Raw genomic sequence first — 57,671 nt, 5'->3', positions numbered from 1 at the left:
TACAAAAAGGCCGTTTATTTCATGATCCTGAAAATGATCCGTGACGCGGATGATGCGGAAGATCTGACCATGGAGGCTTTTGCCAAAGCATTCAAGAACCTGGAACGATTCAAAAAGGACTATACATTCAGTACTTGGCTTTTTCGAATTGCCACCAACAACACCATTGATTTTATCCGAAAGAAAAAGCTCAAAACCATGAGCTTGAACAATACGCTTTCTGATGACAGTGGCAACTCAGTCACTATAGACATCGAGGACGACGACAACAATCCTCAGGATCAATACATCCGCTCTCAGCGCATCGATATGGTGCGGATTTTTGTAGATAAGCTTCCTGCCAAATACCGCAAACTGGTGCAGTTGCGCTACTTTGACGAACTTTCGTATGAAGAGATCGCACAGGAATTGGAAAAACCTCTGGGTACTGTCAAAGCACAACTTCACAGATCTCGGGAGTTGCTTTTTGAGATCGCCTCCGGCAAAGAAAAACACATTTGATGAACTCAGGCACTCAGCTGATCCTTACTTATTTCCCAAATCTCAGCGAAACACAAGTCGCTCAATTTGACCGTCTCCTAGAACTTTACGAAGACTGGAACTCCAAGATCAACGTAATCAGCCGCAAGGATATGGATCAGTTTTACGTCCATCATGTACTCCATTCCTTGGGTATAGCTAAGGTGATGGCCTTCCAACCCGGTACCAAAGTGCTGGATATTGGCACAGGAGGAGGGTTTCCCGGTATTCCACTGGCCATTCTTTTTCCGGACACCCATTTCCACCTGGTGGATTCTATAGGAAAAAAAATCGGCGTGGTAAAGGATGTAGCCAAGCAATTGAAACTTTCAAACGTCGAACCCCAACAAGCGCGGGCTGAGGAACTGGTTCGCAAATATGACTTTGTAATCAGCCGGGCCGTGACCCAAATGGTCAATTTTTATCCCTGGGTGAAAAACAAGATAAAAAAAGAGGACATCAATGAATTCCAAAACGGCATCCTCTATCTTAAAGGCGGAGATGTCGACGAGGAAATGGAAGCCTTGGACAAGTCCTATGTCGTCTATCACCTGGAGGACTACTTAAAAGAAGATTTTTTCCAGACCAAAAAGGTCGTGTACATGCCTTGGGAAGATAAAAGGTAATAAAGTGTATTTTGAGAGATACAGTTTTTAGGCCATACTGCATCTTCTAGGATACAACAATGGAATTTCTTATGTACCTCCAACCACCCGGAAATCGGCTAGGGAACAAAGCTACCGCTGTTTATACTTGGTTTTTTATATTAAAAAATAAGATTAAGAACTGTACAATTCCAGAATAAACATTGTACATTTTCAAAGTAAGTCTTGTACAATTCCAAAATATACCTTGTACAATTTCAAAGTAAAAGCTGTACAATTTCAAAATAAAGCCTGTACAGTTTCAAAATAGACCGTTCCTTTGTAGTAAATGAATGTAATCAATAGGCACATTTACAAGGCTATACGGGAATATCAAGGCAAATACCCGATTTTAGTGCTGACTGGACCAAGACAGTCAGGGAAGACAACCTTGTTGAAAAAACTTTTCCCGGATTACCGCTATGTCAGTCTGGAAAATCCGGATGTCCGTGATTTTGCCCTGAAAGACCCAAATGGATTTTTGGCGGAATACAACGATCAAATGATCTTTGATGAAGTGCAGCAAGCCCCGGCTTTATTTTCCTACCTCCAAACTTTGGTGGACAGCCGCCCTGACCGGATGGGTGGATTTATTCTTTCCGGCTCCCAAAATTTCCACCCAATGGAGCGAATTACCCAAAGTCTTGCAGGAAGAGTAGCATTATTTAAACTCTTTCCTCTGGACATTCAGGAATTGAAGGAAGCCAATTTGCTTGCCGTGGATCCTTTTGATCAATTGATTCATGGATTCTACCCCGCACTCTATGACCGAAAGATCTCTCCGGGAGTTTTCTATTCCAATTATGTGCAGACCTATGTCAATCGAGATGTGACTGAACTCATGAACGTGAAAGATTTGAGACAATTTCAAAATTTCTTGAGTCTTTGTGCCTCTCGTGCAGGCCAACTTCTGAATCTTAGCGCATTGGCGAATGAAGCAGGTATCAGTCAGCCCACTGCAAAATCATGGCTCTCCGCACTGGAATCCAGCTACATTACGTTCCGACTTTATCCCTTTCACAAGAATTTCAGCAAGCGGGTAGTCAAAACTCCAAAGCTTTATTTCTACGACACAGGTTTATTGGCTTTTCTACTAAAAATCAAAAACAGAGAAACCCTGCTCACCCATCCCGTCAAAGGAGCTTTGTTTGAAAATATGGTCATTGCAGAATTTCACAAGCAAATGCATCATGGGTACCGAGATGAAAGTCCTTGGTTTTGGAGAGACAATCACGGAGACGAAGTGGACTTGTTGTTGGATCAGGGGTTAAGCCTGGACATCTTTGAAATCAAAGCCAGCGAAACCATTCTGACCAAAAATTTTGACGGCTTGGCAAAGTTTGAAGGCATTTCAGATAATCCCATTTCTAAAAAGGGATTGATCCATGCCGGAGATCTCAATCAAAAAAGATCCCATGGACAGGTGATTTCCTGGAAGGATTTTCCTGAATTCTGAAGTAAAGGACTATATTATCAGGCATTTAGGCCCTAATTAGCTTCTGCTTCCTCCTTAATTCTACTAAAAATAACAGGGCTTTTTGCTATTTGACCCCTTGGGAAAATATCTCTCTGAATGAACCCATCTTTGCCATCCTGTGTGATTAAATACTTACTCATGGAGATCTTTTCATAGTCCATGATAATGAGTGTATCACCATTCAAGTGCCATTTTCCAATCTTTTTAACAACTCCAACATCACCAGGTTCAACATCTGTCCAAAAGACCGTATCTTTTCTAATTCCAAATAATGATTTTCCAAATCCAAGTTTGCAGCGTTTTGAATCGCAATTTGATCATCTAAATCACTTGCCGCCAAAACCTCTGATTGTAAAAGACTATTTATTGGGCCATGCTTTTCCAATTTCCATCTTCCCAAAAAGAATGAAGGATCAATCGTAAGGAAATAGACTAGGAATGAAGAAAATAAATTTATGCTCATAACTAAAAGAAAATATCACCTAAAACTAATATCGGAAACTTGTAGAGAGATACCAAATTTTCTAAAGATTTAACAGTTAAAGGTTTCATTTTTTATCTCCGACATTTCCGGACAATCGGTTTTATACTAGCCCGAATAGCATTAATTTGAAGGCTCAATTCTCTGAAATATGTATATTATTTTTGACACCGAGACCACCGGCTTACCCCGGGATTACAATGCCCCCATGTCCGATGTGGACAATTGGCCGCGTCTCGTACAGATCGCCTGGCAGCTGCATGATGCAAAGGGTAAGCTACTTTCCAACCACAATTACATTATTCGGCCGGAGGGCTTTACCATCCCCTACAATGCCGAAAAAGTCCACGGATTATCCACCAAGAGGGCATTGGCGGAAGGCCACGACCTGAAGGAAATCCTGCAGGTATTCCGTGAGGACGTCGTCCAGGCCAAATACTTGGTGGGCCACAATATCGGATTTGACATCAATATCGTGGGATCGGAATTTCTCCGATCTGAGTTAGTCATGCCTTTAGGTGATAAGAAAGAACTCGATACCAAGGATATTTCCACAGAATTTTGCGCACTGCCCGGAGGAAAAGGGGGGAAATTCAAATGGCCCACTTTGACCGAACTTCATCGGAAACTTTTCGGAAATGGCTTTGGCGATGCGCACGATGCGGCTTATGATGTGGATGCTACGGCCCGCTGTTTTTTCGGTCTGATTACCCAAGGCATTCAAAAGCCTGAAGAAGGAATCAGTATAGCGGAAGTAATTTATGAAGCTCCCAGCTTAGCCGATGCCAACTTTGTCCAAGCAAAAGAGGAGCAAAAAGCAAGTGCAAAAGATGTTCTAAAGCAGGCTGGAAAAGCAGATATCTCTGACTTGGCCGATGTCCCCTTCACTCATTTGCACGTGCACAGTCAGTACTCAGTACTTCAGGCCACTTCGGAAATCCCTACTTTAGTTGCCCGGGCAAAAGCCTTCGGTATGCCTGCTATCGCGATGACCGATCATGGAAACATGATGGGAGCGTTCAACTTCGTCAAGGAGGCTATGAGCAAGGAAATCAAGCCAATCTTAGGCTGTGAATTTAACCTCTGCCGTGACCGAAAAAACAAAAGCAATAAGGATGACGGCCACCAAACAGTCCTCTTGGCCAAGAATAAAGCGGGCTATCACAACCTCGCAAAACTAGCCTCTTACGCCAATATTGAGGGCTTTTATTATGTGTCCAGGATTGACAAAGAACTCTTGGTCCAGTACAAAGGCGATCTGATCGCCACTACCGGGGGACTTTGGGGAGAGATTCCTTATTTGATCCTGAACGTGGGAGAGACTCAGGCAGAGGAGGCATTTGTCTGGTGGAAAAAACAGTTTGGCGAGGACTTCTATGTCGAACTCAATCGTCACGGAATTCCTGAAGAAGAGAAAGTAAATGAGGTTTTGCTCGAATTTGCCAGAAAATATGGCGTGAAATATTTTGCAGCCAACAACACCTATTACAACGATAAGCCGGATGCTAAGGCACATGATATTTTGCTTTGTGTCAAAGACGGAGAAAAAATAGAAGGCCCGGAGAAGAAAGAAAAAAAATACATCGGCAAGCGCGGCCGGGAATTTCGGTATGGATTTCCTAATGATGAATTCTATATTAAAAGTCCGGATGAAATGAAAAAACTGTTTTCAGATTTACCGGAAGCTATCATTTGTACCCAGGAAATAGTTGATAAAATCGAAGCCTACAAGCTCGCCCGTGAGGTTTTACTTCCAAAATTTGACATTCCGAATGAGTTCAAGCATCCAGAGGACGAAGTAGACGGAGGAAAAAGAGGCGAAAATGCCTATTTGAGATACCTAACTTATGAAGGCGCTAAAAAACGCTATCCGGAGATTACCCCTGAAATTCAGGAACGATTGGATTTCGAATTAGCAACGATCGAAAAAACAGGTTATCCCGGTTACTTTCTCATCGTTCAGGACTTTACCCGAGCAGCTCGGGAAATGGGCGTTTCAGTTGGGCCGGGTCGAGGTTCTGCGGCAGGTTCTGCTGTAGCGTATTGCACCGCGATCACCAACGTTGATCCCATAGCCTACGATCTACTCTTCGAGAGATTCCTCAATCCCGACCGGGTTTCACTTCCCGATATTGATATTGACTTTGACGATGAAGGCCGCCAAAGTGTCATCGACTATGTGATCAACAAATACGGATCAAATCAGGTCGCACAGATCATCACCTATGGCACCATGGCAGCAAAATCGGCGATTCGTGATACTGCCCGAGTGCTGAATTTACCTTTGGCAGATGCCGGAAGACTGGCAAATCTTGTGCCCGACATCAAGCTTAAAGCACTTTTTGCCTTGGCGAAAAACAGACCTGCCCTGCTGGAAAAGCTAAAAGGCCAAGGGGAATTGCTTGCAAATGCAGAGGAGCTCATCCGGATTGCCTCAGGAAACGATGAAATGGCTCGAACTTTAAATCAAGCAACCATTCTGGAAGGATCTGTACGGAACCTGGGAATCCATGCCTGTGGAGTGATCATCACGCCAAGTGACATCACCAACTTTGTTCCAGTTGCATTAGCGAAAGATTCCGACATGGTTTGCACGCAGTTTGACAACTCTGTGGTAGAATCAGCCGGTTTGTTGAAAATGGACTTTTTGGGTCTGAAGACACTCACTTTGATTAAGGATGCGATCAAAATCGTGAAGGAGAGACACGGTATACAACTCGATGCCGATGAATTTGACATCGAGGATTCAAAAACCTACGAGCTCTTTCAGCGTGGTGAGACCGTCGGTATTTTCCAATACGAATCTGCAGGGATGCAGAAATACATGCGTGAATTGAAGCCGACAGTTTTTGCGGATTTGATCGCCATGAACGCACTCTATCGCCCGGGACCCTTGGCTTACATTCCTTCTTTTATCAAACGGAAGCATGGTACTGAGTCGATCACCTACGATCTGGACGACATGAAGGAATACCTGGAGGAAACTTACGGGATTACCGTCTACCAGGAACAGGTGATGCTTTTGTCCCAAAAACTCGCAGGATTCACCAAAGGTGAAGCAGACGTCTTGCGAAAGGCAATGGGTAAAAAGCAGAAGGACGTGCTGGACAAAATGAAACCAAAATTTGTCGAGCAAGCTTCAGCCAAAGGTCACGAGCCCAAGAAACTGGAAAAAATCTGGACGGACTGGGAGGCTTTTGCCTCCTATGCCTTCAACAAATCCCACTCGACCTGCTATGCTTGGATTGCCTATCAGACAGCCTATTTAAAAGCCCATTATCCCGCTGAATACATGGCCTCGGTGCTGAGCAACAACATGAATGACATCACACAGGTGACTTTTTTCATGGAGGAGTGTAAGCGAATGGGCATCAAAGTGGCCGGTCCGGATGTCAATGAATCCAAGGGAGGATTTACAGTAAATAAAGTGGGGGAAATTCGCTTTGGAATGGCTGCAATCAAAGGGGCAGGTTCGGCAGCGGTGGAAGAAATCATCAAGGAACGCGAGAAAAACGGACCTTATAAAAACATCTTTGATTTTGCAAAGCGGGTGAACTCTCGTGCGCTGAATAAGAAAACGATGGAAGCCCTTGCCATGGCAGGAGCTTTTGATGGTTTCAAAGAACATCATCGAAGACAATACCTTGAGGCAGCTCCCGGTGATATTTCACTGATCGAAAAAGCAACGAAATACGCCCAAAAGATTCAACAGGAAGAAGACAGTGCACAAGTGAGTCTTTTTGGAGGCGGCGGGGGAAGCATGGAAGTGCCTGTGCCGACCATTGCCCCGATGGAGCCATTTTCGCAGATTCAGCAACTTAATATCGAAAAAGAAGTCGTCGGACTGTTTATCTCCGGCCACCCTCTGGATCAATATAGATTGGAAATCGAATCGTTCACCAACACACCACTGACTGCATTAGCTGATTTGGAAAGCTTACGGGGGAAAAACGAACTGAAGCTTGCCGGATCGGTCAGCAGCTTTGCGCATCGAACTACCAAAACGGGGAAGCCATTTGGAACGCTTACCATGGAAGATTACCACGGTTCCTTCACGTTCTTTCTCTTCGGAGACGACTACGTCAAATTCAAAGAGTACTTCATGACCGGGTGGTTTTTGTTTCTAACCGGAAAAGTGGAACAGCGCAAGTGGGGGAATGAAAATGAAGTGGAATTCAAAATCACCTCCATGATGCTACTTAGTGAAGTGCGTGGAAAAATGGTGAAAGGAATTCGTGTGAATATCGATCTGGACGATCTGACACTTGATCTGATGGAAAAACTGGAAGCCATCACTGCCAAATACAAGGGAGATGCCAAGCTCTACATTGATGTGATCGACCGAAGAGAAAACATTTCGCTGGAGCTTTTCTCCAAGAAATTCACCATTGATCCGAGTTCGGAGATGATCCAAGAACTGAAAGAACTTCCCGAGGTAGTGTATAAGGTGATCTAGCCAATTTGGGATTAGTTTGAGGCTGACTAATCATAGCATCCATCTATGGATAATAGACAATAAATTTTATCTCATAGGAACTTAATATCCTTCAATCCGCTTTTGCTGATATATTTGAAAAATCGAAACTTACAAATCCAATAATAAAATGGGAAAAGCAATAGAAATTACTGATGCCAATTTTGAAGAAATAATCTCAGGTGACCAACCAATTTTGGTTGACTTTTGGGCAGAGTGGTGCGGACCATGTAAAATGATCGGCCCCGTAGTTGAACAGTTGGCAGCAGAATATGAAGGAAAAGCAGTCATTGGTAAAGTAGACGTAGATTCCAATCCTTCTGTGGCACAAGCCTTCGGAATCCGTTCTATCCCTACCCTACTATTCTTCAAAGGCGGACAGGTTGTGGACAAGCAAGTAGGCGCAGTGCCTAAAGCTGTTTTGGCACAAAAACTAGACGCACAACTATAATTATTACATTTAGATACGAAAGCCGTAGAGAATTCTTTACGGCTTTTTTGTTTTCAAAACAATCACTTTTCCCCCTGAAACCGGGTAAAGTATCAAACTTGGATCCATCATATTTTTATGATCCTCATTTCCGCTTACTTTCTAAGGGTTTTTTTCATCCTATGTAAATCATCTTGCTATTGAGATTAAAAGCCTGAACTTGGAGTTAAGAAGTATCATTTCTTCGAAACCCAAAAACCTATGAAACAATTATTGGCTATTCTGACATTAATATCATTCAATACTTTTGCCCAAATGCCTAAGGAAATTTCCAGCGAACTGGTTCTTCTCAAGGTGAAAACCGGCAAAGAAAAAGTCCTCCTCAAAGAAACACGGCACTTCGAAGCACCCAATTGGAGCAGAGACGGCAAGTTTCTGATTATTAACGCTGCCGGGCTTTTGGAAAAAATCGACCTAAAAGGGGAAAATTTAGGGAAAATAAATCCTGATGGTGTCAATACCGTCAATAATGATCACGGATTAAGCTTCGACGGAAAGATCCTGGTATTCAGCAAAAACGATATGGCAGCAGCACCGAGTAATAATTCCCGAATCTATGTTTCCAATGCAGAAGGAAGCAATCCGAAACTGGTGACACCGGACTTCCCGAGCTACTGGCATGGAATCAGTCCGGATAACAAATACCTCGCTTATACCGCACAGAGAAATGGCGAATGGGACATCTATCGGATTCCAACCGAAGGTGGTGCCGAGGAGAAAATCACTGATTCCAAGGGATTGGACGATGGACCAGAATATAGCTATGATGGAAACTGGATTTACTTCAACTCGCACCGTACTGGAAGGATGCAGCTTTATCGTATGCAGCCAGATGGATCCGGTGTGGAGCAACTCACTGATGATGCCCTTGACAACTGGTTTCCCCATCCCAGTCCAGACAACAAATCCATCGTATATATAGCCTATCTCGAAGATCAAAAAGGAGCGCATCCCTTTGGCAAAGATGTAAAGCTGAGATTAATGGACTTGGAAACGAAAGAAATCAGAGACATTTCTCCGGTATTTTATGGAGGACAGGGGACTATCAATGTGCATAGCTGGTCTCCTGACGGAAAATCCATCGCTTTCGTCCGTTATAAAGATTTGACCAAAAAAGATTGATTATACCTATAATACGCTGTTCTGCTAAATTCTCAACTTCCCGGCAAGGATTACCGAGGAATTGTAAAGTTTAAAATTTCTTTGAGTCTCAACACTTTTCCTAAAAAGATTAACAAACCAAAAGTATGAGAAAGAGTTAGAAAAGTGGTCTTACTAAAAATCAATAAACCTTTGAACGCATTAAACAAAGAGTACAAAACTAAATTTTTGGACATCCCTTTTCTTGCCAAGAACCAAATAAAATGAGGTTTAAAGTTTATTTTCGGCGACCGTGGACTGTTGACAGTCGTCTGTGGACGATTGTCCGATTGATAGGCAATGATTTCAAGGTATTTGCAAAGTGGTGGATAATCACACTAAACTTTACCTTTACGCCTCTATGGCAGAACAACTGATTAATCTTGATGAATTTTGGAGGTTGCGCAAGCAATTGCCAATACTAGATGCAAGAAGTGAAGGTGAATTTGCACAAAGTCATATTCCCGGCTCTAACAATCTGCCAATCCTTAATAATAAAGAACGCATCGTAGTAGGTACGCTTTACAAAGAAAAGGGGGCCGAGTCTGCTACGCTGAGAGGTTTTGAACTGGTTGGACCAAGATTTCATGAAATCCAAAAAGAAGCGATCCGTTTATTCCCGGAGCGAAAAATCATCGTCTATTGCTGGCGTGGCGGGATGAGAAGCCAAATCCTATCCTGGCTATTGAGCATGGTGGGTTTTGAGATTTATCGATTGAAAGGTGGCTATAAAACCTACCGGACATTTACTTTTGAGGAAGTCAGAAAGGAGCGGAACTTGATTGTACTGGGAGGAAAAACCGGAACCGCTAAAACTATCTTGCTTCAAAAACTCCGGGAAAGAGGAGAACAAATTCTTGATCTCGAAGGCATCGCCAATCACAAAGGATCTTCTTTTGGAGGTATCGGACTTCCCCCTCAACCGACTGTGGAGCAATTTGAAAATCTTCTGGCAGAAAATCTGAGCTCACTAGATCCAAGCATTCCTACATGGGTTGAAAATGAAAGCCGAAAAATCGGACGGCTGATTGTCCCGGATCGTCTTTTTGAACAAATGGGAAACTGTCTGCTCATAGACATACAAAAACCTTTGGAAGAGCGGATTAAGCATATTGCAGCCGAATATTCGCAGTTACCGGAAGAAGAACTGATTGCTGGGGTCAAACGAATTCAAAAACGGCTCGGAGGCTTGAGAACCCAGCAGGCAATCGAAGCGATTCAGGAGAAAAATCACGAGTTGTGGATTTCCAATCTGCTGATCTATTACGATAAGACTTACGAGTTTGACTTGACGCGGCATGAAGCTGGGAAAACAAAAATCATTGACCTGTCAGGAAACTCGATAGCCGAACAAGTCGAACTATTACTGAAAATCAAAAACCAACATTATGGAAACTAAATCAATGCGCCTGACCGAATGGAGTGAAGGATCCGGCTGTGGCTGCAAAATTGCCCCGGCCATTCTAGATCAGATTTTGAGTGCAAGTGGTTCTTTTTCACAAAGCGATCCAAATCTATTGGTGGGGAACCTTCATAAAGATGACGCGGCCGTCTATCAGGTTTCCGATGATTTGGCGGTGATCAATACGGTTGATTTTTTTACCCCCATTGTAGACGATCCTTTTGATTTTGGGAGAATCGCTGCGGCAAATGCAATTTCAGATGTCTATGCGATGGGAGGGAAACCCATTTTCGCGAATGCGATTTTAAGTTGGCCGGTAGAAAAAATTGCTCCGGAATTGGCCTCCAAAGTCCTGGAAGGTGCAAAAAGCATTTGCAAACAAGCTGGAATTGAATTAGCTGGAGGGCATTCAATTGCAGCCAAAGACCCGATATTCGGACTTTCTGTGAATGGAATCATTCACCCTCGAAAAATCAAAACCAATGCAGGATCAAAATCAGGAGATCTCCTTTTTCTGACTAAGCCACTTGGAATCGGGGTATTGGCTACTGCTTTGAAAAGAGAGAAAATCCAGGAAAAAGATTACATCAATCTGATCGATACCGCTTGCAAGTTGAATTCCATCGGTGCTGTGCTGGGAAATCATGAAGAAGTACATGCCATGACTGATGTGACCGGATTTGGGCTATTGGGTCATCTGATCGAAATGGCTGAGGGAGCTGGCCTTTCTGCGGAAATAGAAATCGGTAAACTTCCCTTGATCGAAGGAATTCAAGAATATATAAACCAGTTTATTTTTCCTGATAACACCTACCGGAACTGGAATGCTTACAACACCAAAACCAAGGGAGTGGTGGGAATGGATTTGGTGAAGCTCTGCGATCCACAGACAAGCGGAGGGCTACTGATTTCAGTTGCCCCAGAGAATAAAGCTTTGTTTGACGAAACGATGCTGCTTCACAAGCAAGCCTGTTGGGAGATTGGAAGGTTTGTGGAAAAAGGCGCTCAAGTAGTGGAAGTTTTCCAGTAACTTCTGGCACACCATAAAAACTTTCAAAATGAAGTTCCTGGCCTTCCTTTCTAGCTTTTTTTTCCTGTTGACCCTTAAAAGCTTCGCACAGACTCAGGAAAATATCACCTCTGAACTCGTCATTTTAAATGTAATTACAGTGGAAGAGAAAACTATTTTGAGTGAAAGTCGGCATTTTGAAGCACCTAACTGGTCCAGAGAAGGAGGCTTTCTTCTTATAAATTCAAGGGGGTTTTTAGAAAAGGTGGATTTGAATGGAAATAAACTGGGGAGACTTTTCCCAGATCTAGTCACCAGAGCCAATAATGATCATGGGATTAGTTTTGATGGAAAAACATTGCTTATAATTAAAAGCGAGTCCTGAAAAAGTTCTCAAATCTTTACAATGCCAATCGACGGATCTACTCCGCCACTATTGGTCACAGAGAACTACACCAGTTACTGGCATGGAATCAGACTCGACGGTAAAATGCTTGCCTATTGCGCCATGCGTAATGATGAATGGGATATCTATGTGATTCCCAAAGCTGGTGGCAAAAAAATTAGACTCACTGATTGGTTTGGACGATGGACCTGAATACTCCTATGATGTCCAATGGATCTATTTCAACTCACACCGGAAAGGTAGGATGCAAGCTTATCGAATGAAAACTGAATGTAGTCAACAGGAACAGCTTACTTTTGATGAATTGGACAATTGGTTTCATCACCCTTCACCTGATAAAAAAACCGCAGCAATCATTTCATATTAGGAGGATCAAAAAGGTGCGCATCCATTTGGCAAGGATGTGAAACTTCGATTTTTGAATGTAGAGACAAAAGCTATAAAAGATCAAACACCTGTCTTCTATGGTGGTCAGGGCACAATCAATGTCCATAGCTGGTCACCGGATGGAGAGAGGATTGCTTTTGTGAGGTATCACAAATAATGGTAACAAAATTAAAAAAGTGGAACACAAATTAAAAAAGAGTCGAATTCATGTATTAATCATATGAATAAAAACTTTGCTAAAGTTCATTTTTAAAAAATGAAATGGCAATGTTAAATGACTCTTCAACATTAATTGTGTTAAGATCTAATCTCTTTAATAAATTCTCCCCAGAATATAAATACAAAAAAAATCCATACCCATTATTTAAATCAACAAAATCTTCTTCTTTAATAAAAAAAACATTATTTGATTTTAAATTTAATTCATTTTCAACTAATTTTCTTCCACTTTGATTCTCTATGAAAACAAGATTTAATTTAGAAAAAATCTGTTCTCTTTTTAACTGAGTAATAATATGATTCAAACAGGTTCCACATGAATTTAAATCAATAAAAAGATAAACTGAATTTTCCTTATTCTTTACAATATCTAAGTTATAATTTTTAAGGAGAAAACTGGCAGGATCTTGTTTCTCACTTGAACATGAAAAAAAAAATACTAATAATACAGCCTTAAAAATTAAACTTCTCGAATTCAATAAAATCTTCATCTTGGGTTAATATTCTTATATATAAAAACGAATCTTTAAAAAATGAATTATCGAAATCATAGTAATTGTTTGGCAGTTCCAATACTTCCATAAGTTCAAGTGAATTCAAATTATATTTTACAAGACTAATTGATCTTTTCGCATTTCTTATTGATGAATTTACAGGTTTTAAATATGCTCGCAGTAATATCTCATTCTCATAGTCTATAAGAATAGATTTAAAAATTGGAGTATTATTCATTTCCATATTCCATTCGTCTGAATCATACACGTATTGATTACTTTCAAAAGGAGGTAATATCGGGTCAAAGATTCTTGAATTTTCAATCTCTTTTAATCCGATATCACCTGATTCTCTCACAAATAAGGTATTAGATGCAGGAAAAGAGTATATAATTCTATGGTTTTTAGAATCCAAAGCCTGATAGGCATAATCATACCAAAGCTTTCCCCAATCACCATCTTGGAAATAAACTTCAGGTAGAGGGTCTGAAAGCTCTACGTGTCTTTTCTCCATCGAATACCTTAGTATAGGGAAATAATCCTTTTCATACATTCCCCAAATCAATGAATTATAATAAATCATGTTATCCAAAAACAGGGCGGGATTTTTAGAACTTGAGTAGGTGCTTTGTCTAATACTTAAATCAAGAAGATTGTATTTATCAATAATATTACCTTCCAAATCAACCATATAAGAGGTGAGTTTTTTGCCAAACAAAAAAATAGAATCTTCACCAATGTGGTAATAGCTCATAACACCCCTACTTATTCCACCATCACCAGTATCGAAACTTAACAATCTATCCAAATTCCTTGTTTCAAAATCATAATAATAAATGGTACTTGTAAGATCGTTTAACAGAGTAAAATAATCTTTACCTCCCAAGGTCACTAATTCAAGCCCATGAAAATAATCTGGGGTCAATGAGTCAAGAGGAAACTGTATGGATTGAATCGACTCCACACTTCTAATTTTTATTTTATTTACTTCTCTTTGATTGCATGAATACAAACAGAAGATGGAAATAAATAAGACTGAATATTTCATAAATCTATAAAAAGTCCAAATAACTTAGTAATAAGTCATTTGGACAAAATGTTAAATTAAGAATTAGAAAAATTACAAGTATAAGTCTGAGCTCCCCTCTCAAACCCGCATTTAGGAATGATACTACCCGACCTACAAGTTGCATCAAGAGATCCAACTTCAGAACAACCTCTGGTATCTTCAACCTCTGGCTCACCTTCTTGAGCAGAAACATTAACCGAAAAAAACCCCACGATTAATACGACAGGAATAAAATACTTTAACTTTTTGATCATAATGATTTTTGTTTTGGAGAAAAGATAAATAAAAAGTCATTTAGACTATATCCAAAGAAAGAAAGAAAGAAGCAAATATTTAGTTGAATTATTTTCCAATTTTTTTAAAAAAATTGTTAACCATGTTCTAAAAGCGGTGATACCCCTCCCGAAACCATAAATTTCATCACGTCAGAGCTCTTCACGCCGGTTAAAGACTTGACTTTTTCCCGCTTTACCAGAAATACATTTCCGGAGACATTGTAACTGTGGGGGAAATAAACAGCTACCAAATCAGGCCTTTCAATAATATTCAAATCCTCCTGGGTGATAAAGCCAAACCGGGCCATAGAATCACTGATCTCCACAATGACTGGGGCGCTGAATTTCTTTTTGTCCCCGACAAATGCTCCCATCAAATCTTTGATACTGGTGTACAGCAAATTGACCAATGGAATTTTGAAAACTCCGCGCTCAAACCAATCGAAGAATGGTTTTGCGAAAAAGAGACTTGCGAAGTACCCAACAAAGGTAATCAAGGCCAAAACCATCAAAATCCCAATTCCAGGAATCGGAACAGGAATTAAATTGTCCAGAAAAATAAATATCGCATATACCACATAAACGGTAACTGCCAAAGGAGTGAGAAATAGAAGCCCTCTCAGAAAGTAGGAAAATATTCTTCGGTAGGTGAAAGCCATGGGGTTTCGGATTTGGGTGTCAAGTTAAAAAAAATGCCTAATCAATTGATTAAGCATTTTTAATTTGTAAGTATTAACTAGAATTAATCCAAGAGTTTAATTTTTACGCTTCTGTAGTAAATGACACTTTCAGGATCGTGTGCCTGCAAGGCAATCGTACCTGAACTCAATTTTTTGGTTCCAAGATCTCCTGTTCGATCTTTAGACTCATCGTATTCATTGATGACCTTACCATTGACTTTTACAGTGACCTGATTTCCTTTTACAATAACATGTTCAGTGTACCATTCACCATCCTCTACAAAAGTCTCCTTTACATCTTTAAAAGAGTAAACTGAGCCGGTTTTTCTCCAATCTCCATGCGTTTGATTGACTTGTATTTCATGCCCTTTATTTGGCCAACCAGTTTCCTGATATTCGGTATGGATGAAAATTCCTGAATTGGCCTTAGGCATAGTCTTCACTTCCACCATCAATTCAAAGTTTTTGAAATTGTGGTTCCCAACCGGGCCATCATAAAAAGCATGACCTCTTGGTCCATCGACTTTAATCGTCTTATCTACAATAGTGAACGAACTGGGATTTTCGGAAATTTTCCATCCGTCGAAATTTTCCCCGTTGAAAAGCTCCACCCATTCCCCACTTTGTGAAAAAGCAGAAAAAGAAAGTAAACAGAGGACAAGGAATGCAAATAATTTCTTCATGTGTTTTGGGTTCTAGGTTATTGAGACTTTAAGATAGATACTCTTACTGAAAAGGCTGATACCATTGAAAAGAAAAAAGGCTCCGGGGATAACCTCGGAGCCTTAGGAATTTCGAGAAACCCCTGATTAAAGGTCAATCCCCATAAATGACATGAATGCCAATCCCATGAGACCAGTCAAAAGCATAGTAATACCCAATCCTTTCAGACCATTTGGAACATGAGAATATTTCAATTTTTCACGGATTGCAGCCAAAGCTACTATAGCTAATAAAAAGCCAGTACCGGAACCGAATCCATATACAGCAGATTCAGCCAGGGTATAATCTCGTTGTGCCATGAATAGTGAACCACCCAAAATAGCACAGTTTACAGCGATCAAAGGAAGGAATATACCCAACTGCCCGTAAAGTGCAGGTGCAAACTTTTCCACGACCATCTCTACCAGCTGAACCATCGCTGCAATGATGGCTATAAACATGATGAATCTAAGGAAAGACAGGTCAATAGCTACCAAATCAGCACTTACCCAAGTCAGTGCTCCTTCTTTCAGGATAAATTCGTTGAGAAGCCAGTTAACAGGAGTAGTAACAGAAAGAACAAATATAACAGCGGCACCAAGGCCCAAGGCTGTACTTACTTTTTTCGAAACCGCCAAGAAAGAACACATTCCAAGGAAGTAAGCGAAAATCATATTGTCGATAAAGATCGACCGAATAGCTAAACTAAATAATTCCATTTCTAATGTCTTTTAATGTTCTACGTAACCGGTTTTGGTACGCTGTACCCATACTATCAGACCAAGAATAATAAACGCACCAATTGGCGAGACCATCAATCCATTGGTTGCCAAACTAAAGTCTGGACCAAATATGGATGACACGTAATTGTAAACAGGAATCCCAAATACAGAACCTGAACCGAATAATTCTCTGAAGAAAGCAACAGTCAATATAATCCAGGAATATCCCAATGCGGAGCCCAAACCATCCAATAAGGAATCGTAAGGCTTATTTCCCATCGCAAATGCTTCCAATCGACCCATTACAATACAGTTGGTAATAATCAAACCGATGAATACCGACAGTTCTTTGTACATATCGTAAGCGAAAGCTTTCAACACTTCACTTACCAAGGTCACCAAAGTAGCCACGACAGCAAGCTGTACGATAATTCTTACCCGCGCAGGAATTGTATTTCTCATCACTGAGATCACAAAATTGGACATCGCGACTACGAAGATTACCGAAATGGCCATAACCAAGGTAGGCTTCATTTGAGTAGTCACTGCCAATGCAGAACAGATACCAAGTACCTGAATGGTGATTGGATTATCGTCAATCAAGGGATCGGCTACTAATTTTCTTCTACGCTTGGAAAAAAGGGCTTCAGCCGGCTTTTTCTCAATCGCTTTTTCTAAAGTTTCAGCACTCATTATTTAGTGATTATGTGAGTTGAAAATGAATTAAAGACCTGCAACAGCCTGATTGGATAACTTACCCTTAATGAAAGCCTCGTAATGACTCAGGTAAGCCTTCAGCATGTTATTCACTCCGTTGGCAGTAATCGTAGCTCCCGACAAGCCATCTACCTTATGGACGTCCCCTGAATAATCCTTTCCTTCACCTTTCATCATTCGAACGGCAACCAATTGTCCGGATTCGTCAAAAACTTTTTTGCCTACGTATCTTTGCTGAACTCCACCTTCGGTAATTCTGGCACCTAATCCCGGAGTTTCTCCTGCGTGAGCCAATGTAATTCCTCCGATGGTATTCATGTCAGTTTCGAGCGCAAGATAACCCCAGATAGCATCCCAAAGTCCCGCACCATACAGTGGGAAAATGTAGGATTCTACTGCCTCAGGATTTCCTTCTGCATGAAAAACATAGACTGGATACTGTCTGTCGGCTGCGGGTTTCTTAAAGAATTTAGCAACCTCCACTTTCTCGGCCGTGACAACACCAGAACTGATCTCTTTTCCATTGATATCCACCACTGTGGAAGCTATTCTTTTGGAATAAAACTCGTTCACTTGCAGCGGAGTCATGGCATCAATTTCTTCAGCACTTATCACAGCACCCAGAATCTGCTTCTTCTTATCCAGGGCAATTGCTTCCTGCTGCATGGGTCCAAGAACTTGAGAAGTTCCTGAAAGAAGTAGTCCAAGTACAATGGTAAGGACTCCAGAAAATACAATAATGTAAGTGTTAGACTGTTGCACGTTGTAACCTCCTTGTTTTGTTAGCTTTAACTACATAATAATCGATGAGCGGAGCAAACACGTTCATAAATAGAACTGCAAGCATAATTCCTTCAGGATACGCCGGATTTGTTACCCGGATGATCACAGTGAGCACTCCTATCAGCAAGCCGTAAATCCACTTTCCGGTTTCGGTTTGTGCTGCTGACACGGGATCAGTAGCCATAAATACGATACCAAAAGCCAAACCACCCATTACCCAATGATATTGAGGAGGCATAGCCATGTACTCATTCACTGCAAGAACATTCAACAAAAGTCCCATAAGGTAAGCACCTGCGAATCCGGAAACTATAATTTTCCAGCTCGCAACTCCAGTACCAATGAGAATAGCTGCTCCAAGTAATGCCATCAAAGTTGATGTCTCTCCAATAGAACCGGGAATCCATCCCATAAACATATTTGCGAAGCTAAACAGATCTGCTCCCAAGGCAGTGTTATGCTCTGCTAATGCATCGACTACCGGCACCCCGTCGACACCGGCATTATAGGCCACTGCAAGTGCAGTGGCACCGGAAAACCCATCAACGGCTGTTTTTTCGCCAAGATAGGTCCATACCAAATCCCCGGAAATCTGAGCAGGATAAGCAAAATACAAAAACGCTCTTGCTGTCATGGCCACATTAAGGATATTCATCCCTGTCCCACCAAATACTTCTTTAGCAATCACTACTGCGAAGATTGTCGCTAATGCAACTTGCCACAGTGGTGTGGTAGCAGGGACCACCAATGGGATCAACATACCTGTCACCAAAAAGCCTTCGTTGATTGGGTGCTTGCGGATGACCGCAAATACTGCCTCTACCAAACCTCCTGCTGCGTATGCAACGATCACAATCGGAAGTACAAGTTGAAGTCCGATGATTGCCTTATCACCAAAATTATCCCACAACCCTGCAGTAGCACCTGTTGCAAGCAAGCTTTGATGTCCGGTATTATAGATCCCAAAAAGCAAACAAGGAATCATAGCGATCACCACTGTGATCATCATACGCTTCAGGTCAATGGCATCCTTTACTTGGGCACCTTTGATTGCCGTGGTATGATTTGGAGAGAAGAGGAAAGTCTCTCCCGCCTCAAATGCATAATATAAACTTTCAAGCTTTCCTCCTTTTTCAAAAAGGGGACGCTGCTTGTCCATCAAATCTCTTAGAAACTTCATATGGATTAACTGTATTGGATTAATTCTATACCTTTTCTTACCAACTCCTGCACGGGGTGTTTGGACACATCGACAAATTCACAAAGTGCCAAATCCTCTTCAACGATTTCATAGATTCCCAATTCTTCCATTTCATCGAAATCTTCTGCCATGATGGCTTTCAATAAATAAACAGGAAGAATATCCATTGGAGTCACCGACTCAAATACACCGGTCTGAACAAATGCCCGCTCCTCACCTCTGCAATTTGAATCAAGAACAAACTCTTTTTTGGGCGTGAGAAATGACAAAAGCCCGAGTGCGCGATGGTAGCTAAGTTTGGAGGCTGTAGGCTTGGCCCATCCCAAAAACTCATAATAGTCACCCTCAGGGATTACTGTGATTTGGTTGTGGTAAAACCCAAGGAAGCCTTCCAAATTGATCTTCTCGCCTGTAAGAACATTTCCTGAGATTACTCTAACGTGGCCTGAGTTCAGGTTGCCTTTCACAAAGGCCGAGACATTAGCTCCTACAAAAGTTTTGACGTAAGCCGCTTTGGTCAATTCAGACCCAGTGACAGCAATAATTTTGGAAGTATCATATACCCCCTCAAGTACTGCCTTACCAATCTGGACAACGCCTGCAGGACTAACCGTCCAAACGAGGTCACCTTTATTGATCGGATCCAAGTGATGAATCTGTATTCCTACATTTCCTGCTGGATGGGGACCTGAAAACTGATTGATTTGGGCATTTTTCACTCCCGAGAAAATCGCATCTATCGGTTTGGATCCATCCACGTTCAAATGAACCTTACCCGGAGTAAGTTTTGCCAAAGCATCAATTCCCGCTTGTAAGTATTTTTCTTCCCCCTGAAGCGTAAATCCATAATCAGGGGCTAAAGGATGCGTGTCAAAAGCAGAAATGAAAATTGCCTTTGGTGTATCGGCAGGGTTAGCCACAATCCCAAAAGGTCTTTGAATGATGTTTGGCCATACTCCGGTTGATGCCAATTTGGCCGCAAGGGAATCTCGATTTTGACTTAGGTCAATTTTACCAAAATTTTCATGAATGACGGTTTTGTCAGCAAGAATTTTGATTTCGAGTAGCTTTCGTCTATCTCCTCTTTTGATCTCGACGATCTCACCGGATACGGGAGATGCGTAGATGACTTGATCCGATGCTTTGTCTACCAAAATGGGAGTCCCAGCTTTTACCGTATCACCTTCATTAACAAGGACTTTAGGACGCTGAAGCCCTATAAAGTCTGTTGGTTTAATGGCAAAGGTTTGAGCTGAGGCGAAATTTGCAATCTCTTTCGAGGCCTTTCCTACCAGTCTGATGTCAAAGCCTTTGTTAAGCTTCACTATTTTAGACATATCTGTTTTTGAACTATGAGCTATTGAAAAACGCCCCAAATCTAAAGAAAAACCAATTGAATTAGCACTTATATCGGATTAAATGTTCGAACTTTTGATACGAGGTACTTCGGCTAATATCAGGCATGAAGCATATTTTCTTCTAAAGACTCCACATAGGATTTCACTTGTTCCATGAGCCACATCGGGGTAGATGTAGCTCCGCAAATCCCAATTTTATACTCAACGCTAAACCACTCAGGGTCCAACTCTGTTTCATTTTCTATAAAATAACTTTTCGGGTTTTCACCTAAACAAATCTGGTAAAGTGCCTTCCCGTTGGAGCTTTTTTTACCCGATACGAAAAGGATCACGTCACTTTCCTGAGCAAATTTCTTCAGCTGTGGCTCACGGTTGGAAACTTGACGGCAGATTGAATCATTGGCATTAAAGTCCAGTTCTGTCAACTCACCTTTTGCTGATTTGATTTTATCCTCTATTTTTTTGGATAGATCGTAAAAGCCTTTTGTGCTTTTGGTAGTTTGGCTGAATAGTGTGACCGGACGACCGTAATCAATCTTTTCAAGGTCTGAATCCTCCATGACGACCACCGCTTTTTCCAGCGTTTGACCGGTCAGTCCGATTACTTCTGCATGACCCTTTTTTCCATAAATTACGATCTGACCATTCTCCCGCTCCATCTTGTCAAATGCATTTTTGACCCGATTCTGAAGCTTGAGCACTACCGGGCAGGACGCATCAATGAGTTCGATATTATTTTCAATAGCGGTTCTATACGTCTCAGGAGGCTCACCATGCGCCCGAATGAGTACTTTACAATTTGTCAACTCCTGTAACTGATCTCGGTCAATGACTACAAGCCCTTTTTCACGGAGTCGTTTGACTTCCATGTCATTGTGAACAATATCTCCCAGACAATACAGCTGATCGCTGTTTTGCATTTCATCTTCGGCCATTTTAATGGCAAACTCGACTCCAAAGCAATAGCCCGAATTTCTATCTATGGTTACTTGCATGCTCTTTTTCCTTATCGATTACATCTTTTGCCAACTGCACGATCTGTGCAACCTGTCTCTCAAAAGTAAGATTACTCGTGTCTATTTCAACAGCATCGGGAACCTTAATCAACGGGCTTTCTGCCCTGGATGAATCTATGCGATCCCGCTCCGCCAGATTATTCTTTATATCCTCCAACTCCACCAATTCTCCTTTTTCAAACAATTCCTGCTGCCTTCTCATTGATCTGGTTTCCAAATCAGCAGTCATAAAAACTTTCAGTTCAGCATCAGGAAATACCACAGATCCAATGTCTCTCCCATCCATTACTACGCCTTTTTTCTTCCCTAAACGCTTTTGTTGAGCAACCAGTTCTTTTCTGATTTCTTTAACTGTAGCTACCTCGCTGACTTTTTGTGAGACAGGCATGCTTCTGATTTCATCCTCCACATTGAGTCCATTGAGATAAGTCTCCTGAATGCCTGTATCGGGATTTAAATGGAAAGAAATGTCAAGAGTTTCCAGACCTTTGGCAACATCCTGTGGATTAGAAGCGGAGAGGTAATTATTCAAAAAATGTAATGTGGCCGCACGATACATGGCTCCCGAATCTATATAGGTGAAGCCCAAATCCTTGGCTACTGCCTTTGCAGTAGAACTTTTCCCACACCCTGAATATCCATCTATGGCAACGACGATTTTACCCATCAATAAAATCCTGTCTTGGTTTCCTTATTAATTTTGGGCAAATATAGTAGTTTTAATCTTATCCTTTCTCCAATCTGTGAATACCCGATAATCCAATCGGATGCAGGCTCACTGATTTTTAATCAATCAACCATGAAAATTCAAGGAAACCTTGTTGACATCTCCAATCGAAAAATTTACCCGGCAGAACTGGAAGTTGGCAATGGTAAAATACTCAAAGTCGAAAAGATAAAACCTAATCTCTCCTTGCCCTTTTTGATGCCTGGATTTATAGATTCGCACGTCCATGTGGAGTCTTCCATGCTTGTACCCTCCGAATTTGCGCGCCTCGCTGTGGTCCATGGCACCGTAGCCACTATTTCTGACCCCCATGAGATCGCTAATGTGTGTGGGATGCAGGGAGTGGAATACATGATCGATAATGGGAAACAGGTGCCCTTTAAATTCTATTTCGGAGCGCCTTCCTGTGTACCTGCCACACCTTTTGAAACAGCCGGCGGAGAAATCGGTGCAGATGACATCGAAGACTTGATGAAAAGGCCTGAAATCCATTACCTCGCAGAAATGATGAACTGGCCCGGAACTGTGAATCGGGATCCAATGGTGATGCAGAAAATACAAATTTCCAAAAAGCATGGTAAGCCCATAGATGGACACGCTCCTGGATTGAAAGGTGAATTAGCCGAAAAATACTGCAGCGCGGGGCCGAGTACGGATCACGAATGCTTCACTGTTGAAGAAGCAAGAGGCAAACTTAAGCTGGGAATGAAAATCGCCATCCGCGAAGGTTCCGCAGCCAAAAACTTCGAAGCACTCATAGACCTCATCGATGAATATCCGGAGATGATTGTGTTCTGTTCGGATGACAAGCATCCGGACAATCTTGCAGTAAGCCACATCAATGAATTGGTGACAAGAGCAATCACCAAAGGGAAGGATTTATTTGACGTACTAAAGGCTGCTTGTCTAACTCCAATTTCCCACTATTCGCTAAATGTCGGACAACTTAGGATAGGAGACCCTGCTGATTTTATTATTGTAAAAGACCTTGAGAAATTTGAAGTCCTAGCCACCTACATCGACGGGCAAAAAGTCGCCGAGAACGGAAAAACCTTAATCCCAAAAGTCAAAAATAAAGTCATTAACAACTTCAACACTCCACTCAAAACCCCAAATGATTTCAAACTTGCTGCAAGTACTGCCAAAGTTCGGGTCATTGAAGCCTTGGACGGACAGTTGATCACTCCTGAAATTCAGGGAGAAATATTAATTAAAGATGGATTTGCAGTATCCAATCCTGAAAAGGACATTCTGAAAATCACCGTGGTGAATCGCTACTTCGATGCTCCTCCGGCAGTTGCCTTTATTAAAAACTTCGGATTGAAAACTGGAGCCATTGCCTCATCGGTAGGCCATGATTCCCATAATATTATAGCAGTCGGAGTGGATGACCTTGCTATCTGCAGCACTGTCAATCTGATCATTGAGGCTAAAGGAGGGATTTCGGCAGTGTCGGATGAAAGAGAAGTGCTATTGCGCCTTCCGGTAGGCGGAATTATGTCACCTGAAGACGGATATGAGGTAGCCAAGGCTTACACCAAGATCGATCAACTGGCAAAGGAAATGGGCTCAGCCCTGAATTCACCGTTTATGATGCTCAGTTTTATGGGCTTGCTTGTCATTCCTGATTTGAAGCTCAGCGACAAAGGATTGTTTGACGGACAGAAATTTGAATTCACAGAGGTTTTCATTTAGAACTAAATCAAGATTTTTTGCTTTCCATACTACAAAAAAAAAACAGCGCCCAAAGGCGCTGTTTTTAAATAAAACTATAAATCATTTTTAATTGACTGTAACAAAGTACAAGAACGGTGAAGCATAAAATGGCGCCCCAGCTATGTTTGTTGTCACATTATTTGAACTGAATCTGCGTCCAAATTTATCATTCAATACCAGTCGGAATTCGAAGACATCTCCTTTAGCAATGTCGGCTGGTGTCAATCTCACAGCAGCTAAAGCTTGAGCAGCCGTTACCTCAAATGTTGTTCTCAAGAATCTTGACTTATCATTTGGTGCAAAATCAGTAGACTGAAGTGTTCTGACTACCACATCTTGAACAGGCGTGTATCTCAAACCAACATTTGGGATCAATCTTCTATGACGGACACGGATTTCTACTGTTTGGACAGTAGCACCATCTTCTTTATCAACTGCTTCCAGAGTTAGTCCAAACTTAGAGTTAGCAAGGTCAGTGGCCGTAAAGGTGCCTGTTCTTGTGATTGTTCTTAAGTAAGCCCCGGTATCAAATGAATTGTAGGGTACATTTGGTTCAACGAAGTCCCTACAAGAACTTAATAGCATAAGCGCAGTTACCAATAAACCAAAACTATATTTTAGTATTTTCATTTTTTCTAGATTTTTTGGTTAATAAATCCAAGGTGCGGGAGGATTCTTGTCCCAGAACACTTGTACGCCTAAATTAGCTTTTTGAACAGCATTCGTATTGGTTACCATGTAATTGTTAGGATAGAGGAAGGATCTAGGGAATAGCCCAGGATCAGTCTCCAATCCAGGCTGCATGTTAGCTGGCTTTCCTGTTCTTCTATACAAATCGTAGGATTCCCTACCATTTCCGAAAAGAGACAACCAATATTCTCTACCGACTACATTCATTCTAGCATCTGTAGAAGTTGCCGCGTCAAATTCATTGCTCACATAAGTGACATAATTGTCTCTTGATGTAGCATGATTATCATTACTGATAAATCCTGTAATCACACTGCTTTCTGGACTTGTCAAAGCGAACGCTCTTACGTAGTTGATATGCTTCGTGATACCACTTGTCAGATAGGTCTTTGCATTTCCTGTGGTTCCCAAGGTCAAGGCAGCCTCTGCCAACATGAAGTCTACATAAGCAGCAAGCATGATTGGGTGAATTCCTGCACCGCGTGCTCCCAATTGAATATTATTGACAGGCGTAGCTGAATTGTTGTCAAATCGACCTCCTGAAGGGTATACCCCATAAGCAGTTCTTCTCAAACCATCCGGTGGAATACCGTCTGGATCCAAGTGATCACGTCCCCAATAACCTTTGTTTCCCTCGGGGTTACAATAAGGAAAACCACCTGTCAAGTAATGAGGAGGAGGCAGCTGGGTAATACACTCCTGCTCAGCCGGATTAGTGGTGTTGGTAAGGGCTTGACGATACATGTAATACCGAACTCTAGGATCATCGAATCCCTTCGCCACAGTCAAATGATGCATATAGAAGGTTGACTGATAATCCCCTCCACCATTCGTATACTGATCGGCAAATTTGGGATGTCTGGAATCAGGATCAGCTGCAGTAGTACCAAAACGGAACACAAAGTCCTCACCGACACCTATCATATTATTTGCTGTAATCAGTGCATTGATTCCGGTTCTTGAAGCAGCAGCATCAACCAATCGGGTATTAAGGAAATACTTCAATTTCAAGGTATTAATCAATTTTACCCAACGTGTATAATTTCTGTTATAGAAATAATCATTTGGAGTTCCTGCAGTTGATGTAGCGGTAAAATGTACGGCAGCTTCATCCAAAAGAGCAAAAGCCTTTTCATATACCACTTTCGCATCATCCGTCTTTGGGTTAAAATTGGCCGCATCAAGTGCCTCTGAAAAAGGCACATTTCCATAGGTATCGACTAAGTCAAACAACACCATGGCTTTGATCGTTTTTGCAATACCTAGATGCCTTTGCAAATTAGATTCTACTGCCAATGGCTCCAAAAACTTGATGTCAGCAAGTATGTTGGCATAAGCATTTGTCCAAGTTCCATTGGTTGAAATCGCATCATACGCGTTGATGTACAATGCAGAACCCTGATTAATCTGACGCGTCAATCTTGCTCCTCTATCTGAAATACCATACCACAAACTCTGGTAATCCAACTGAATCCTGTTTAAAAGAAAACTCGGGTCAGCAGTTTGAGCATTTACTTCATTGGGATTTTCCAGTAACTCCTCCAATTTCTCATCGCAAGAAGTCACAAACACCAAACCGGCGGCAACTGTCAGGCCATATATAAATCTTTTCATTTTCATGTCTATTAAGGGTTAGAAAGTAAGAGTTAACGTTCCACCCATTCTTCTTGAACTAGGGCCAGTCACGAAATCAAATCCAAGACCGTTACCAACTCCTGTACCCAACACGTCCACATCAAAGTTCATGTTCGGAGGGAAGTTGAGCGCATTAAACCAAAGGTTAGTTCCGCTCACAGCAAAAGTCGCTCTCTTAAACGGTGTCTTGGCAATCAACGTATTTGGCAAGTTGTAAGAAAGAGAAACTTCTCTCAGTCTGATCATTGAACCGTCAAACAAGTTGGGCTCATTGGTTGCACCCTGATAGCCAGAGAAGAAGTAATCAGATGCAGTGATTTGGTAATCGTTAGGGATATACCTAGGTGATCCGTCTGCATTGTTACCATCTTGTCTTACACCAGGCATAATGAAGGAAAACTCTCTATCAACTACAGGATCTAGGGTCACACCTCTTGCAAGCGTTGCTGTAACAGTATTTGAGTAAACAGCTCCCTTGTGTCTGTATTCAAGCATGAAGTTGAGGTTAAATCCCTTATAATTAAAAGAGTTAATCCATGAACCATTCCATGCTGGGTTTGGATCTCCCAAAACGACAAGTCCGGGTGATGGTTTGTGAACACCATTGGATAGGATAATTGGCTGTCCGGCAAATTCCTGACCTGCAGGTACACGGTCAAACCCGATACCTTTGATCACGTTGAAAGGTTGTCCGGGAATTGCGAAGTTACCCAAGTTAGTATATCCTGCAACAACAACTTCCTGTAAACCTCCACCCAACTCAATAACTTCGGTTCGGTAAGTAGACCAGTTTAAAGTTGAATTCCACACAAAACCTGAAGCGGTAGATACCGGAGTTACAGTCGCTTGTACTTCAGCACCTCGTGTTCTGATTTTTCCAATGTTGATGGCAGTGGAAGTAAAACCTGTAGAAGGATCAATTGGAGACTGAGTTATCAAATCTCTGGTGTTTTTATCATACAAGGAGATGTCAAATCTCAACTTGTTATTGAACATTACACCTTCAATACCAAATTCCAATTCCCCGTGAAGCTCTGGTCTCAGGTTTGGATTACCCAATATGTTGGATACAGCGTGCGTCGTAGTTACTGCACCACCAACATCAAAAGCTCTGGCGGACTGTGCCAAAAAGTTTCGGGTACTATAAGGAGAAGGATAACCGGCAGAAGTACCATACCCCAATCTCAATTTCAAGTCATTTAGGGTAGAAGAACCCCAGTCAAATGCTGTAGTTGGAATGAAGGAAATAGATGCTCCCGGATAGAGGATGCTTCTGTTTTGTTTCTCTACAGTTGAGGTCCAGTCATTTCTTGCAGACAAGTTCAAGAAGAGGTAGTCAGAGTAATCTAAGGTAATATTGGTATACACCCCGTATCTTCTTTCTTCCCGGATAAAGTTCAAGCCAGCACCAGAATATGCATCCGTCGAGGCAGAAGTCCTAAAGTTGGAATGCCTGAACAATCCGAAGGCAAGCTGACCTTGAGAAGCAATTCCATTTTGGTCATAAGTGTCAAAACGGGAGTTCCCTCCAAGCAAGGCACTCATGCTAAACTTATCAGAGAGGTCTCTTTTCCAATTCAGGATCAAATCCTGATTCCAGATGGTATTATTGATGTTAATTGATCGATAGTAACCATTTCTCGTAGCCAGATTAGCCGTTGCCCCACCCTTATTATATCTCACTTCCTGCAATTCTGAATAGGTATCCAAACCCAGACGATAAGTCAAAGAGAAATCATCATTGATATCATAGTTCAATGAAGTAGAGTTGAAGAATCGCTTTACATTGGAGGTATTGGTGTAGTTTTTTACCAACCAGTTTGGATTAGTGATATCATTACCGGCACGGAAATACACAGAACTTTTGTCAACCGGGTGTTCGTAAGGAAGGTTTTCCAAATCAATCGAACGCGGTGTAAACAAAACGTGGCCGAATACTGATGGAATAGCACTACCTGAACCTGATGAAGCGTTCACTGGAGGAGACTGAAGATCCGTAATTGAGAAGGTAAATGAAGAATTTACTGACAACTTATCCGAGATAGCAGAATTAATACCCATACCAAAGTTGTACTTTTTAAGGTCATTACCAGGCAAATAACCTTCTTCGTCAGTATAACCGAAGCTAGCGTTGTAACCAGTTTTGTCAGATCCACCAGAAACTTGAACTGAGGTATTGGAAATCAAACCCGTTTTGAAGAAGACTTCAGAAGGATCTTTGTACGCCTTATACTCATACTGTACCGGTGTGCCTCCTACGATCCCATTCACCCAGAACTGAGGGAATGCCTCTCTGATGGATTGAATACTTGAAGTTGCATAAGGGTGGTTAATAGTTACACCTTGATCCAATCTGCCTCCCCAGTTAGAGAAGAAGAATCCCCTATCCTGCTGGAAACCATTACCGTAAGTCTGACCATACGTTGGCAAGGAAGCTGCCTCGTTGGTAAATACAGATTGGTTGATGGTAACTTCAGCAGCTTTTCTTTTGGAAGCACCGGATTTGGTAGTGATCAGGATTACCCCGTTTCTACCTTGGTCTCCATATAGAACGGTTGCTGAAAGACCTTTCAGTACAGACATGCTCTCGATATTGTTTGGATCGATGTCCAAGAATCGGGATGATGTAACACCACCACCTTGAGCAAAACTGTTCTGGTTGTTTGTGCTGGTGTTGAAAGGCACACCATCTACTACGAACAAAGGCTGGTTAGAACCGGTCGCAGAGGAATACCCCCTGATTACCATATTGGTACCTGAACCTGACATACCATTGGTGGAAGTAATATTCACACCTGGTACTTTGCCTTGGAGTACTCGGGCCACGTCAGATTCAGGACGATTCTCCAGCTGCTCACTGCCCACTGTGGTTACGGCGTAACCCAGTGCTTTTTTCTCCCTTTCGATACCGATCGCCGTTACTACCACCTCGGATAGTTGCGACGCGTCAGTCGTTAGAGTGATGTTGACTACGGATCGGTTGCCTATTGTCTCTTCCTGGGATTTTAGACCCACAAAAGAGAAAATCAAGACATTAGATCCCGCCGGTACACTGATAGAGTAATTACCATCCAAATCGGTGGTAGTACCTACTGTCGTACCCTTGACGAGAACCGTTGCCCCTGGCAACCCTAGTCCGTCTTCCTCGGAAATTACCGTACCGGTAATTACCCGTTGTTGCGCCGACACCTCGAAGCTGAGGGTCATGGTGAAAAGCGCAACAACAAAGAGTAAAGCTTTTCTCATAAGGTATTTAGTTTAGTTGATCTGTAAATAAAATTTATTATCCGCTAATTTCAAAAGCGGTAAAAATTTCGTGTAGGCGGAGAGAAAAGCACATTATTTGGTCGCAACCGATAATGTTAACAATTATTAACGGAAATCAATGGATTTTTTAACATTCGCAAAACAATATTTTGAAAAATTGAAAAAAAGATGAATCCCAAAAATAATTTTCAACTGCAAAAAAAAAATAAATAGTGTTGAAAAACTGTTTTTAGCTCATTTTTAAGAATAAAAAGTACCCCTATTGATATTTTTTCCAATAAAATTTTTAAAACCAGGAATTTTTCCAAAATAGAAAATTTGAAATATCAAAAAATCAGGATTTCACGTTAATTTTTTTCATATTTTCCGTCTTTTTTTTGCAAAAAAAAGAAAACCCAGTTCATTTATTCACCGGTTTTTCAATTTCAAAAGGAATATCTCAAAGTGAAGGATGCTTCATCTCCCCATAACTTTGTAAAGTCAACAAAATTATATGCAGGTTTCCAATCCAAACTTAAATAGATATTAGTGTTGTAAAAATTGTATTCTAAACCCACTATAAAATCAATCCCGTACGCCTTATAATCTTCTGTTCCCTTATAAACCCAAGGCGGCTCGGCTTTAGGTTCTTTCCAAATCCCATAATGTACTCCCCCGCCAATATACCACTCCATCCCCCGGAATTCCCTGATATCCATGTGCCGCTCATAAAGCAAAGCTGCATTCCACCCTTTCCAGCGGTTAAAAACCATAAGTTCGACCGCAGAATGGTCAGTTACAAACCGTTTAACTGAGCCCCCCAATGAGGTCCCTGCCCGAATCCCTACCATGGTATTATAATACCCCTGTTGGGCTTCAGCAAGAAATGACCCGAAAAGCAGTAATACGAAAAGAGCAGAAAATAAAAAAAAATTTGGCTTTTTCAAGGCAGTAAGTTTATCCGTTCAAAAAGTAAAAGCTTTTTCGGGAGTAATACAATAATCCAAGCCTATATCGTGCGATTCGGGTTCAATCTGCTCCTCGGGTTCGTAAAAACTCAATCCGATCTTAATAACCTCAGGCTTTAGTTTTCTCAGAAATAAATCATAAAATCCTTTCCCAAATCCAACCCGGTTTCCAAATTTATCATAGGCTAACAGGGGGACAAAGACCACTTCAATTTTTCCCGGCGAAACCAAGATAGATTCCTGCGGAACAGGGATCCCCCACTCATCCATGAAAAAAGCAGCTTCTTTGGGCAATTTCAAGGTTTCCAGTTCTGTGTTGGTTTTATTCACCTGAGAGGTGTACAAGGTTTTATCAAGTTGATCCAAGATCTCTTTGATGTAAAACGTGTTGACCTCATTAAATCTGTCGATGGGAAAAAACAGATGAAAATGCTGAAGCCCACTTCTTTGTTCAAGCCATTTTTGAAACTGAGCAGTGATTGCTTTGGATTTGGATTCCACTTCTTCGGATTTCAGACTTTTTCTCAGCTGTCTGTAGGCTGACCGTAGTTCTTTTTTGGTCTTCATGCGTATTCCAATACCATCATATTAAAGTCAAGAGGATCAAAGCAGCCCAACAACTCTTCGATCAATTCAGGGTTATTTAAATAAAACTGCATCATATTCACTACTCGCTCCTGGGGGCTGCCTCCCGGTGCAGTAAAGTCCAAAACAGCCTTAGCGCGATTCAACTCTACGGCTAGCCTTTTCTCCTCGGCTTTTCGCAGTTTGGAACCCAACTGATCCAGGATCTTCAAGCTTCGTGCTTTACCTGCCTGGAAGGCTGACTGCAGACTTTTCTCCAAAGCGGACGCTTCTTTTCCTTTCGTGTCAAAAAGTTGGCAGAGCGCATCCTTTTCCGCTTTCATACTAAAATCAACCTGAGCTTGTCGCGCTACAAATCCCTTCTTCCAGCTATCAAAATCAATAAAAACATCAGCTCCCTCCCAGCCCAGTTGTTCCAGTTTTTTCAAGACCGATCCATCCAGAATCAAAGCGAAATTTCGCGGAAGCAACACGGGAAATGGAATTTCAAACTGATCAAAAACCCCCTTCAATTGAAGCCAATAAACCACTTCGGCCGGACCACCCAAATACGCCAAGTTGGGCAGAATCATCTCCTGATATAATGGCCTGAGAACCACATTTGGACTAAATCGCTCAGGATTGGACTCAATCATGGCTGCAAGTTCATCTGAGGTAAATCTGATTTCGGTATTTACCACCTGATATCCACCCTTGGATCGTTCTATCCGCTCCCGAAGGCCCTTAATCAGATAAAAAAAGTTGATCTCCCTGGGAAAAATCTTGCTCTTGTATCCCATCTCTTCCAATTTCCGCGAGGCTATTTGCGCTTTTTCAAAAGGGGAGTGATCAAAAATATCAGCCTTCATCACCGGCTTCAAAATGCTTTTAAGCATTGCGTCATGCCCATCAACTACGATCAGACCATGCGAACCAAATAGTTGATTCACATACTTGCGAACTGCCTCTCCCAAAGTTTTACTGGACTGGTAGGCTTCTTTGAATACATCGGGAGCAAATTGTGTTTCTTTTAAAAATGCTTTGAAAGAATCATCCAAAACGAAATCACCGACCGCTCCCGTTTGACCGGAAGACCATTGGTATTTTTTACCGTCAAGTTTGAAGTAATTGATTTCATCAAAATCATGGTCCTCAGTTGCCATCCAATACACCGGAACGAAATTAAACTCGGGGTAGGCTTCCTTCAGCTTTTTGGCCAAGTTGATTGTGGAGACGATCTTGTAGATGAAGTAGAGCGGTCCGGTAAACAGGTTTAACTGATGTCCGGTAGTGACTGTGAAGGTTTTTTTGCTGAGAATTGCCTCAAAATTGGCAGAAACTTCCTCAGAAATTTCTAAACCTGAATATTGCTTGTGCAGTGTCAGATGAAGAAGTTTTCGGTTTTCATCGGGAAAATTTTTCTCCGCGATTGCATCTTTGAAGCTTTCCAATTTGGGTAAGTGGGTATAAAATGACCTCAATGCCTCTTTACCTTCGATGTAATCCAAAAAAAATCCTGAAAACTGTCCCGTCTTATTCAGATCTACGCAGTGTTTTTTCATCGGAATGGGTGAAGTATGTTTGGGAAGTCTAACTTAGCACTTCGAACCAAAGTTCGGCTTTTTTTGTAAAAAACAGGACATCTTACATCAATGGCAGGTATAAGTGGCGAAAAAGTCGAAATCAAAAGAAATTGAATTCTTTTCTTGAACCAATGCCTTCATTTTAGATTCCCTGTTAGCGCTAAACCAATAAACATGTTTCCATATAAGCGATTTTTCCTGAACAATGGCCTAGAGGTGATCGTCCATCAGGATCACAGCAGCAAAATTGCCGTTTTCAATCTGCTCTACAAAGTTGGATCCCGTTTTGAAAAATTGGGGAAGACCGGACTGGCCCATTTTTTCGAGCATTTGATGTTTGGTAGCTCGGCCAATGTCCCTGTTTTCGACAGGGAATTGGAGCGTGTTGGCGGATCCTGCAATGCCTTCACCAGTCCTGACATCACCAATTATTACATGACACTGCCGGCAGCAAATATTGAGACCGCATTTTGGCTGGAATCGGATCGCATGCTGCAAGTGAGTCTGAGTGAAAAAACCATCGAAACTCAACGCAAAGTAGTGATGGAAGAATACAAGCAGCGTTACCTAAATCAGCCTTACGGAGATGTATGGCATCATTTACGGGATTTGGCATTTGAAAAACACACCTACCGTTGGCCTACAATCGGTCAAACCCTTCATGATATTGAAGGCTATACACGGGAAGATGTACTTGATTTTTATCAAACGCATTACCATCCGGGAAATGCCATCCTGGTTGTTGCGGGTGACGTGACGCTTTCTCAAATTGAAAAATTAGCACAAAAATGGTTTGGTCCAATTCCCTCCAATCCGCTGACTCGAAACGGCATCCTGGAAGAGCCCGTCCAAACTTTCAAAAAATCCAAATCCCTTCAGGCAAAAGTCCCGACTGATGCCTTATACAAAGCATATAAAATGCCTGCAAAAGGTCAACCGGGCTATCTGGAAGCCGATTTGATCAGTGATATTTTAGGATCCGGAAAATCTTCGCTTTTGGAACAGCGGCTTGTCAAAAACGGTAAAATCTTCGCTTCAGTCGGAGGCTACATCACCGGCTCTGTGGACCCCGGACTTTTGGTGTTTTCCGGAAAAATGGAATCCGGAGTTTCGTCCACCACAGCTGAAAATGCTTTGGACGAGGTAATTGAGGAATTTCTCCAAAATGAAATCTCCGAACGGGAACTTCAGAAAATCAAAAACCAGGGTGAGGCGATGAAAACCTACGAATCAATTCAGCTGCTCAACCGGGCAATGAACTTGGCCTATTTTGCCCATTTGGGAAATCCTGAATTATATTGGAGCGAATTTTCCGAAAAATCAAAAATCGAAGCGCCACAGATCAAAAATTGGGCTACTAGGCTCTTAAAGGAAGATCAAGCTTCAGTTCTATACTATCAATCGACCAATTAATGGTGCCATTCAGAATAGGTTTTGGATACGATGTCCATCAGCTACAACCCGGCTATGATTTCTGGCTGGGAGGAATAAAAATAGACCATGAAAAAGGTGCAGTAGGCCATTCCGATGCCGATGTACTTATCCATGTAATCTGTGACGCACTTCTCGGCGCAGCCAACATGCGAAATATCGGCTACCACTTCTCTGACAAAGACCCTAAATTCAAAGGTATCGACAGTAAGATTCTGCTCACAGAAGTCATGAAAATGATCCGGGAAGCAGGATACGAAGTGGGTAATTTTGACTCCACCGTCTGCCTCCAAGTCCCCAAGCTCAATCCTCATATACCTGCAATGAAAGCTTGCCTAGCTCAGGTAATGAATGTGGAAGAGGATGCCATTTCCATCAAAGCCACCACTTCTGAGCATTTGGGCTTTGTGGGTAGAACTGAAGGAATTGCCGCCTACTGCACCGCTTTGATTTATAAAGTATGAGCAAAAAATTAAAAATCATCACCACTGAGGATGGCTCACATTCTCTTTATCACGAGGAATTGCAGGAAACTTACCACAGTTTTCATGGCGCATACCGCGAATCAATTCACGTGTACATGATCTATGGTTTGGATTCTTGGTTGGCCAGAAATCCGCGGAAGTATCCGATTCGGGTTTTTGAGCTTGGATTTGGAACAGGACTTAACGCATGGCTTACATTGGTATGGGCAGAACAGAATCAAGTCCCTGTCCTTTACCACACCATAGAACCCTTTCCTGTTGAGAAAGAAATCTATTCCCAACTTAACTACATTGAGCATGATCATGGGATTTGGCATTTTCACAAGTATTTCGAAGCGCTGCATACCGCACCTTGGAATGAAGGTGGGCCGGTATCCGAATACTTCAACTTCAAAAAGGATATCGTAACCCTCGAAGAAGCTCAGCTTTATCCCTCAGATGTGGTCTTTTTTGATGCGTTTGCGCAGAAAAAGCAGCCTGAACTTTGGAAAAAAGAAAGTTTGGAAAAAGTTACAGATGCCATGCGTCCCGGTGGGCTTCTTACTACCTACGCCGTAACCGGACAGCTGAAGCGCACTTTGAAAGAACTCGGCTTGCAAGCAGAAATACTTCCGGGTCCTCCTGGAAAAAAGGAAATGACTCGGGCATGGAAAAGTAGTGAGCGGTAGGCAGTAAGCAGTGGTCAGTGGGCAGGCGATGACCGATGAGGAGAAACCAAGGAATGTAAGCAGTAAAGAGTAAATAGTAAGTGGAGGAGCGGCCCAAAAAGCGCAAGCTTTTTCTCTGCGATCTCTAAAAAGCCTCCCAATATTCAAAACCTTTGAAGCTCAAGTTTGGCTCAATTCCTAAGAAAACTTACGTCTCACTTTTTACCACTTACAAAATCCCATAGACTTCGCCGTAAACTGTTTACTGAGACTGAATACTGGAACAAGTTTTGTCCTTAATAACAAAAACCATTAATCATGTACAACCTAATCCTCGTCCTTCTATTTACACTTTACCAAGGCCCTCAATTTGACGGCCCCAAACTTGAACGAATGGTCCAGGAGCGGGACAAACTTCACACCCAATGGCGATCTTCTGAAAGTAAAAAATCCGGAATTTTTGGTAACCGCACCAAAAAAGACATGGTCGAAACCAACGAATGGCTGGAGCGAATCGTCTCCAAGGACAATCAAATCATGGATGAACTTCGGATGATTGGCTCCATAGAAACTACCGTAATCTCCCAGGAAAAGGATGATTATAAATCCATCACCATAAAACTGGAGCAAGATGTGCAAGCTCTGAAAAGAGCAGTAGCAGAGCGAGATAAAGAAATCGAATCCAAACTTCGCGAACGAAGAACGTTTGAATGGACGACTCTGATATTTTTTCTAAGTACCGGCTTTTTAGCTTGGTGGGTCTATAGATCAAAAAAGCCTCTGTCGGATAAACAGAGGCTTGATTTAAATTAATTGACTCGAATATATTCTTTGATAGGAAACTCAAAACAGGCAATACTTGGGTTTATGGTCAAGCAGTTTTCTTGAAACTGAAACCGTCTTCGATCGCTTGAAAAGGTCAAAATTCCTTCAGGTATTCTGAAAAAATCAACTATTCCCGCATTCAATTCGGATTTTGGCACATAGAGAGGAGCTTCTTCATGAAGACCGAAATACATCAATACATCTGAATAATAATATTTGAAAGTATCCCCTTCTAAATTGTACCAAGAGGTAGTAACCAACCGGAAGCCTAAATCTGGTCCAGTTTCCAGTTCTCGAACGGTGATAGTGAGGTCAAAAATACTGTCATTTTTGAATTCCAATGTTTCTACAAACCAGAGATCCAGGGAATCTACAAATACACGGCTTTCCCAAGTTCCTATTATAGGACTGATCGGTGCTTCATTTTCAGTACAAGAAATCAATGCTGCAAACACTGCAACTAGGGCGAAAGGGAAATATTTTTTCATGTTATAAAAATTAAGTTTGAAAGTATTTCAAAAACGAAATTACTAGTCAAAACGATACAAACATGGCAATCTTTATTTCAACCTCGCAATTGGCGTTCTTGCTCCTTTAGTCACTTGATCCATGGTGCAAAGAATCTCCGCATCAAGTGGTAAATACATATCCACCCGTGAGCCAAATTTGATAAAGCCAAATTCACCTCCTTGATCCAGCTGAGAGCCTGCCTTTACATACCATTTGATTCTTCTGGCCAAGGCTCCGGCAATCTGTCTTACCATAATCCTGGTTCCATTTTGATCCTTGATCACCATGGAAGTTCGCTCGTTTTCGGTACTGGACTTGGGATGCCAGGCCACCAGATATTTACCGGGATGATATTGGAAATATTCGACTTCACCTTTGACAGGCGATCGGTTGACATGCACATTGATCGGAGACATAAAAATGGAAACCTGCTTTCTTTTTTCTTTCAGGTATTCATCTTCGAAAGCCTCTTCTATCACGACCACTTTTCCATCCGCAGGTGCAAAAACAATCCCCTCTTCATTGGGCAATGGGAAAATCGGGTTTCTGAAAAACTGCAAAATGATCAGGTACAATGCCGTGCTGACCAAGATAGACACATTGATAAGCAACCTTTCCCCAGGTAAATAATAGTAAAGTAAGTAGTTACCCGCGACAAGGATGATCATCATCCAAAATAGTAGCACTCTTCCTTCTCGATGTATAGTCATAACGATTGAATTAAAAAGGCGCGGAAAGATGATCCCCACGCCCCAAAGGTAAAAGATTTAACTAAAATACGACTTAGAACCCACCTCGGAAGGTGTAAGTCTTTGCCACTTTATCGATTGCCACGATGTATGCAGCTATTCGCATGGGCACACTGTACTTCACAGATGCCTCGTAGACGTGCTCAAAGGCATCTTTCATGATACGATCCGAACGACGATTAACGCGGTCAGCGGTCCATTTGTAGCCCAATCGGTTTTGTACCCATTCGAAATAAGATACGGTCACTCCACCGGCATTGGCCAAAATATCCGGAACAGCCATGATTCCCTTTTCATTGAGGATCGCATCAGCTTTAGCCGAAGTTGGTCCATTTGCCCCTTCGACAATGAGTTTAGCTCGGATATGTTCAGCATTTTTTGCTGTAATCACATCTTCCATTGCTGCAGGTACGAGAACATCTACCTCTAAAGTCAATAGATCATCCGCATTTTCCATGCGGTCACCACCTGTAAACCCTTCAAGGGTTCCTTTATTTAGGTCTTTGTGTTTGATTGCTTCCTGGATGTTGATTCCCTTTTCATTGTAGAATGCCCCGGTATGATCAGATATAGCAACGATTTTCAATCCCCTTTCTTCCAAAAGTTGGGCCGCCCAACTCCCGACATTTCCAAAGCCCTGTACAGCGCATGTGGCAGAAAAAGGATTGATTTTTAGCTTTTGCATCGCTGCCAAAGCAGACACCATCACTCCTCGTCCAGTTGCCTCTGTTCTACCCAATGATCCACCGAGAACCAAAGGTTTTCCTGTAACCACCGCAGGTATAGTCATCCCGTGTGCTTTGGAGTATTCATCCATCAACCAGGCCATTTCTCTTGGGCCAGTTCCCATATCGGGTGCCGGAATATCTTTATCCGGGCCAAAAACATCGATCATAGCCATGGTATAGGCACGTACCAGACGTTCTATTTCACCTTTGGACATTTCGCGTGGGTTACATCGTACCCCGCCTTTAGCCCCTCCATAAGGAATGTCCACCACTGCGCACTTCCAGGTCATCCAGGCAGCAAGTGCTCGGACTTCATCCAGATGCACATCAGGTGCAAATCGGATTCCTCCTTTTGCCGGACCCAGGATATTGGAGTGGATGACCCGAATGCCTTCGAAAACCTGAATTTTACCTGTGTCCATGGTAATAGGTAGGGAAACGATGACTTGCTTGGCGGGATTCTTCAACACATTGTAAACTTCATCGGAGAGGCCAAGTTTCTCAGCAGCGATGTTAAATCTTTCCATCATTGACTCCAAAGGATTTTCTTTGTCCTTAATGGGAGCCGGTTCAATGTAAGCCATATTGGGTTCTTAAAATGAATTTGTGAAATACTGCACAAACTTAAATAGATTTTCAGACTGCCCGCCTTTGAATTAAAAGATTTTCAAAAAAGCGGTGATAAAAGGGGCTGAAAGTAACAATCCGTCAAAACGATCCATAAATCCGCCATGTCCCGGCAGACCGTTTCCGGAGTCCTTAATTTCAATGGAGCGCTTGAAAAGAGACTCAATCAAGTCACCGTATGTGCCGGCAATGATGATGATTCCGGCTATTACCAGCCACTTCCAATCTGCTATAACGTGGAAGTATTGAGAAAGGATGAAAGCCACTAAAATTGCAGAAAATGCACCCCCGAGAAATCCTTCCCAAGATTTTTTAGGTGACACCCGCTCAAAAAGTTTGGTCTTGCCAAATTTTGTCCCCGCAAAATATGCTCCTGTATCACTCGCCCAAAGAATCATCAGGCAGCCAATCAAGATCTCATAGTGAAACACTTTGTCTACTGAAAAGACAGCCAGGTTTAGCAGGGAAAAGGGCAAAGCCACGTAGAAGATGCCCAAAAAAGTATAGGCGACTCCCGTGAAAGGCTTTTTGTCTGTTTTCTTATACAGCTTGATAAAGAAGGTAAGAGAGACAATCGGGAAAATCAGGTACAAGTATTCGTTGGGAAGGCGCTCTTTCTCAATCATAAATGTCAGGGTGAAAATCATCACCCCCAGAAAAGTCCCAAAACTTCGAAGCGGAAGCATCCCATCCAAACCCGTGAGCTTGTAGAATTCCATTTGTGAAAAGGCCAATATTGCGGCAAACACCACGAAATAAGTCCAATCCGAATAGACGGAAGATGAGATCACTACCAAAGCGCCGACTGCAGCAGTGATCGCCCTTTGGCCGAGATTGCTGTAATTATTTATATTAAAACGTGATCTCATTTTGAATCAGTTGCAATGCAGCTAAGGCATCTCCATGGGGGACAAGTACTTCATAGGTTCCCAATACCTGATAAGCTGTTTCTTTTTTGCTCATCACCACTGCGGCTATCCCGTTTTCTTCTAAAATTCCCTTCACGATCTCTGCGCGAATCTGGTTTTGATTCTCAAATACCTTGATCCAACTCTGCATCTTTGGGTTGATTGATTTTTTTAAAGTAAAAGAATCCAACCATAAGAACCAAAAGTCCAAGTATGGCGGCAGGATATGAGACAGCATCAGTCGACTCCAAGTCAAAGTCGATCATCCCCTGATTTGACATGTATATTACAATTACTGTCAGTGTGTTATTGAAAATATGTGCCAAAATCGGGTAGAGTAAACTACCGGAATACAAGTACATGTAACCAAATAATGCCCCTAAAAATACTCTCGGGAGGAATCCGTAAAACTGAATGTGGATCGCAGAAAAGATGATTGCGGTAAGCCAAATACCCCAGTGTGCCGAATTGGTATAGTGCTTCATTTTGGGTTGAACCACACCCCTGAAAAACATTTCCTCTCCGATGCCTGCAAATACGCCTATCACCAAAATCCCTGTCAACAGCTCCGGAATACTCTGAAAATCGGTCAGAAACTTGGTCAGTTCCATTAACTGTGTTTCCATTTCTTTCATCCAGCTTTCTATTCCTGCCATAGACTCCGGCAGGACCAGCTGGGCATTCCAATAAACCAAAAGCCCATTGAAAAACATGGCCCCAAGGGTAATTGCGAGTGCAATGCCCAGGTTTTTGACATTAAATCTGGATCGTTGAATTTCCCAATGCAAGTCGGCTTTTTCGATAAATCGGGTGATGATCCAAGCCGCTACCCAAAAGCCGATTCCAGACCCGATGCCCTGGACAAAGAACATCGCATTTCGACCATTTGGCACATCATAGTTGCCTGTCATGAGGCCCATTAAGTCCTCAAGTGAAATGTTATACAGTGCCGGAATAAAGGCAAGCGCAATTCCCTGAAGGAGAATCAACGTACCAAAAGTAACTAAAACAATGACTATCAATGACAACAGCCAATTCTTACGTTTGGCTATTTCAGATTGGGTTTCGTATATCTCCATAATTTGAAGTAAATTTACGCCAAATTTAGAATTGAGAAGTGGTTAAGATTGGAAAGTTGGAGCTGGGGGAATTTCCCTTACTGCTCGCCCCGATGGAAGATGTGAGCGATCCACCCTTTCGCGCAGTCTGCAAACAGAACGGGGCAGACCTCATGTACACCGAGTTTATCAGCTCAGAAGGCCTGATTCGGGACGCTGCAAAAAGTATTCAAAAGCTGGACGTGTATGACTATGAGCGCCCTATTGGTATTCAGATTTTCGGCAACGAAATCGAATCCATGCGTGAAGCAGCCGCTATTGCAGAGGAAGCCGGGCCGGATATTTTGGATATCAACTACGGTTGCCCGGTTCACAAAGTAGCCTGTAAAGGTGCCGGTGCTGGAATACTACTCGATATTGACAAAATGGTCTCCATGACAGCAGAGATCGTGAAGCGCGTGAATATTCCTGTGACCGTTAAAACACGCTTGGGCTGGGATCACACTACCATCCGGATCGTGGAAGTAGCCGAGCGCCTGCAGGACGTAGGAATACAGGCCATTTCCATTCATGCCCGCACCCGTCAGCAGATGTATAAAGGTGAAGCAGACTGGAGCTATCTCAATCTGGTGAAGGAAAATCCAAGATTGCATATTCCCGTTTTCGGGAATGGTGATATTGATTCTCCTGAAAAAGCAGCCGAATACCGAGCCAAATACAATGTAGACGGCATGATGATCGGACGGGCTTCGATCGGCTATCCATGGATATTTAATGAAATCAAGCATTATTTCGCAACAGCCGAAAAACTGACTCCCCCTGATTTGGACGAACGGATCGCAGTGGCTAAAAAACACCTGGATTTTTCTGTAGAATGGAAAGGCGAAAAACAGGGAATCCTCGAAATGCGTCGTCACTACACGAATTATTTTCGTGGGATGCCCAATTTCAAGCCATTTAGGACTGAAATGGTGACTGTAGACACCTATGCTCAGGTAGCGGAAATTTTCGAACAGGTGGCTGCTGCTTATGCTGATTATGAGTTTCAACCCTAAAATTGACCAGACCTCAGAATTTTAAACCCTGAGGTCTTTTTTTTGGCTTATTTTCTTTTCGATTCACTTCCTTTGCAGACGAATTTCTCCACGATAAATTGATGAGTACTTCTCATTCGGAAAACAGCCTGAAAAACTGGGCTTTGCTGACTGTTCTTACCTTAATCTGGGGAAGTTCTTTCATCCTGATCAAGCGTGGACTGGAAGTGTTCAGCCCGGGAGAAGTGGGAGCTTATCGAATGGTAGCTGCAGCGACTCTTTTACTCCCGCTTTCGCTTCCACGGATCAAAAATCTCAGTAAAACTCAGGTAAAGAATCTTCTCCTGGCCGGATTACTTGGGAGTTTTATACCCGCCTTTCTTTTCCCAATGGCTCAAACTCAACTGAGCAGTTCGCTGACTGGGGTACTCAATGCACTGACTCCACTTTTTGTCGTTTTGGTAGGGGCGGTTTTTTTTAATACCAGAATTACCCGGAGAAATGGACTTGGACTGTTCATCGCATTCATCGGAGTGATAATTCTGGTTGCATACAAGGAAGGTGGAAACTGGGGTGATTCCTTAGCGGGAATCAATGTCTATGGACTTTTTGTCATCGCCGCCTGTATCTGCTACAGTTTCAACCTGCACGTGATCAAAACTCGCTTTACCAAACTGAAATCAATAGAAATCTCTTCGATTTCCTTGCTGATGATCCTGCCAATGGCATTGATTTACCTATTTGCAGGAACTAACTTTTCGTACAAATTAGTCACACACCCCAAAGCCTGGGAAGCCTTGTGCTATCTGACCATTCTGGGTATGGTCGGCACGGCTACAGCCTTGGTACTATTTAATATTATGGTGAAAAGTGCCAGTCCTTTTTTCGCCAGCTTGGTGACTTACACGATCCCGATTGTGGCAATTATGTGGGGCGTATTAGACGGAGAAGTACTCCTTCTTGGGCACTATATTGGAATCGCAGGAGTGATACTTGGAGTTTGGATTGGCAACAGGAAATAGCTCTTTGCTGGGCAAAACTGGTTATTTCACTTCCTGTAGCATCTATATTTTACTCCTTGCTCAACTCAAGCATGAGTACTTTCTCTTTAGGGTGAATTCCGGTCAGGCCACTCAGCCCTTTGATTTCAATGTTTCCTTCGCTACTGGCAAAAACCACCGGGAAATAAGTGTATTTAAATTTGTCAGTCCCTTCTTTTACAGTTTTTTGATTCACCATCCGTACATGAGGTCCCTGATGGTAATTTTCTCCTCCCGATTCGGCCAAAATTTGACCCGGCAACACCACATCACCAACTTCTACTTTTTCGGAACCGGCCTTTAGAATCACCAACCTGGTGATTGTACCATCCTCATGGTAAATCTCCGTGTAATTTTCCTCTGCTGAGAATTTAAGGTTTTCCTTCTCACTCATAAAGTCCATTTTCATTTCTGCAATCACTCCTTTTCCGGGCGCAACAATAGCGGTTGGCTGTTCAAAATTGAAAGAAATACCCACATAGGTTTCGTATCCCCATTCCTTTTTCAATGTTTCGGCGATGTTGTGGTTCAAAATGGCTTTGACTTAAGGTCCCTCAGGCACATGGATCAACTAGATTGGGTCAAACTTGGTTTTCCCGAAAACATTACCTTTTGCGTAGCTGAATCCATATCGATAATCGGCCCCTTGCCCGGCAAGAGTAGGTTTCAGTGTTTTGACTTTTGTCCTTCCGGGTAAGGCAACTCCCGTGACATTGCCGCCTCCGAAAGTGGTCAAATATTGAAGCTGTGAGAAATTCAGAATCCCCGAATAAGGTATTTTTGTAGGATTACCTGCATAAAACAGCACATTACGATCCGAGTCCTGTTGAGATTCTATGGTAATCTGAGCATAAAGACCGGAACTGCTGAAGAGGAGAAGAATTAGCGAAAAAGCGAGTTTTGACATTTGATAAATAATTATTGAAAATTTAAAGCTTAGGTTGAGAGAAAAAAAGATTCAAGCCAAATTGCAACCTCATCCCCCTGTTTTTCACCTTTCTCCAACTTTTTGGATTTTTCGTCTGGAAAAATCCCCTAATTTCCCATTTCGAACAAATTTTAAATCTGGGTTCTGTTACTGCTTTAGGATGTAAAGCCATACCAGATCTTCACGAGTATTCTTTTCCAATCTCCAAAAAACTTTACCCATGAGAAAATACCTACTCTTAGTTTGGCTGCTCTGCCTAACTGCCACTTTTGCACAAGCACAGGAGACCAAACCCATGTCCTGGAAGGACGTGGCCACCTGGAATTATATGCCTAACAGTGCTTTTAAACTTTCACCGGACGGTCAGTGGATGGCTTATGCCTTGGTCGGCATCGAATCAGATGGAGAACTGATTCTACAAAAAGTAGCCGATCCCACTTCCAAAAAGACTTTCCCAATTGGAAACACCAACTTCCCCAACTTTGACTTCAGCCAAAACAGTCAATGGATTGCATTCAAAGAATATCTAAAGTTCAAAGAGAAAGAATCCAATGAAAAAGCCAAAGGCAAGCCTCTCAAGGAAAAACTTCACCTGATCAAACTCGGAACGGAAGACAAAAAGACCTTTGAAGGTGCCGCTGGATTCAGCTTCAACAATCAAGCATCCTCGCATCTACTGATCAATCTGCCCAAAGAAGGCAACGGAGACACCAAAGGCTCCGATGTCTTGATCTATCATCTCAGCTCCGGCAAATCCCAAAACCTGGGAAATGTCCGTGAACACTCCGCAAACAAAGCCGGTACTCACCTCGCTTATTCAGTAGACGCAGCCAATTCTCAGGGAAACGGCTTGTACCTCTTGACCCTTTCCAATAGCTCCATTCAAGTTCTGGATTCAGATGAAGCGGGCTACCAAAGCATCAACTGGACAGAAAAAGGCGATGCATTTGCTGCCCTGAAGATGAAGAAGGACAAGAAATACAAGCAGGATCATGGCATTTTGCTCGGGGTAAAAAACATCACTAATCCTCAGGTGACGCAATACGAATCTGCAAAAGATTCTACAGGTTTTGACCAAAAATACACCATCAGCCAAAACCGCCGTCCGATGTGGTCGGAGGATTTGACCCGACTTTTCTACGGCATTCATCCCTTGGTTTTGGCAGAAAAAGAAAGCCCGAAAAAGGAAGAAAACAAAGATTCTCTAGCTACTGCAGAGTCATTGAAAATCGCCAAAATTATGGCGGATACTACCATTAAGTCCATTGCTGATTTACAGAAAGCGATCGCGAAATTGGATACCGGAAAAGTAAACGGCAAAAAGTCCAATGATGCCAAAAAACCCGAAATGACTATCTGGCATTGGCAGGATGATCGTCTCCAATCCCGTCAGCAGGTGATGGAAAACATGGACAAAAATTACAGTTTCTGGGCCATGTATGATGTAGTTTCCAAAAAGCACACTGCACTTCAGGACAGCTCGATGCGGGACTTAAGTATTCTGCCTCAGGAGCATTTTGCTTTGGGCTCAGATCAGCAAAACTATGAGCTCGACATCAACCTGAATGGTCAAAACTACCGGGACTACTACCTGGTGGATTTGAAAACAGGTGCAAAAACGCTGCTTTTTAAAAACTTTTACCTGCCTTCCTTCGCTTCGATGCCACGCCCTTCGACGGATGGCAAAAAGCTGCTTTACGGTAAAGACGGACATTTCTATGTATATGATGTCCTGGCAAAAACCCACACCAACATCACAGAGAAGCTTCCGGTATCCATAATCAACACAGAAGATGATCACAATGTCAAAGACCCGCTTCAAAACCCCTTGGGTTGGAGCAGTGACAGCAAGTATGTCTTGGTTCGTGACGGCTGGGACATCTGGCAGATCCCTATGTCCGCCAAAGAAAGCCCGATCAACCTAACCCAAAACGGCAAAAAAGATAAGATCCGCTATCAGTATCGCTTCATGCTTGATCCTGAGGAGAAAGGAATCGACTTAAGCAAAACTGTTTATGTTCGAACCTATGGTGAAAACACCAAGAAAAGCGGGGTTGCAACCCTTTCGCCTGCCAAAGCCGGTTTGGCAGCAGGGCCTAAAATACTCCTTTGGGAAGATGCCAACATCGGAGGAATCGCTAAAGCTGAAAAGTCAGGCGTATTCAGCTATTCCAAGGAGAAATTCAACGAACCAACTCAGATTTATTTGACCGACGCAACCTTAGCAAATGGAAAGAAAGTCACTGAAAATGCGCCTGATGCTGGAAAATATGCATGGTCTACCGGAGTAAAATTGGTGGATTATGTGACCACAAAAGGCGATTCGCTTCAAGCTGCGCTCCTCCTTCCGGCAGGTTATGTGGAAGGACAGAAGTATCCTACTGTTGTCTATTACTACGAAAAGCTTTCCCAGACTTTGCATAACTGGTCCAATCCCGGTTACAGCGGCACAGGCTGGAATCCCAGTCTTTATACCAGCAACGGCTACGCAGTCCTTATTCCGGATATTGTGTACAAAATGGACGACCCAGGTATGTCCGCCGTTTGGGCTGTTCTACCTGCTGTTGATGCAGCGATCAAAACAGGCGTCATTGATGAGAACAAAATGGGACTTCACGGTCACAGTTGGGGAGGGTATCAGACTTCCTTCCTGATCACCCAAACCAATCGATTCAAAGCCGCGGCAGCAGGTGCACCCTTGACCAATATGATCTCCATGTATGATTTGATTTACTGGAATTCTGGAGGAGGAAACATGGCGATTTTCGAAGCTTCGCAGGGAAGATTCCTGGGTGGGCCTTGGGAAAACTGGGATGCCTACGAGCGCAACAGCCCGATCTACCATGTGAAAAATGTGCAGACTCCCCTATTGATGCTCCATAATGACAAAGACGGCGCAGTCGATTTCACACAAGGTGTGGAATACTACAATGCCCTTCGCCGATTGAAAAAGCCGGTTATTATGGTTCAATATTTAGGAGAAAACCACGGTCTCGGCAAACTCGAAAACCGAAAAGACTACAGTGTCCGAATGATGGAATTCTTTGATCACCACCTCAAAGGTCAATCTGCGCCGGAGTGGATGAGCAAGGGTGTTCCAAGACTGAAGCTAGGTGAGCACCTGGAAGAAAGAGCTTTTTGAATATCGGAATTATGATTTCGGATTTCGGATTTGAGACAATCCAAATTTTACCTGAGTATCTAAAATCCCCTGGTGAATTTCATCAGGGGATTTTTTGTGTCAAATGAGACCCTTGGTTTTCAGTTTTCTTTCTAGATATAAGAATTGTTTTAGCTTCATTTGAAGTAGTTCCTCCTCGCTCATATTCTTAAAAACTTCTTCATACGGTCTCAGTTTTTCTTTAACAAAGTATGGGCTAGGCTTTTCTCCTTCCTTTACCCTAAATATTAAAGTATCTCCAAGCTTAATTTCTTTATTGAGCCACTCCACGGATTCATCTACGTCTAAATTGTTAGCTCCCAAACTCACTTCTAGATTTCTTTCTCTTCCTTCGGGATTTTTAGTGAAGATTAGGGTCATGGAAACATTTTCAAATCCAGCAAATATTCTCCTCCCGCCCCCTTCCAACTCAAAACCTAAGATTTTATCATTCATAACAGCTTTGCATTTTCTAGTTCTTGCTTTAAAGAAAGGTAGGTAGCCAACTCCTCTTTTAATTGCTCCTCTGAAGTGGTTTCGATTTCTTTTATTTTTGGTTCCGTTATGTTTTTGACATCAACTACTGAAATGCGGATTTCATCGCCTTTCTCCAATTTCCATGAACCCCAATTCAAGTACTCTTCCATAAAATAATTGGATCCACAGATATCCAAATTAATCTCCTCACGATTCTCAGTTTTAACCATCGAAAAAATCACATGCGTAGCTTCTGCAGTAACTTCAAAAGATTCATTTATTAGAGCAATTCTAAATCCTATCATGGGTTAATTATCATAATGGTTTACATATTCTGTATTTATTTTCAAACCTCCTGCCTCCAATTTTGCAATTCTTAAAAATTAAAGATATAATTATACACAGAATTTATCACCCTTTAATTAGCCAGCAAAATGGAATTTTTAGCCGAAATGGAGCCTTCGCTCCGAGCACTCTGGTATATCGCACTACCCACCTCTTTTATTTTCTTGCTCCAAACCATCGTGACCTTCATCGGGTCAGATTCCCCATCGGGTATCAATGCCGACTTTGATGGAAACCTGGAAGGTGTAGAAGCCCCGATGCAGCTATTTACACTTCGAAACCTGATCAATTTCCTGCTGGGATTTAGCTGGACCGGAATTACGTTTTATGATGCAATCCCAAATTACTTTATCCTGATCTTGCTTTCCGCTCTGGTAGGTCTTGGGTTTGTGTGGGTTTTCTTTTTCATCATCAAGCAAATCCAAAAACTCGCCGAAGACAACACCTTCAGACTGGAGCAAGCTTTGCAAAAAACCGGAACAGTTTACTTTTCCATTCCCGAACACAGGCAAGGCGTTGGCAAAATTGCCATCAGTGTCAAGGGTTCCCAAAAGGAACTAAGCGCAATCTCACTTGGCGACAGAATCGAAACCGGATCTGCCATCAAAGTGATAGGCGTGGAAGGAAGCAATCTTTTAATCGTAGAAAAAATCTAAATCAACCCTTTTTATGGATCCTTTAATTTTAATACTGGCGGGGGCCTTTGTTGTCTTCGTCACCATCATCGCCTTAGTTTCCCGCTACAAGCGATGTCCTTCTGACAAAATCCTCGTCGTCTATGGCAAGACAGGAGGCACTTCCGCCAAGTGTATTCACGGCGGTGGTGCATTCATCTGGCCTGTGATCCAAGACTATGCTTACTTGGATCTCAAGCCGATTTCCATTGAAGCCAACTTGACCAATGCGCTTTCCCGTCAAAATATCCGTGTAGATGTTCCTTGCCGATTTACTATCGCCATTTCCACGGATTCAGACACCATGAATACTGCCGCTGAGCGTCTTTTGGGCTTGGCTCATGAGCAAATTCAGGAATTGGCAAAGGACATTCTCTTTGGTCAGTTGCGTTTGGTGATTGCCACGATGACCATTGAGGAAATCAACTCCGACCGGGATAAGTTTCTGGACAACATCTCCAAAAACGTGGACTCCGAACTCAAGAAGATCGGTCTCAAACTAATCAACGTAAACGTCACCGACATTAAGGACGAGTCCGGCTACATCGAAGCGTTGGGCAAAGAAGCTGCCGCAAAAGCCATCAATGAAGCAAAAATTTCCGTTGCAGAGCAGGAAAAAATCGGTGAAACCGGAAAAGCCCTTGCAGACCGGGAGAAAGACGTCCAAATCGCCGATACACAGCGGGACCGGGATGTGAAAATCGCCATCACCCTGAAGGATCGGGAGGTAAGCATCGCAGAAGCCCAAAAGGATGAAAGCATCGGTAAAGCAGAGGCTCAGCGAGATACCCGAGTCAAAACCTCTGAAGCCAACGCCATCGCGATCAAAGGGGAAAACGAAGCTAAAATTTCCATTGCCCAATCGGATGCGCTGAGACGAGAAAAAGAAGCCGAAGCCTTGAGAATTGCCCTTGCCTCAGAAAAAGTTCAGGCGGCAAAGGCCCTGGAAGAAGCTTACTTAGCGGAGCAAAAAGCCGAAACTGCCCGTGCCGAGCGGGAGCGATCCACCCAAAATGCAAACATTGTCATCCCTGCCGAAATTGCCAAGCAGCGCGCAATCATCGATGCTCAAGCCGAAGCGGAACGAATTCGTGAACAGGCAAAAGGCGAGGCAGATGCAATCTTTGCCAAGATGGAAGCTGAAGCAAAAGGTCTCTATGAAATCCTCACCAAACAGGCCGAAGGGTATCGGGATGTCGTCGCTGCTGCCGGTGGCGACCCGACCAAAGCCTTCCAACTCCTACTTATTGAGAAACTTCCTGAGTTGGTGAAAACCCAGGTAGAAGCTGTCAAAAACATCAAGATCGATAAAATTACCGTTTGGGATTCCGGACAGGGCGAAAACGGCAATAATTCCACGGCCAATTTTGTCTCGGGAATGATGAAAACCGTCCCGCCGCTGAATGACCTTTTTAATATGGCCGGACTCAACCTTCCGACTTATTTGAAAGGAGAAGATGAGAAAAAAGAAGCTCCTAAAAAGCCTGAAAAAGATCAAGAGAACGGATAAGTTTCCAAATCCCCGAATGCTGGTTCGGGGATTTTTTTTGCCTAAAAAGTATATCCGCAATCACTTGTCTGGGAGCTTATTTTTAGTTTGTCCTAGATCCGAAGGATCGAAACAATTCATGACCCCCGGTAAAGCCGGGGGTAAAGTAAAAATTAAAAAATAGAGCCCCGAAGGGGTGGAACATTGAGGTTTCACCCTTTCAGGGCTAAAGGAAAATCAATTCTATATTTTCCCTGCACTCCGTACAGGGTCATGAATGGTTTGGCTACTTCGGAGCCGCTTAAGAGGTAGATTTGAAATTTTATGGGGAAATTAATTTTATAAATATTTATTCTGCATTTAACTTGGTACTGGTACCCTTGGGGATAATCAAATTGCCTAATAATCACCTATTTACTTATGAAAATTTTTAGACAATGGTCTGGAAAAAAATTTTCTTTTGAAATACTCTTTCCTTTTGTAAATTATTGACTTTCAAGGCCAACAGCTTTTCATGGATCAATCACCCAAAATCAACCGAAGAGAATTTCTAGGTTCGGCGGCTACCATCGCCGCTTCCATTTCCATCGTCCCCTCCCACGTCATTGCCGGTACCGGCCACATCCCCCCATCTGACCAAATCGCAGTTGCAAACATCGGTTGCGGAACGCAGGGACTACGGGAAATGGGAAGTTTGCTCCAAAACCCAAAAGTCCGTGTAGTGACCGTCTGCGATATCAATAAATTCTCGACAGACTACATCGACTGGTCAGCACATGGTATTCGCAATGACATCCGGGAAGTCCTTGGAGATCCAACTTGGTGGGAAGGCAAACCGGGAATTCCAGGAGGAAGAGATATAGGTCAGGAATACGTTGAGAAATACTATGCGAAAAACAAACCTTCCGGTAAGTACAAGGGGTGTGTGAGTTATGAGGATTATCGCGAGCTTTTTGCAAAAGAAAAAGGCATCGATGCCATCAAAATCATGACTCCAGATCACACGCATGCCTCAATTGCTTTGGCTGCAATGAACCAAAAGATGCATGTGGTAACGCATAAGCCCATTTCCAATCGGCTATTGGAGGGGAGAAAAGTCATCGAAAAAGCCAAAGAATCCGGAATGGTCACTCACCTTTTGGCGTGGTCCGATCGACCCGAATATCGTCAGATCAAAGCTTGGATGGATGATGGTCTGATTGGTGATTTACAGGAAATTCACAACTGGTCCTATCGGCCTGTCTGGCAGCAATGGACCAAAAGACCAACCGAAACTCAGCCTATCCCTGAAGGCTTCAACTGGGATCTTTGGCTCGGACCTGTTCCCGATATGCCTTATCATAAAAATTACACCCACAATGTCTTCCGGGGCTGGTATGAATTCGGTGGCGGATCGGTGGCAGATATGGGGCATTACAGCTTGTTTCCACTTTTCGAGACTTTGGGCATTACGCGGTCGCCGATTTCAGCGAGAGCTTTTGGCACGACTTCTAGGGAAGAAATCAATCAAGTGTATCAGTGGGTCAAAAACGACGTGGCCTTTCCTGCAAGCTGTACCATCAGGTGGAAATTTCCGGAGCAGGAAAAATTGCCTGCTTTCGAATTATTCTGGTATGACGGCGGAATGAAGCCATTTGCCTGCGAAGAATTGGAAGCAAACGGAAAAGATACGCCTGAAGAAGGATTACTTTTGGTAGGAATCAAAGGGAAAATCCTGGGAGGTTTCCGGGGAGAAAATCCGGTTCTTTTGCCTGAAAGTAAAATGGCCAGTCGTCCGGAATCCGAAAAGATCAATTCCCGTGAAGTGGACAGAAAAACTATTCAATGGGTAGACGCTATGCTGGAAGGCAAGCAAACCCCAGGCAGTTTTACCCGAGCCCAATGCATCACAGATACAATCAATCTGGGAGCTATTGCACTTCGGACTGGAAAAAAAGTAGATTTCGATTCCAATTTGGTCAAAATCACCAATGATGAAGCGGCGAATCAGTTCCTGACACGAACCTATCGAGGTGGTTGGGAGATTTAGAAAGTAGCTTGTATGTAGTAGCAAGACGAAAAAATTGTCATGCTGAGCGCCTGCCTGTCCGGTAGCCAGGGAGTCGAAGCAAAGAACAGTAGGCAGTCGCAGTTTACCGTGAACAAAAAAAAATAAGACAAATACTAATACCAAATAACACAATACCATAACCCATTAACCTTTTTAACCCATGACAAACAGAAGAAACTTTATCAAATCAGCCGGCCTTGCCACAGCAGCAGTGGGCCTCGGGCTACCTCAACTCTCTTTTTCCATGAAAAAAGAAGAGCTGTTTAAAATTTCCCTGGCGGAGTGGTCGCTTAACAAACCCCTTTTCGCCGGAAAAATGAATCATCTGGACTTTGCCATCGAAGCTAAAAAACACGGAATCGATGCGGTGGAGTATGTCAATCAGTTTTTTAAAGACAAAGCCACAGACAAAGCCTACCTCCAAGAAATGAAAACCCGTGCTGATGGCGAAGGTGTGACTTCAGTTCTGATCATGATCGACGGGGAAGGACAGCTTGGTGCTGCCACCTCCGCAGAGCGAGCGGAAACCGTGGAAAAGCATAAAAAATGGGTGGAAGCAGCCAAGTTTTTAGGTTGCCATGCCATCCGCGTCAATGCCTACACTTCCGTACCCTACAGCACTGATCCCAAGGAGGAAAAAAAGGCCATCGACGTATGCAGCTCTACGTTGAGAAGAATCTGTCAATTCGCCAATGACTTTGACATCGATGTGATTGTAGAAAACCATGGAGGATTTTCCAGCAATGGGAAATGGCTGGCGCGACTCATCAAAGAAACTGCCCACCGTCGAGCCGGGACGCTTCCTGATTTTGGAAACTTTGTTTTGAACAGAGAGGGAGACAAAATATTCAGTTATGATTCCTACCGTGGTGTAGATGAATTGATGCCTAAGGCCAAAGGAGTCAGCCTTAAGCCCAGAGTGTGGGATGATATGGGCAAAGAACATCCCTTGGACTATGAGCGAATGATGAAAATCGTGGTAGGTCATAAGTTCAGAGGCTATGTGGGCATCGAGCATGGCGCGCCAGACCGGGAATGGGAAAGCATCGAAGAGATTCGGGTCAATCTGGACATGATCCGCCGGACACTTTCCAATGCATAAAAAATTCAAGGAGGCTCTTAGATCAGCAGGAGTCTCGCTTTTTATTTATTGAGCCGAATCAGCTCAAATGTTAATACATCCTCTTGATTTTCGGGATTATCGGGGTGGTTAATCGAAAGATAGAGCCCCTTTTCGCCTACAAAGAAATTAGTGGGGTAATAGGTGCCTGCTTCAAATCTCCGCTCGGTCAGGATATCTCCATTTTCATCCAAAACTATCACCACAAAAGGCCCCGGACTAGTTCTCAATGCCCTCAATTCCTCATCCGTTTCAAAAGTCACCGTCGGATAGGCAAATCGGTAATAAACTTTCCGATAGGGATCATAGACTAATGACTCATAGCGTGACTTGGAAAAGGCGTATTCATTGATTCCTCTACTATCTACGTCTTTGGCAAAAAAGGGCATTTGCTCATCCAAAAACTGACTTTTGGCATCCTTAGCACTCCATATTTCTGAGTTTTGCTCCGCAAGGTAAACGCGGTGATCCCCCATAAAAGAAACGAGCTTTTTCCCTCCCTGATTGACAATACTGTATTCCAGCTGCTTGTTGCCAAGATTTAGGTAATCTCCCGGAAAACCCAAAGGAAGCATTCGCACAGCCCCTGTTTCCAGATTAATGGCTACTTCCAATGCCAAGGTATCCAATTGAGATTGGGTGAATTCTGTAATTCTTCCATCTGCTCGGGTTTTAACAATTAAGTCTTTCCCGATTACAGCAGGAGGGGAAACATAATAGCTGTTATGTGGGAAAATGGTAGAATAGCCTAGGGGCAGCTCGAAGCGGATCCGGTTTTTAATTTTGCCGGAGGTGTCAGTGAGGATAATCCTTTTCCCAAAAGGTGGAAACAGAAAAATACTGTCCAGACTTTGGACATGAAAGTATTGAAAATCAACTCCCTGATCTCCTTCCCGTTCAAAGGTCAACTCCTTGACCAAGCTCTGACTCTCCAGATCGAAGATTTGCAGGGAATTGGTTATCTCGTTAACATTGAAAAGAAGTGGTTTTTTTCCGCCGAAATATTCCAGCCTCATACTGATATTGGGAGTCTGATCGTCAAGCGATAAACTGATTTTCTCTGCGGAGGGAACCAACTCCCAGACTTTAGACTTGTCCTCTCCCTGCTTTTGACAGGAAAATAGAAGGAGTGAAAAAAGGGCTGAAAAAACAAAATTTGGATTAAACTTGTGCATTTTAAAATTGATTTAGGTCACGAACTAAAACTAATCAATAAGTAAAAAATCATTGCTTTTATTCGAGTTTTGCAATATCGAAGGCCATCAAGTGTTTTTTAAGTTGATGATGGTACTTTCAGAAGAGCCGTTTAAGCTTCCCCAGATGGGGACCAATGGATAAATGAGACAAAAATTAATAGGTATAATTTGGATGTATTATTCAAAAAAAATATCAAGCGATTAATTCATAATCCACTTTGAAAGGAGAATCAGAATGCTTGGACGCATTCAAAATCTCGATTCTAATAATGTTCCCATGGTCATCATAATCAATGATAACTCCAGGTTTTGATTCTTCACTCTCGGCCACTTCTCCTTCCGAAATTTGAATCAACAGCACATCCACTTCTTGATTATAGGTCACTTTCATTTTTCCAGTATTTAAGAACTTTGCTGGTTTTATAAACGGTCACAACCAATTTGGGATTTTTTATCCGGTTAACAAAAACACGAATCAGATAATCTTCAGCTTTGAGATTTTCAAACTTAGATTGATAGATTTCTATATCAGAAATTTCAGATTCCCAAATCAACTGATGTGGATTATTCAAAACTTGAATAATCTGAGATTAAGGAATTCCTCTGATACTCATTTGCTCTACCGCATGTGTTGAAAAATCAAAGTCCATAAAAAAGCCAAAAACAAAATCAATATACTCTCAATAATTCACCTACCTCATTTTTGGTCAAAAAATTTCCTAGAAGGAGATAATGAATGAATACAACGAATTTTGGCCTTACTTTCACATTTGAACCTACTCCAAAATGAAACAACAACTCGGACAACTCGCTCTTCTGGTCAGCGACTATGACGAAGCCATTCGCTATTTCACAGATGTGTTAGACTTTGAGCTATTGGAAGATACCGTGATGAGTGAAAGCAAACGCTGGGTGAGAGTTTCACCTCCCGGATCCTCTTGTCACTTGCTATTGGCTAAAGCAGCCAATGAAGCTCAGCAGCAGCAAATCGGGTTTCAGGCGGGAGGACGTGTATTTCTGTTTCTTTATACCGATGATTTTTGGAGAGATTATCGAAAATACACTTCCAGAGGTGTGGAATTCGTCCGGGAACCCGCAAAAGAGGCTTATGGAACTGTATCCGTATTTAAAGATTTGTATGGAAATTTGTGGGATTTGATCGAACCCGTAAAACAGTAAGCAGTCTCAGTTTTCAGTATTCAGCAAAAAATAGTCAATATGGAACCACAACCCAACAATCCACTTCACGGCATTCGACTGGATGATATCCTGCAACATTTGGTGGAGTTTTACGGCTGGAAAGAACTCGGCGAACGGATCACGATCCGTTGCTTTACCCATGACCCTTCGATTGGGTCAAGCTTGAAATTTCTCAGAAAAACACCTTGGGCAAGAGAACGGGTGGAGGGGCTTTACCTGAAGTCGCTGAGAGATGGGAAAAAGGGTTGACAAAATTGAATTTTTGATTTCCTAACTGTATTTGTCGGATGACCGGTGTCAGATGTCCGATGAAATTCAAATTCAGATGTTTAATAGTTTTTTCAAGCGCTTGATACAACCTACTTAACACCTTAAACAAAGCTTATATTTTACTTCATGATTATCCGGTTTTATACCAGTAGCCTTAATTAAAAGTAGATTTGTCTAAAAAATTAGAATTTAGGGTCATCGGTCACTTGTACTGAGCGAAGTCAAAGTATCCGACCCCTTGAACATAAGGTCAAGGTAATTCGCCTCATTACGGATGATCAAATTATTTTCTCATCGACTCATAGATGATGTCGTGAATCTTAGTCCGAATACCCTCATTGAGGAGTTTGTTGTTTTCGGCGTCCGGATAAACCCGGTTTGACAGAAAAACATAAACCAGCTGATTTTCTGGGTCCGCCCAAACACAAGTACCGGTAAAGCCTGTATGCCCAAAGGTACTTTTTGGAGCAAACTTGCTTGCCGAACCACCTTTTCCCGCTTCGGGTTCCGGTTTATCCCAACCCCAACCCCGACGGCTTATATTGGATTGGCGCTTGGTAAAGGCATCCACAGTTGCTGGATCGAAGAGCGTAATTCCCCCATAAGTCCCTTTATTCAGCATCAGCTGCATCATGACTGCAAGATCATTGGCAGTACCGAAAAGTCCTGCATGACCAGCGACCCCACCATACATCGCTGCTCCTGGATCATGTACAAAGCCCTGAACCTGACGTTTTCGGAAAGCCACATCGTTTTCTGTCGGTGCAATTTTTTCCAATGGCATTTTGAGATAGGGATTGAATGTCAGCGTCTTTAAACCCAAAGGGGCATAGAAATTTTGATCCAAAAATTCATCCAGTGGCTGGTTGACAATCCGCTCGACCACTGCCTGCATGAAGTACATCGTCAAATCAGAATAGACATATTTGTAAGGTTTGGGAAGTAATTCAGACTGAACGGTCCAGTTCCAAATACTGTCTCTGAGTGCGTCTTTCCCATACATATCATTCGAAACTGGTCTGCTGAAACCCGTCTCTAATGAGGCCTTATAATAGTCCCCACGCCATTGTCCGGACTGGACGGTTTTGGCATAATAGGGAATGAATGCCTTGAGTCCTGATTCATGAATCATCACATTCTTTAGGACAAGGTTGCCTTTGTTGGTGTTTTTCAGCTCAGGCAAATAATCCCCCAAGGTCTTATTCATATCCAATTCACCACGGCTTTTGAGAAACATTGCCGCTTGCGTGGTAGCAAGAACTTTAGTGACTGATGCCAAATCGTATACCGTTTCTTTAGATACAGGGACTGTCTTTTTATAGTCTAAAAAGCCGTAAGAACGCTCAAATACCACTTTCCCGTCTTTTAAAACCAAAACATTGGCTCCGGGTGCAGCCTGAATCTGAATCATTCGTTGGGCCACTTCATCAATTTTATCCAAAACTTCAGATTTCAATCCCACACTCTCGGGAGTGCCATACGAAAGTCGATTGGCGTCTGACAGGTATCCCCCCACTCCATGGGAATATTGTCCGCTGACGGTAACGGGTAAAATCCCCTGACTTGACCTACCTCCAAACAGCACTTGAGGAACAAGCTTTTGTGTTTCGGAGGAGTTCTCATACGCCAAGACTACATTGCCCATCCCTTCCAGGGCCTTGGCCCCATAAGCATTACCAAACAGGACAGTGACCACTTTTTGCCTTTTCTCCAAGGTTCGGATTAGTTGAATATCCCCGGGAGCAATTCCAAAGGCACGCTGTGGACTGTTGGTCACGCCCATCAAGCCTACCACAACCACATCATAGTCTTCCAATTGCTTAATCAGATTGTAATGGGCGGATTCTCCTGCCGCCTTTTGTACAGTGAAATGGTCTACTTGGGTATAATTTTTTAGATTTTGATTAAAAACTTTTCCATCGTCCC

The 57,671-nt window shown here is 42.6% G+C and carries 55 protein-coding genes (2 of these 55 cut by a window edge); 24 read left to right on the top strand and 31 right to left on the bottom strand.

Features of this window, described 5'->3' with window-relative positions; genetic code table 11:
- From BLQ81_RS06470 to BLQ81_RS06460, 3 genes are all read left to right on the top strand, one after another.
- On the top strand, positions 1-501 hold the 3' portion of the coding sequence (locus BLQ81_RS06470) for a sigma-70 family RNA polymerase sigma factor (protein WP_092729134.1). 111 nt of this gene lie to the left of the window's left edge; the window shows 501 of its 612 coding nt (coding positions 112-612); the start codon falls outside the window, past its left edge; the stop codon is at positions 499-501.
- Complete coding sequence (rsmG, locus tag BLQ81_RS06465) at positions 501-1,145, top strand: 16S rRNA (guanine(527)-N(7))-methyltransferase RsmG (RefSeq protein ID WP_092729133.1); 645 nt, start codon at positions 501-503, stop codon at positions 1,143-1,145. Before BLQ81_RS06470 ends, rsmG begins: the two co-directional genes overlap by 1 nt.
- 307 nt (positions 1,146-1,452) lie before the next feature.
- Positions 1,453-2,619, top strand: a complete 1,167-nt coding sequence (locus BLQ81_RS06460; protein ID WP_092729132.1) for an ATP-binding protein — start codon at positions 1,453-1,455, stop codon at positions 2,617-2,619.
- 202 nt (positions 2,620-2,821) lie between these two features.
- Here the strand turns inward: BLQ81_RS06460 and BLQ81_RS06455 are convergent, their stop codons facing one another.
- Positions 2,822-3,103: a hypothetical protein gene (locus BLQ81_RS06455; RefSeq protein ID WP_092729131.1), complete on the bottom strand. Its 282-nt coding sequence runs from the start codon at positions 3,101-3,103 to the stop codon at positions 2,822-2,824.
- Between the two features lie 169 nt (positions 3,104-3,272).
- Here BLQ81_RS06455 and dnaE point away from each other — a divergent pair, with 169 nt between their 5' ends.
- From dnaE to BLQ81_RS22630, 7 genes are all read left to right on the top strand, one after another.
- A complete protein-coding gene (gene dnaE, locus BLQ81_RS06450) occupies positions 3,273-7,577 on the top strand; it encodes a DNA polymerase III subunit alpha (RefSeq protein WP_092729130.1) in 4,305 nt (1,434 codons plus the stop codon).
- Between the two features lie 148 nt (positions 7,578-7,725).
- Positions 7,726-8,046, top strand: coding sequence for a thioredoxin (gene trxA / locus BLQ81_RS06445; protein WP_092729129.1), 321 nt, complete (start codon positions 7,726-7,728; stop codon positions 8,044-8,046).
- A 240-nt stretch (positions 8,047-8,286) separates the two neighbouring features.
- Positions 8,287-9,207, top strand: coding sequence for a TolB family protein (locus BLQ81_RS06440; RefSeq protein WP_092729128.1), 921 nt, complete (start codon positions 8,287-8,289; stop codon positions 9,205-9,207).
- Positions 9,208-9,586: 379 nt separating this feature from the next.
- Complete coding sequence (gene mnmH, locus BLQ81_RS06435; RefSeq protein WP_092729127.1) at positions 9,587-10,624, top strand: tRNA 2-selenouridine(34) synthase MnmH; 1,038 nt, start codon at positions 9,587-9,589, stop codon at positions 10,622-10,624.
- On the top strand, positions 10,614-11,657 hold the full coding sequence (gene selD / locus BLQ81_RS06430) for a selenide, water dikinase SelD (protein ID WP_092729126.1): 1,044 nt from the start codon (positions 10,614-10,616) through the stop codon (positions 11,655-11,657). Before mnmH ends, selD begins: the two co-directional genes overlap by 11 nt.
- A gap of 28 nt (positions 11,658-11,685) precedes the next feature.
- A complete protein-coding gene (locus BLQ81_RS22635) occupies positions 11,686-12,021 on the top strand; it encodes a hypothetical protein (protein WP_245693192.1) in 336 nt (111 codons plus the stop codon).
- A 21-nt stretch (positions 12,022-12,042) separates the two neighbouring features.
- Positions 12,043-12,234: a TolB-like translocation protein gene (locus BLQ81_RS22630; protein WP_245693191.1), complete on the top strand. Its 192-nt coding sequence runs from the start codon at positions 12,043-12,045 to the stop codon at positions 12,232-12,234.
- A 431-nt stretch (positions 12,235-12,665) separates the two neighbouring features.
- On the opposite strand, the gene BLQ81_RS06420 is transcribed toward BLQ81_RS22630, so the two are convergent.
- From BLQ81_RS06420 to cmk, 11 genes are all read right to left on the bottom strand, one after another.
- Positions 12,666-13,139, bottom strand: a complete 474-nt coding sequence (locus BLQ81_RS06420) for a hypothetical protein (protein WP_092729125.1) — start codon at positions 13,137-13,139, stop codon at positions 12,666-12,668.
- On the bottom strand, positions 13,102-14,106 hold the full coding sequence (locus BLQ81_RS06415; protein ID WP_217636649.1) for a DUF4221 domain-containing protein: 1,005 nt from the start codon (positions 14,104-14,106) through the stop codon (positions 13,102-13,104). Before BLQ81_RS06415 ends, BLQ81_RS06420 begins: the two co-directional genes overlap by 38 nt.
- A gap of 475 nt (positions 14,107-14,581) precedes the next feature.
- On the bottom strand, positions 14,582-15,145 hold the full coding sequence (locus BLQ81_RS06405; RefSeq protein ID WP_092729122.1) for a DUF502 domain-containing protein: 564 nt from the start codon (positions 15,143-15,145) through the stop codon (positions 14,582-14,584).
- An 83-nt stretch (positions 15,146-15,228) separates the two neighbouring features.
- On the bottom strand, positions 15,229-15,849 hold the full coding sequence (locus BLQ81_RS06400) for a 3-keto-disaccharide hydrolase (RefSeq protein WP_092729121.1): 621 nt from the start codon (positions 15,847-15,849) through the stop codon (positions 15,229-15,231).
- 126 nt (positions 15,850-15,975) lie between these two features.
- Positions 15,976-16,587, bottom strand: a complete 612-nt coding sequence (gene nqrE, locus BLQ81_RS06395) for an NADH:ubiquinone reductase (Na(+)-transporting) subunit E (RefSeq protein ID WP_092729120.1) — start codon at positions 16,585-16,587, stop codon at positions 15,976-15,978.
- Between the two features lie 12 nt (positions 16,588-16,599).
- On the bottom strand, positions 16,600-17,283 hold the full coding sequence (locus BLQ81_RS06390) for an NADH:ubiquinone reductase (Na(+)-transporting) subunit D (protein ID WP_092729119.1): 684 nt from the start codon (positions 17,281-17,283) through the stop codon (positions 16,600-16,602).
- A gap of 30 nt (positions 17,284-17,313) precedes the next feature.
- Positions 17,314-18,069 (bottom strand): NADH:ubiquinone reductase (Na(+)-transporting) subunit C, encoded by a 756-nt coding sequence (nqrC, locus tag BLQ81_RS06385; protein WP_092729118.1) that lies wholly within the window; start codon positions 18,067-18,069, stop codon positions 17,314-17,316.
- Positions 18,056-19,270, bottom strand: coding sequence for an NADH:ubiquinone reductase (Na(+)-transporting) subunit B (locus BLQ81_RS06380; protein ID WP_092729117.1), 1,215 nt, complete (start codon positions 19,268-19,270; stop codon positions 18,056-18,058). The genes nqrC and BLQ81_RS06380 overlap by 14 nt, the downstream gene beginning before the upstream one ends.
- 5 nt (positions 19,271-19,275) lie before the next feature.
- On the bottom strand, positions 19,276-20,628 hold the full coding sequence (locus tag BLQ81_RS06375) for a Na(+)-translocating NADH-quinone reductase subunit A (protein WP_092729116.1): 1,353 nt from the start codon (positions 20,626-20,628) through the stop codon (positions 19,276-19,278).
- A 119-nt stretch (positions 20,629-20,747) separates the two neighbouring features.
- Entirely contained in the window at positions 20,748-21,644 is an 897-nt protein-coding gene (locus BLQ81_RS06370; RefSeq protein WP_092729115.1) for a 4-hydroxy-3-methylbut-2-enyl diphosphate reductase, read from the bottom strand.
- Positions 21,625-22,332, bottom strand: a complete 708-nt coding sequence (gene cmk, locus BLQ81_RS06365) for a (d)CMP kinase (RefSeq protein ID WP_092729114.1) — start codon at positions 22,330-22,332, stop codon at positions 21,625-21,627. The genes BLQ81_RS06370 and cmk overlap by 20 nt, the downstream gene beginning before the upstream one ends.
- A gap of 132 nt (positions 22,333-22,464) precedes the next feature.
- Between cmk and ade the strand changes: the two genes are divergently transcribed.
- A complete protein-coding gene (gene ade / locus BLQ81_RS06360) occupies positions 22,465-24,087 on the top strand; it encodes an adenine deaminase (RefSeq protein WP_092729168.1) in 1,623 nt (540 codons plus the stop codon).
- Positions 24,088-24,174: 87 nt separating this feature from the next.
- On the opposite strand, the gene BLQ81_RS06355 is transcribed toward ade, so the two are convergent.
- The 6 genes from BLQ81_RS06355 to bshC all read right to left on the bottom strand — a co-directional run bounded on the left by BLQ81_RS06355 (position 24,175) and on the right by bshC (position 32,773).
- A complete protein-coding gene (locus tag BLQ81_RS06355; RefSeq protein WP_139183571.1) occupies positions 24,175-24,693 on the bottom strand; it encodes a hypothetical protein in 519 nt (172 codons plus the stop codon).
- A gap of 63 nt (positions 24,694-24,756) precedes the next feature.
- A complete protein-coding gene (locus BLQ81_RS06350) occupies positions 24,757-26,412 on the bottom strand; it encodes a SusD/RagB family nutrient-binding outer membrane lipoprotein (protein ID WP_092729167.1) in 1,656 nt (551 codons plus the stop codon).
- 18 nt (positions 26,413-26,430) lie between these two features.
- On the bottom strand, positions 26,431-29,679 hold the full coding sequence (locus BLQ81_RS06345) for a SusC/RagA family TonB-linked outer membrane protein (protein ID WP_092729112.1): 3,249 nt from the start codon (positions 29,677-29,679) through the stop codon (positions 26,431-26,433).
- 446 nt (positions 29,680-30,125) lie between these two features.
- Positions 30,126-30,626, bottom strand: a complete 501-nt coding sequence (locus tag BLQ81_RS06340) for a hypothetical protein (RefSeq protein ID WP_092729111.1) — start codon at positions 30,624-30,626, stop codon at positions 30,126-30,128.
- Between the two features lie 18 nt (positions 30,627-30,644).
- The gene (locus BLQ81_RS06335) at positions 30,645-31,214 is read right to left on the bottom strand and encodes a 5-formyltetrahydrofolate cyclo-ligase (protein ID WP_092729110.1); all 570 of its coding nucleotides are present in this window, start codon (positions 31,212-31,214) and stop codon (positions 30,645-30,647) included.
- A complete protein-coding gene (gene bshC, locus BLQ81_RS06330; protein ID WP_092729109.1) occupies positions 31,211-32,773 on the bottom strand; it encodes a bacillithiol biosynthesis cysteine-adding enzyme BshC in 1,563 nt (520 codons plus the stop codon). The genes BLQ81_RS06335 and bshC overlap by 4 nt, the downstream gene beginning before the upstream one ends.
- Positions 32,774-32,968: 195 nt before the next feature.
- Here bshC and BLQ81_RS06325 point away from each other — a divergent pair, with 195 nt between their 5' ends.
- The 4 genes from BLQ81_RS06325 (at position 32,969) to BLQ81_RS06310 (ending at position 36,170) form a co-directional block, all read left to right on the top strand.
- Positions 32,969-34,207: a M16 family metallopeptidase gene (locus BLQ81_RS06325; protein ID WP_092729108.1), complete on the top strand. Its 1,239-nt coding sequence runs from the start codon at positions 32,969-32,971 to the stop codon at positions 34,205-34,207.
- Positions 34,207-34,689, top strand: a complete 483-nt coding sequence (gene ispF / locus BLQ81_RS06320; RefSeq protein ID WP_092729107.1) for a 2-C-methyl-D-erythritol 2,4-cyclodiphosphate synthase — start codon at positions 34,207-34,209, stop codon at positions 34,687-34,689. Before BLQ81_RS06325 ends, ispF begins: the two co-directional genes overlap by 1 nt.
- Positions 34,686-35,378, top strand: a complete 693-nt coding sequence (gene mnmD / locus BLQ81_RS06315; protein WP_092729106.1) for a tRNA (5-methylaminomethyl-2-thiouridine)(34)-methyltransferase MnmD — start codon at positions 34,686-34,688, stop codon at positions 35,376-35,378. The genes ispF and mnmD overlap by 4 nt, the downstream gene beginning before the upstream one ends.
- Positions 35,379-35,675: 297 nt before the next feature.
- Positions 35,676-36,170 (top strand): Clp protease ClpB, encoded by a 495-nt coding sequence (locus BLQ81_RS06310; protein WP_092729105.1) that lies wholly within the window; start codon positions 35,676-35,678, stop codon positions 36,168-36,170.
- Here BLQ81_RS06310 and BLQ81_RS06305 read toward each other — a convergent pair.
- From BLQ81_RS06305 to BLQ81_RS06280, 6 genes are all read right to left on the bottom strand, one after another.
- Entirely contained in the window at positions 36,167-36,670 is a 504-nt protein-coding gene (locus BLQ81_RS06305; protein ID WP_092729104.1) for a hypothetical protein, read from the bottom strand. The two genes, BLQ81_RS06310 and BLQ81_RS06305, sit on opposite strands and share 4 nt — an antisense overlap.
- Before the next feature lie 72 nt (positions 36,671-36,742).
- Positions 36,743-37,402 carry a phosphatidylserine decarboxylase family protein gene (locus BLQ81_RS06300; protein ID WP_092729166.1) on the bottom strand — a complete coding sequence of 220 codons (660 nt, stop codon included), beginning with the start codon at positions 37,400-37,402 and terminating at the stop codon, positions 36,743-36,745.
- Positions 37,403-37,475: 73 nt separating this feature from the next.
- Entirely contained in the window at positions 37,476-38,753 is a 1,278-nt protein-coding gene (locus BLQ81_RS06295; protein ID WP_092729103.1) for a Glu/Leu/Phe/Val family dehydrogenase, read from the bottom strand.
- Between the two features lie 72 nt (positions 38,754-38,825).
- Positions 38,826-39,665 carry a phosphatidate cytidylyltransferase gene (locus tag BLQ81_RS06290; RefSeq protein ID WP_092729102.1) on the bottom strand — a complete coding sequence of 280 codons (840 nt, stop codon included), beginning with the start codon at positions 39,663-39,665 and terminating at the stop codon, positions 38,826-38,828.
- Positions 39,649-39,855, bottom strand: coding sequence for a putative signal transducing protein (locus tag BLQ81_RS06285; RefSeq protein ID WP_092729101.1), 207 nt, complete (start codon positions 39,853-39,855; stop codon positions 39,649-39,651). The genes BLQ81_RS06290 and BLQ81_RS06285 overlap by 17 nt, the downstream gene beginning before the upstream one ends.
- Positions 39,830-40,783 carry a CPBP family intramembrane glutamic endopeptidase gene (locus tag BLQ81_RS06280; protein WP_092729100.1) on the bottom strand — a complete coding sequence of 318 codons (954 nt, stop codon included), beginning with the start codon at positions 40,781-40,783 and terminating at the stop codon, positions 39,830-39,832. The genes BLQ81_RS06285 and BLQ81_RS06280 overlap by 26 nt, the downstream gene beginning before the upstream one ends.
- Before the next feature lie 38 nt (positions 40,784-40,821).
- Here BLQ81_RS06280 and dusB point away from each other — a divergent pair, with 38 nt between their 5' ends.
- On the top strand, positions 40,822-41,817 hold the full coding sequence (gene dusB, locus BLQ81_RS06275; RefSeq protein ID WP_092729099.1) for a tRNA dihydrouridine synthase DusB: 996 nt from the start codon (positions 40,822-40,824) through the stop codon (positions 41,815-41,817).
- A 101-nt stretch (positions 41,818-41,918) separates the two neighbouring features.
- Entirely contained in the window at positions 41,919-42,818 is a 900-nt protein-coding gene (locus BLQ81_RS06270; protein WP_092729098.1) for a DMT family transporter, read from the top strand.
- Positions 42,819-42,867: 49 nt separating this feature from the next.
- Here the strand turns inward: BLQ81_RS06270 and BLQ81_RS06265 are convergent, their stop codons facing one another.
- Both BLQ81_RS06265 and BLQ81_RS06260 read right to left on the bottom strand, forming a co-directional pair.
- Positions 42,868-43,368 (bottom strand): M23 family metallopeptidase, encoded by a 501-nt coding sequence (locus BLQ81_RS06265; RefSeq protein ID WP_175454173.1) that lies wholly within the window; start codon positions 43,366-43,368, stop codon positions 42,868-42,870.
- 39 nt (positions 43,369-43,407) lie between these two features.
- Positions 43,408-43,743 (bottom strand): hypothetical protein, encoded by a 336-nt coding sequence (locus tag BLQ81_RS06260; RefSeq protein ID WP_092729096.1) that lies wholly within the window; start codon positions 43,741-43,743, stop codon positions 43,408-43,410.
- 241 nt (positions 43,744-43,984) lie between these two features.
- Between BLQ81_RS06260 and BLQ81_RS06255 the strand changes: the two genes are divergently transcribed.
- Positions 43,985-46,906: a S9 family peptidase gene (locus tag BLQ81_RS06255; protein ID WP_092729095.1), complete on the top strand. Its 2,922-nt coding sequence runs from the start codon at positions 43,985-43,987 to the stop codon at positions 46,904-46,906.
- Positions 46,907-47,005: 99 nt separating this feature from the next.
- On the opposite strand, the gene BLQ81_RS06250 is transcribed toward BLQ81_RS06255, so the two are convergent.
- Positions 47,006-47,380 carry a hypothetical protein gene (locus tag BLQ81_RS06250; protein WP_092729094.1) on the bottom strand — a complete coding sequence of 125 codons (375 nt, stop codon included), beginning with the start codon at positions 47,378-47,380 and terminating at the stop codon, positions 47,006-47,008.
- Positions 47,377-47,706 carry a hypothetical protein gene (locus tag BLQ81_RS06245; RefSeq protein WP_092729093.1) on the bottom strand — a complete coding sequence of 110 codons (330 nt, stop codon included), beginning with the start codon at positions 47,704-47,706 and terminating at the stop codon, positions 47,377-47,379. Before BLQ81_RS06245 ends, BLQ81_RS06250 begins: the two co-directional genes overlap by 4 nt.
- Positions 47,707-47,835: 129 nt before the next feature.
- On the opposite strand from BLQ81_RS06245, the gene BLQ81_RS06240 reads away from it, so the two are divergent.
- From BLQ81_RS06240 to BLQ81_RS06220, 4 genes are all read left to right on the top strand, one after another.
- Positions 47,836-48,402: an NfeD family protein gene (locus BLQ81_RS06240; RefSeq protein ID WP_092729092.1), complete on the top strand. Its 567-nt coding sequence runs from the start codon at positions 47,836-47,838 to the stop codon at positions 48,400-48,402.
- Positions 48,403-48,415: 13 nt separating this feature from the next.
- Positions 48,416-49,930 (top strand): flotillin family protein, encoded by a 1,515-nt coding sequence (locus BLQ81_RS06235; RefSeq protein WP_092729091.1) that lies wholly within the window; start codon positions 48,416-48,418, stop codon positions 49,928-49,930.
- A 493-nt stretch (positions 49,931-50,423) separates the two neighbouring features.
- Positions 50,424-51,938: a Gfo/Idh/MocA family protein gene (locus BLQ81_RS06225; RefSeq protein ID WP_092729089.1), complete on the top strand. Its 1,515-nt coding sequence runs from the start codon at positions 50,424-50,426 to the stop codon at positions 51,936-51,938.
- Between the two features lie 181 nt (positions 51,939-52,119).
- A complete protein-coding gene (locus BLQ81_RS06220) occupies positions 52,120-53,061 on the top strand; it encodes a TIM barrel protein (RefSeq protein WP_092729088.1) in 942 nt (313 codons plus the stop codon).
- 41 nt (positions 53,062-53,102) lie between these two features.
- On the opposite strand, the gene BLQ81_RS06215 is transcribed toward BLQ81_RS06220, so the two are convergent.
- Positions 53,103-54,254 carry a DUF4221 family protein gene (locus tag BLQ81_RS06215; protein ID WP_092729087.1) on the bottom strand — a complete coding sequence of 384 codons (1,152 nt, stop codon included), beginning with the start codon at positions 54,252-54,254 and terminating at the stop codon, positions 53,103-53,105.
- 214 nt (positions 54,255-54,468) lie between these two features.
- The gene (locus BLQ81_RS06210) at positions 54,469-54,666 is read right to left on the bottom strand and encodes a DUF2283 domain-containing protein (RefSeq protein WP_092729086.1); all 198 of its coding nucleotides are present in this window, start codon (positions 54,664-54,666) and stop codon (positions 54,469-54,471) included.
- Positions 54,667-55,061: 395 nt separating this feature from the next.
- On the opposite strand from BLQ81_RS06210, the gene BLQ81_RS06200 reads away from it, so the two are divergent.
- Positions 55,062-55,454: a VOC family protein gene (locus BLQ81_RS06200; RefSeq protein WP_092729084.1), complete on the top strand. Its 393-nt coding sequence runs from the start codon at positions 55,062-55,064 to the stop codon at positions 55,452-55,454.
- 39 nt (positions 55,455-55,493) lie between these two features.
- Positions 55,494-55,724: a VF530 family protein gene (locus BLQ81_RS06195; RefSeq protein WP_092729083.1), complete on the top strand. Its 231-nt coding sequence runs from the start codon at positions 55,494-55,496 to the stop codon at positions 55,722-55,724.
- 304 nt (positions 55,725-56,028) lie between these two features.
- On the opposite strand, the gene BLQ81_RS06190 is transcribed toward BLQ81_RS06195, so the two are convergent.
- On the bottom strand, positions 56,029-57,671 hold the 3' portion of the coding sequence (locus tag BLQ81_RS06190) for a glycoside hydrolase family 3 N-terminal domain-containing protein (RefSeq protein WP_092729082.1). It continues 1,300 nt past the right edge of the window; 1,643 of the gene's 2,943 nt are visible here — the last part of the coding sequence; its start codon lies beyond the right edge, outside the window — the gene reads right to left on this strand; its stop codon occupies positions 56,029-56,031.

This window comes from Algoriphagus alkaliphilus, assembly GCF_900103735.1.
Lineage (GTDB): Bacteria > Bacteroidota > Bacteroidia > Cytophagales > Cyclobacteriaceae > Algoriphagus > Algoriphagus alkaliphilus.
This window is presented reverse-complemented; position numbering and strand designations above follow the sequence as displayed.

Excerpts from the sequence above, each read along its gene's own strand:
- rsmG (WP_092729133.1), top strand. The coding sequence starts at position 501 with ATGAACTCAGGCACTCAGCTGATCCTTACTTATTTCCCAAATCTCAGC.
- BLQ81_RS06460 (WP_092729132.1), top strand. The coding sequence starts at position 1,453 with ATGAATGTAATCAATAGGCACATTTACAAGGCTATACGGGAATATCAA.
- BLQ81_RS06455 (WP_092729131.1), bottom strand. The coding sequence starts at position 3,103 with ATGAGCATAAATTTATTTTCTTCATTCCTAGTCTATTTCCTTACGATT.
- dnaE (WP_092729130.1), top strand. The coding sequence starts at position 3,273 with ATGTATATTATTTTTGACACCGAGACCACCGGCTTACCCCGGGATTAC.
- trxA (WP_092729129.1), top strand. The coding sequence starts at position 7,726 with ATGGGAAAAGCAATAGAAATTACTGATGCCAATTTTGAAGAAATAATC.
- BLQ81_RS06440 (WP_092729128.1), top strand. The coding sequence starts at position 8,287 with ATGAAACAATTATTGGCTATTCTGACATTAATATCATTCAATACTTTT.
- mnmH (WP_092729127.1), top strand. The coding sequence starts at position 9,587 with ATGGCAGAACAACTGATTAATCTTGATGAATTTTGGAGGTTGCGCAAG.
- selD (WP_092729126.1), top strand. The coding sequence starts at position 10,614 with ATGGAAACTAAATCAATGCGCCTGACCGAATGGAGTGAAGGATCCGGC.
- BLQ81_RS22635 (WP_245693192.1), top strand. The coding sequence starts at position 11,686 with ATGAAGTTCCTGGCCTTCCTTTCTAGCTTTTTTTTCCTGTTGACCCTT.
- BLQ81_RS22630 (WP_245693191.1), top strand. The coding sequence starts at position 12,043 with ATGCCAATCGACGGATCTACTCCGCCACTATTGGTCACAGAGAACTAC.
- BLQ81_RS06420 (WP_092729125.1), bottom strand. The coding sequence starts at position 13,139 with ATGAAGATTTTATTGAATTCGAGAAGTTTAATTTTTAAGGCTGTATTA.
- BLQ81_RS06405 (WP_092729122.1), bottom strand. The coding sequence starts at position 15,145 with ATGGCTTTCACCTACCGAAGAATATTTTCCTACTTTCTGAGAGGGCTT.
- BLQ81_RS06400 (WP_092729121.1), bottom strand. The coding sequence starts at position 15,849 with ATGAAGAAATTATTTGCATTCCTTGTCCTCTGTTTACTTTCTTTTTCT.
- nqrE (WP_092729120.1), bottom strand. The coding sequence starts at position 16,587 with ATGGAATTATTTAGTTTAGCTATTCGGTCGATCTTTATCGACAATATG.
- BLQ81_RS06390 (WP_092729119.1), bottom strand. The coding sequence starts at position 17,283 with ATGAGTGCTGAAACTTTAGAAAAAGCGATTGAGAAAAAGCCGGCTGAA.
- BLQ81_RS06380 (WP_092729117.1), bottom strand. The coding sequence starts at position 19,270 with ATGAAGTTTCTAAGAGATTTGATGGACAAGCAGCGTCCCCTTTTTGAA.
- BLQ81_RS06375 (WP_092729116.1), bottom strand. The coding sequence starts at position 20,628 with ATGTCTAAAATAGTGAAGCTTAACAAAGGCTTTGACATCAGACTGGTA.
- BLQ81_RS06370 (WP_092729115.1), bottom strand. The coding sequence starts at position 21,644 with ATGCAAGTAACCATAGATAGAAATTCGGGCTATTGCTTTGGAGTCGAG.
- cmk (WP_092729114.1), bottom strand. The coding sequence starts at position 22,332 with ATGGGTAAAATCGTCGTTGCCATAGATGGATATTCAGGGTGTGGGAAA.
- ade (WP_092729168.1), top strand. The coding sequence starts at position 22,465 with ATGAAAATTCAAGGAAACCTTGTTGACATCTCCAATCGAAAAATTTAC.
- BLQ81_RS06355 (WP_139183571.1), bottom strand. The coding sequence starts at position 24,693 with ATGCTATTAAGTTCTTGTAGGGACTTCGTTGAACCAAATGTACCCTAC.
- BLQ81_RS06350 (WP_092729167.1), bottom strand. The coding sequence starts at position 26,412 with ATGAAAAGATTTATATATGGCCTGACAGTTGCCGCCGGTTTGGTGTTT.
- BLQ81_RS06345 (WP_092729112.1), bottom strand. The coding sequence starts at position 29,679 with ATGAGAAAAGCTTTACTCTTTGTTGTTGCGCTTTTCACCATGACCCTC.
- BLQ81_RS06335 (WP_092729110.1), bottom strand. The coding sequence starts at position 31,214 with ATGAAGACCAAAAAAGAACTACGGTCAGCCTACAGACAGCTGAGAAAA.
- bshC (WP_092729109.1), bottom strand. The coding sequence starts at position 32,773 with ATGAAAAAACACTGCGTAGATCTGAATAAGACGGGACAGTTTTCAGGA.
- BLQ81_RS06325 (WP_092729108.1), top strand. The coding sequence starts at position 32,969 with ATGTTTCCATATAAGCGATTTTTCCTGAACAATGGCCTAGAGGTGATC.
- ispF (WP_092729107.1), top strand. The coding sequence starts at position 34,207 with ATGGTGCCATTCAGAATAGGTTTTGGATACGATGTCCATCAGCTACAA.
- mnmD (WP_092729106.1), top strand. The coding sequence starts at position 34,686 with ATGAGCAAAAAATTAAAAATCATCACCACTGAGGATGGCTCACATTCT.
- BLQ81_RS06310 (WP_092729105.1), top strand. The coding sequence starts at position 35,676 with ATGTACAACCTAATCCTCGTCCTTCTATTTACACTTTACCAAGGCCCT.
- BLQ81_RS06305 (WP_092729104.1), bottom strand. The coding sequence starts at position 36,670 with ATGAAAAAATATTTCCCTTTCGCCCTAGTTGCAGTGTTTGCAGCATTG.
- BLQ81_RS06300 (WP_092729166.1), bottom strand. The coding sequence starts at position 37,402 with ATGACTATACATCGAGAAGGAAGAGTGCTACTATTTTGGATGATGATC.
- BLQ81_RS06295 (WP_092729103.1), bottom strand. The coding sequence starts at position 38,753 with ATGGCTTACATTGAACCGGCTCCCATTAAGGACAAAGAAAATCCTTTG.
- BLQ81_RS06290 (WP_092729102.1), bottom strand. The coding sequence starts at position 39,665 with ATGAGATCACGTTTTAATATAAATAATTACAGCAATCTCGGCCAAAGG.
- BLQ81_RS06285 (WP_092729101.1), bottom strand. The coding sequence starts at position 39,855 with ATGCAGAGTTGGATCAAGGTATTTGAGAATCAAAACCAGATTCGCGCA.
- BLQ81_RS06280 (WP_092729100.1), bottom strand. The coding sequence starts at position 40,783 with ATGGAGATATACGAAACCCAATCTGAAATAGCCAAACGTAAGAATTGG.
- BLQ81_RS06270 (WP_092729098.1), top strand. The coding sequence starts at position 41,919 with ATGAGTACTTCTCATTCGGAAAACAGCCTGAAAAACTGGGCTTTGCTG.
- BLQ81_RS06260 (WP_092729096.1), bottom strand. The coding sequence starts at position 43,743 with ATGTCAAAACTCGCTTTTTCGCTAATTCTTCTCCTCTTCAGCAGTTCC.
- BLQ81_RS06255 (WP_092729095.1), top strand. The coding sequence starts at position 43,985 with ATGAGAAAATACCTACTCTTAGTTTGGCTGCTCTGCCTAACTGCCACT.
- BLQ81_RS06250 (WP_092729094.1), bottom strand. The coding sequence starts at position 47,380 with ATGAATGATAAAATCTTAGGTTTTGAGTTGGAAGGGGGCGGGAGGAGA.
- BLQ81_RS06245 (WP_092729093.1), bottom strand. The coding sequence starts at position 47,706 with ATGATAGGATTTAGAATTGCTCTAATAAATGAATCTTTTGAAGTTACT.
- BLQ81_RS06240 (WP_092729092.1), top strand. The coding sequence starts at position 47,836 with ATGGAATTTTTAGCCGAAATGGAGCCTTCGCTCCGAGCACTCTGGTAT.
- BLQ81_RS06235 (WP_092729091.1), top strand. The coding sequence starts at position 48,416 with ATGGATCCTTTAATTTTAATACTGGCGGGGGCCTTTGTTGTCTTCGTC.
- BLQ81_RS06225 (WP_092729089.1), top strand. The coding sequence starts at position 50,424 with ATGGATCAATCACCCAAAATCAACCGAAGAGAATTTCTAGGTTCGGCG.
- BLQ81_RS06220 (WP_092729088.1), top strand. The coding sequence starts at position 52,120 with ATGACAAACAGAAGAAACTTTATCAAATCAGCCGGCCTTGCCACAGCA.
- BLQ81_RS06215 (WP_092729087.1), bottom strand. The coding sequence starts at position 54,254 with ATGCACAAGTTTAATCCAAATTTTGTTTTTTCAGCCCTTTTTTCACTC.
- BLQ81_RS06210 (WP_092729086.1), bottom strand. The coding sequence starts at position 54,666 with ATGAAAGTGACCTATAATCAAGAAGTGGATGTGCTGTTGATTCAAATT.
- BLQ81_RS06200 (WP_092729084.1), top strand. The coding sequence starts at position 55,062 with ATGAAACAACAACTCGGACAACTCGCTCTTCTGGTCAGCGACTATGAC.
- BLQ81_RS06195 (WP_092729083.1), top strand. The coding sequence starts at position 55,494 with ATGGAACCACAACCCAACAATCCACTTCACGGCATTCGACTGGATGAT.